The following is a 57,671-nucleotide window of genomic DNA, read 5'->3' on the forward strand; positions in this document are numbered from 1 at the left end:
CCGGTCCGGATGCTCGCCATGGTCCTCACCGTCGGCCAGCAGGCCCGGGCGGGCGTCGAGCGCGTGCTGGAGCTGATCGACACCGAGCCGGCGATCCAGGACGGCACGCGGGAGCTGCCGGAGGACGCGCCCGCCACCGTCGAGTTCGACGACGTCTCCTTCGGGTACGACCCGGAGCGGCCGGTCCTCGACGGCTTCTCCCTCTCCATCGCCCCCGGCGAGACCGTGGCCGTGGTCGGCGCTTCCGGCAGCGGCAAGTCCACCGTCTCGCTGCTGCTGCCGCGCTTCTACGACGTCACGGGCGGCGCCGTGCTGGTCGGCGGCCACGACGTGCGGGAGCTGACCCAGGACTCGCTGCGGGCCGCCATCGGCCTCGTACCGGAAGACAGCTTCCTCTTCTCCGACACGGTCCGCGCCAACATCGCGTACGGCCGCCCCGAGGCGGACGAGGAGCAGATCCGCGCCGCCGCCCGGGCCGCCCAGGCCGAGGGGTTCATCGAGGCGCTGCCCGAGGGGTACGACACCAAGGTCGGCGAGCACGGCCTGACCCTCTCCGGCGGCCAGCGCCAGCGCCTCGCCCTGGCCCGCGCCATCCTGACCGACCCGCGGCTGCTGCTGCTCGACGACGCCACCTCGGCCGTCGACGCGCGCATCGAGCACGAGATCCACGAGGCCCTGCGCTCGGTGATGGCCGGCCGCACCACGCTGCTGATCGCGCACCGCCGCTCGACCCTCGCGCTGGCCGACCGGATCGCCGTACTGAACCGGGGCCGCCTCTCGGCCATCGGCACCCACGAAGAGCTGGAGGCCGGCTCGGAGCTGTACCGGCGGCTGCTGACCGACCCGGACGCGCTGGCCGGGGGCTCGCCGGACCCGGCGGGCGCGGCCGCGGCCCGGAGCCGGGACGAGGCGGCAGCGGAGGCCGCCACGCTCGCCGAGCTGGAGCTGGAACTCGACATCGAGGCCGAGGCCGAGATCGACGCGGAGCCGGTGAACGCCAAGCGCCGGGTCGCCGACGGCGTCACCCCGGAGCTCTGGCGGCGCGCGGAGGAGAACGAGGAGTACGAGGCCGGCACCCACGCCCACGCCAAGGGCGTCGGCCAGGGTGGCGGCCAGGGCGTCGGCAAGGGCGGCTCCCCCGCCCCCGCCAAGGCGCCCACCGCGGGCGCCCCCATGGCCGGCCCCGGCGGCCACTCCATGGGCGCCGCGGTCGCCGGCATGCCGGCCACCCCCGAACTGCTCGCGCAGGTGGCCGCGCTGCCACCGGCCACCGACGCCCCCGAGGTGGACGAGGCGGCGGCCGCCGCCCCCGAGGAGAGCTACGGCCTGCGGCGCCTGCTGCGCGGCTTCTGGGCGCCCCTCGCGGTCAGCCTCGGCCTGGTGGCCGTGGACGCGGGCGCCGGACTGCTGCTGCCCGTGCTGATCCGGCACGGCATCGACGAGGGCGTCACGCGCCTCGCCCTGGGTGCCGTCTGGGCGGCGGCCGGGCTGGCCCTGCTCGTCGTCCTGTCCCAGTGGGCGGCCCAGGTGGCCGAGACCCGGATGACCGGCCGGACCGGCGAGCGCGTCCTGTACTCGCTGCGCGTCAAGATCTTCGCCCAGCTCCAGCGGCTCGGCCTGGACTACTACGAGCGCGAGCTCACCGGCCGCATCATGACCCGGATGACCACGGACGTGGACGCGCTCAGCACGTTCCTCCAGACCGGTCTGGTCACCGCCGTCGTCTCGGTCCTCACCTTCTTCGGCATCCTCGTCGCGCTGCTCGTGATCGACGTCGAGCTGGCCCTGATCGTCTTCGCCACGCTGCCGGTGCTGGTCGTCGGCACGATCGTGTTCCGCCGCAGGTCGGTCAAGGCGTACGAGCTGGCGCGCGACCGCGTCTCGGTCGTCAACGCCGACCTCCAGGAGTCCGTCTCCGGGCTGCGGATCGTGCAGGCCTTCCGCCGCGAGCGGGCCGGCGCCGACCGGTTCGCCGCGCGCAGCGACTCGTACCGCGAGGCCCGGGTGCGCGGCCAGTGGCTGATCTCGGTCTACTTCCCCTTCGTGCAGCTGCTCTCCTCGCTCGCCGCGGCGGCCGTCCTGATCGTGGGCGCCGGCCGGGTGGAGGCCGGGACGCTGACCACCGGCGCGCTGGTGGCGTACCTCCTCTACATCGACCTCTTCTTCGCGCCCGTGCAGCAGCTCTCCCAGGTGTTCGACGGCTACCAGCAGGCCACCGTCTCGCTGCGCCGGATCCAGGAGCTGCTGCGCGAGCCCACCCGCACCCCGCTCGCCGAGCGGCCGCGGGAGGCGGGCGAACTGCGCGGCGAGATCGCCTTCGAGGACGTCCACTTCCGCTACGGGACCGGCGAGGAGGACGGCGGCCGGAGCGCGGCCGTGGAGCGCAAGGGCGAGGCCCTGGCCGGCATCGAGCTGCGCATCCCGGCCGGGCAGACCGTCGCGTTCGTCGGCGAGACCGGCGCGGGCAAGTCCACGCTGGTGAAGCTGGTCGCGCGGTTCTACGACCCGACCTCGGGCCGGGTCACCGTCGACGGCACCGACCTCCGCGAGCTGGACCTCACCGGCTACCGGCACCGGCTCGGGGTGGTCCCGCAGGAGTCGTACCTCTTCCCCGGGACGGTCCGCGACGCGATCGCGTACGGGCGCCCGGAGGCGAGCGACGCGGAGGTCGAGGCCGCCGCGCGGGCCGTCGGCGCCCACGACATGATCGCCACGCTGGACGGCGGCTACCTGCACACCGTGGCCGAGCGGGGCAGGAACCTTTCGGCCGGTCAGCGCCAGCTGATCGCACTGGCCCGGGCCGAGCTGGTCGACCCGGACGTGCTGCTGCTCGACGAGGCCACCGCGGCCCTGGACCTGGCCACCGAGGCCGTGGTCAATCAGGCCACCGACCGGCTCGTCGGCAAGCGGACCACCCTGGTGGTGGCACACCGGCTCACCACGGCCGCCCGCGCCGACCGGGTGGTCGTGATGGACCGGGGCCGGGTCGTCGAGGACGGCACCCACGCCGAACTGCTGGCGCGGGGCGGCCGGTACGCCGAGCTGTGGCGGACCTTCATCGGCGAGGACGAGCACGCCGCCGCCTAGGGGGTGTCCGGAACCTTTCGCCGGCGGCGGAGCGCGAGGGGCCCTGCGCAACCAACGGGGCCCCTCGCGCGTCCGACGTAGGTACGTGCGTTCGGTACGTACGTCCGGAGTGTGAGGGGACGACGGGTGTTTTCTTCGAGGGGCGGGACCCGGCGCGCGCTGGTGCGCACCGCCGGCGTGACGATATCCGGGGCGGCGCTGCTGGTCGGCGCCCTCTCCGCGCCGGCCCAGGCCGCGTCCGGCTGCGGCGGACGGCTGATGAAGTCCCTGCCGTTCAGCACCGGGACCACGTACGTCTACAAGACCCGCACCCACGCCTGCGCCGTCACCCTCCCCAAGCGCCCGGGCGGCCGGCAGCAGATGTCCGTCAGCATCCAGGCCCGTGGCGGGGTGCCCGTCCGCGACAGCGGCCGCTTCTACCAGCTGGCCGGTCCGGTCACCGTGTACGCGGTCACCCGCTGCGTCTTCGTGCGCGGGTCCGTGGGCGGCGGCTCGGTGGCCTCGGGCTGGATCCTCTGCTGACCGCGGCCGGATTCCGCCCGTCCCCTTCGGCCGAGATCTGACGACCGGCCCAACCGGGTCTGGTCAGCCGCGTGTTGACCCCGTAGGTTCACGGCGTCCGCAGTGAACTCAAGGGGAGGGTGAATGCGCAAGGCGCTCAGATGGCTGCTGTCGCTCGTGGTGCTGATCGGCACCATGGGTGCGGCCGGAGTGACGGCCGGGGCGGCCACCGCCGCCGGGCCGGAAGCCGGCACAGACATCAAGGACCAGGTCCTCGCGATACCGGGGATGAGCCTCGTCGAGGAGAAGCCGTATCCCGGCTACCGCTTCTTCGTACTGAACTACAAGCAGCCGGTCGACCACCGGCAGCCGTGGAAGGGCACCTTCGACCAGCGGTTCACCCTGCTGCACAAGGACACGACCCGTCCCACGGTGTTCTTCACCTCGGGCTACAACGTCAACACCAGCCCGCGCCGCAGCGAGCCGACGACCATCGTCGACGGCAACCAGGTGTCGCTGGAGTATCGATTCTTCACCCCGTCGCGCCCGGCGCCCGCCGACTGGTCGAAGCTGGACATCTGGCAGGCCGCCAGCGACCAGCACCGCCTCTTCAAGGCGCTGAAGCCGCTGTACAACAAGCGCTGGATCGCCACCGGCGGCAGCAAGGGCGGCATGACCGCCACGTACTACGAGCGCTTCTACCCGCGTGACATGGACGGCGTCGTCGCGTACGTCGCCCCCAACGACGTGGTCAACAAGGAGGACTCGGCCTACGACCGGTTCTTCGACCGCGTCGGCACCAAGGAGTGCCGCGACCGGCTGAACGCCGTCCAGCGCGAGGCCCTCGTGCGCCGCGACGCCCTGGAGGCCAAGTACGCCGCGTACGCCGCGGAGAACGGCTACACCTTCACCACCGTCGGCAGCCTGGACAAGGCCTTCGAGGCCGTCGTCCTGGACTACGTGTGGGCCTTCTGGCAGTACAGCCTGCTGGCCGACTGCGGCTCGATCCCCGTCGCGGCGACCGCCACCGACCAGGAGATCTGGGACTCGGTCGACGCCATCTCCGGCTTCTCGGCCTACGCCGACCAGGGCCTGGAGACGTACACCCCGTACTACTACCAGGCGGGCACGCAGCTCGGTTCGCCCGACATCAAGCAGCGCCACCTGGCCGGTCTGAGCCGCTACGGCTACCAGCCGCCGCGCAACTTCGTGCCGGCGTCCATCCCCATGCAGTTCCAGCCGTGGGTGATGCGTGACGTCGACACCTGGGTCCGCAACAACGCCCGTCACATGCTCTTCGTGTACGGGCAGAACGACCCGTGGGGCGCCGAGCCGTTCCACCTCGGCTACGGCTCCCGGGACAGCTACGTGATGACCGCCCCCGGCGCGAACCACGGAGCCCGCGTGTCCATGCTGAAGGACGACGAGAAGGCCCTCGCCACGGCCCGCATCCTGGAGTGGGCCGGCGTCGCCCCGGCGGCCGTCAAGGCCGACGCGGACAAGGCCCGCCCGCTGGCGAAGCCGGACGCGAAGCTGGACCGCAAGGACGTCGAGCGCCGCCAGACGCTGCGCCCGTAGTACCCGTACCTCCCGTGGTACCGCAGCATCAGGAGGCCCTCACGGGCGGCGTTCACCCGCCGCCTGCGGGGGCCTCCGCACGTCCTCGGCACGACGGCCCCGGTACGGCGGGGCGGCCTCAGTAGGACAGCCCGTGTCCCACCGGGTAGCGGCCCGGCACCGGGACGGGCAGCCGCCCCGCGGGCCGCACCTCGCCCGCGACCACCCGGGCCGCGGCCCGCAGCTCCACGTCCGTCCACGAGTACGCCGCCAGGCTCGCGGCGCACTCCGGCAGCCGCGCCGCGTCGTACGGGTTGCGCACGGCGAGCGCGACCACCGGCACCCCGGTGTCCACCAGGGCCTGGACCAGAGCTCGTTGCGGGCTGCCGTCCGCCACGTTGTACGTGCACACGAGCACCACGTCGGCCTCCCGTGCCGCCGCGACCGCGCGCCGTACCGCGTCCGCGTCGGGCGTGAGCCCGGTCGGCACCGCGCCGGCGGTGAACCCGAGGGCGGTCAGCTCCCGGGCCAGGGTGGCCGTCGGCGGCCCGGTCGTCCCGGTGGGCGACACCGGATCGGCCCCGGTGACCAGCAGCCGCGGGGTCCTGGCCGGCGAAAGGGGCAGCAGGCCCGCGGAGTTGGCCAGCAGCGTGGTGCCCGCGGCCGCGATGGCATCGGCCGCCGCGCGGTGCTCCGCCGCACCGACCGTGGCCTTCACGCGCGCCGCATCCGTGAACGGGGCGCCGAACAGCCCCAGCCGCGCCTTGAGCCGGAGGATCCGCAGCACGGACTCCTCGACCCGCGCCTCGGCCAGCTCGCCGCTCCGGACGGCCGCGATGACGCTCCGGTGGGCCAGGTCCAGGTCCGGCGGGTTGAGCAGCTGGTCGCAGCCCGCCTTGAGGGCCAGCACCGGCACCCGGTCGTTGCCGTACTTCTGCCGCACCCCCGCCATGTCGAGGGCGTCGGTGACCACCACGCCCTCGAAGCCCAGCCGCCGGCGCAGGATGCCGGTCACGATGGGCTCCGAGAGGGTGGCCGGATCGCCGGACGGGTCGAGCGCGGGGAACACGATGTGGGCGGTCATCACCGCGTCCACCCCGGCGGCGACCGCCGCCTTGAAGGGCGGCGCGTCCATCCGCTCCCACTCCTCCAGGCTGTGCCCCATCCGGGGCAGTCCGTAGTGACTGTCGGTCTCGGTGTCCCCGTGGCCGGGGAAGTGCTTGGCGGTCGCCGCGACGCCGGCCGCCCGGTAGCCCCGTACCTGGGCCGCGACCAGCTCCGCCACCGGGCCGGGGGCCGAGCCGAAGGACCGTACCCCGATCACCGGGTTGGCCGGGTTGACGTTCACGTCGGCCACCGGCGCGTAGTCCTGGGCCACGCCCAGCGCCGCCAGCTCCGCGCCGGCGATCTCCGCGGCCCGCCGGGCGTGCTCGGCCGAGCCGGCCGCACCGAGCGCCATCGCGCCGGGCAGCAGCGTGAGCGGCCGGCCGATCCGGGCGATGATCCCGTGCTCCTGGTCGACGGAGAGCAGCAGCGGCACGGGGTTCGGCTGGGCGAGCGCGGCCCGCTGGAGGCCGTCGGACAGCCCCGCGATCTGTGCCGGCTCCCGGGTGTTGTGCGCCCAGGCGAAGTAGACGACCCCGCCCAGGTGGTACCGGCGGACCACCTCCGCCGCGGTCCGCACCCCGAACTGGGCCAGGTTCTTCTCGGCGTCGGCGGGCTCGGGCTCGGTGGCGGAATGCCCGTACACCCGGCTGACGAACAGCTGCCCGACCTTCTCGGCCAGGCTCATCCGCGCGACGAGCCGCTGCAACCAGGGGTGCGGGACGGCCGCGCCCCGGGCACCGGCCGAGGCCGAGCCCCCGGCAGCCGTCACGGCAGCCGCCGCGGCCGCGGCGAGCAACGTACGTCGAGAGGTCGCGTTCACCACCCGCGCACGCTACTGCGGCCCGCCGCCGGGGGAGGGGGGACACGCCAGAGCGGTGCCCGGGGGCGGCCAGTGGGACTGGAGGGTGGTGATGGTTTCCGTGATGGCCGGGCGGCGGGTGGCGGCGGTGCGCCAGAGGGCGTACAGGCGGCGGACCGGGGCCGGTTCGAGGGGGAGGGCGGTCACGCCCGCGGGGAGGGGGCCGGTGCCCAGGGTGGGGACCACCGCGATGCCGAGGCCCGCCGCGACCAGGGCGACGATGGTGTGGTTCTCCTCGGCCATGTGCACGATCTCCGGCTCGTGGCCCGCCGTGCGCAGCGTCCGCATCAGCCAGTCGTGGCAGACCCGCCCCGGAGGCTGGCAGATCCAGCGCTGGCCGGCCAGGTCCTCGTGGCGCACCACCGCGCGCCCCGCGAAGGCGTGGTCCGCCGGGACGAGGAGGTCGCAGCGCTCCTCGCCGATGCGGGTCTGCTCCACGCCCTCGGGCGCCGGCAGCGGGGCGATGTCCCAGTCGTGCGCGACCGCCAGGTCGGTCACCCCGCGGGCCACCAGGTCCACCGACAGGTGCGGGTCCACCTCGGTCATCCGTACGTCCAGGGCGGGGTGACGGCGCGCCAGGTCGGCCAGGACCGCCGGCATCAGCCCGCGGGCCGCCGAGGCGAAGGCGGCGACGGTCAGGCGGCCGCCCGGCAGGCCCCGGCGCTCCTCCAGCGTGGTCTCGGCCTGCTCCATGATCGCGAGCAGCCGCTCGGCCGTGTCGGCCAGGTGGCGGGCCTCCTCGGTCAGGGCCACGCCCCTGCCCCGGCGCTCCAGGAGCGTGGTGCGGGTCTCGCGCTCCAGCTTGGTGATCTGCTGGGAGACGGCCGAGGGGGTGTAGCCCAGGGCGGCGGCAGCGGCGGCGACCGAGCCGTGGACGGATACGGCGTGCAGGGCGCGGAGGCGGGCGAGGTCCAGCATGGCTCCAGTTAAGCACCGCTTAATCCGGGCCGGTAGAGATGTGCGCTGGTGCTTCATCCTCCGGGCGCCGATGCTCGACCTATGCGTCCCGTACACACCGCGCTCGCCGTGCTCGTCGCCGCCGTCTGGGGCTTCAACTTCGTCGTCATCGAGATCGGCCTCGACCACTTCCCGCCGCTGCTGCTCTCCGCGTTGCGGTTTCTCGTCGCGGCGCTGCCCGCGGTGTTCCTCGTCGGGCGGCCCACCGTCGCCTGGAAGTGGATCGTCGGGGTCGGACTCGCCCTCGGGGTGGCCAAGTTCGGGCTGCTGTTCACCGGCATGGACGCCGGGATGCCGGCCGGGCTGTCCTCCCTCGTGCTCCAGGTCCAGGCCGTGTTCACCGCCGTGTTCGCCGCGCTGGTGCTGGGGGAGCGGCCCGGCCGGGTACGGCTGGCGGGCATGGCGGTGGCCTTCGCGGGGATCGCCGTGGCCGCCGTGGAGCAGGGGGCCTCGGGGCCGGTGTTCGGCTTTGCGCTGGTGGTCGCCGCCGCCGCGTGCTGGGGCGTGTCGAACGTACTGACCCGCCGGGCGGCGCCGCCCGACGCCCTGAACTTCATGGTCTGGGTGTGCACCGTGCCGGTGCTGCCGCTGTTCGCCCTCTCCCTGCTGCTGGAGGGGCCCGAGCGGGACCTCGCCGCGCTGCGGGCGCTGGACTGGGGCGGGGCCGGGGTCCTGGTGTACGTGGCCTGGGTGTCCACGGTGTTCGGCTTCGGGGCCTGGGGGTACCTGCTGCGCCGCTACCCGGCCTCCTCGGTGGCGCCGTTCTCGCTGCTGGTGCCGGTCTTCGGAATGAGCTCGGCGGCGCTGGTGCTGGGCGAGGCGGTGAGCGGGCTCCGGTGGGCGGCGGCGGTGCTGCTGGTCGGCGGGGTGGCGCTGACCTCCTTCGGCCGCGGCCCGCGCCGTACCGTCAGCGCGGCGAGCGCTCCTGGAGGTCCAGCCGCCAGTCCTGTCCCACCAGGTCCACGCCGAACGACCGGTGCGGCTTCTCGGCGATGAGGGTGAACCCGGCGCGCCGGTAGATGCCGGCCGCCGAGGTCAGCACGTCGTTGGTCCACAGGACCAGCTCGCGGTAGCCCACCTCCCGGGCGAAAGCGACGACCGCGTCGACCAGCCGCCCGCCGATGCCGTGGCCGCGCCCCTCGGGGTCCACCAGCAGCAGGCGCAGCCGGGCGGTGCCGGGCGCGTCGTCCCGTACGCACATCACCGAGCCCACCGGGCGGCCGGCCAGCTCGGCGATCCAGACCCGCTCCAGGTGCGGGTCGTGGTCCTGGGCGAAGTCCGCGACGATCCGGGCGACCAGGCCTTCGAAGTCGGCGTTCCAGCCGAACTCGGCGGCGTACAGCGCGCCGTGGCGCTGCACGATCCAGCCCAGGTCGCCGGGCTCGGGGTCACGGAGGCGTACGTCCTGCTCGGGCCGGTCGGTGTCCATGGCGCCAAAAATAGCGTGGCGGGTGAGGGCCCGGCAGCGGCGCCGGACCCTCACCCGGACGGGTGAGACGGGGCTACTTCCGGCCGCCGCCGAGGATCTGGCCGAGCAGGTCGCCGAGACCGCCGCCGGGGGACGAACCGGGAGAGGCGGAGCCGGGGCCCGGGGCGGCGCCCGGGGCCGGGGCCGCGGCGCCCTTGCCGGCCGCCCGCTTGGCGAAGACCGCCAGGACGACGGGGATGAGCAGCTCGATCACACGGCTGACGGTCGCGGCCGGGAGGCCCGTCTTCTTCGCGACCGCGTTGGCGACGGGCTTGCTCACCTTGGCCAGCACGCCCGCCATCAGGCCGCCGCCCAGCAGCCCGCCGCCGAGCGTGGCGACGCCCTGGAGGGGCGGTTCGGCCACCTCCGCGAAGGCCTGGCGCACCTCGTCGCCGTCGTCGTCCTCGTCGTTGTCGACGGCCGAGGCCTTCTGTTCCAGCCCGCCCGTCAGCTCGCCGACGGTGGTCGCGACGGTGGCGCGGGCGCCCTCGTCGTCGGTGCCGAGCAGGCCGGCGATCTCGGTCAGCTTGTCGTCGCCGAGTTCGGCGAGCACGTCGTCCTGGAAAGAGGGTTCGCTCATGCCGGAAACGCTACGTCCGTCCACATTTGCCGGCACGTTGGGTGCGCCAAAGGTAACGGAAAGATAAATCTCGGATTCCCGTGCAACCGTCCGGCGGGGTCGGCGGTCGTACATTGCGTCGGAACTTCCGGGAGGGGATCTGGGGGGATCGGGAAGGACCGACGAGGGTGGGGAACCCACGCGAGGGGGTTCCGGCCGAGAGGCCGGACCCCCTTCGCTGTTTTCCGGCCCCGGGCCGAGTGGTTGTCCACAGGCCCCGGCGGGGTGTCGGCGCCTGACGGTAGCTTCGGGGCATGTCGAATCTCGCGGTGCTGGAAGGGGTGCTGGAGCGGATCACGTACGCCAACGAGGAGACCGGCTACACGGTCGCCCGGGTCGACACCGGCCGGGGCGGCGGGGACCTCCTCACGGTCGTCGGATCGCTGCTCGGCGCGCAGCCCGGCGAATCCCTGCGCATGGAGGGCCGTTGGGGCTCCCATCCGCAGTACGGCAGGCAGTTCGCGGTGGAGAACTACTCCACCGTCCTGCCCGCCACCATCCAGGGCATCCGCCGCTACCTCGGCTCCGGGCTGATCAAGGGCATCGGGCCCCGCATCGCCGACCGGATCGTCGAGCACTTCGGCACCGACACCCTCGACGTCATCGAGCGGGAGCCGAAGCGGCTGGTCGAGGTGCCCGGGCTGGGGCCCAAGCGGACGAAGATGATCGGTGCCGCCTGGGAGGAGCAGAAGGCCATCAAGGAGGTCATGGTCTTCCTCCAGGGCGTCGGCGTCTCCACCTCCATCGCGGTGCGCATCTACAAGAAGTACGGCGACGCCTCGATCTCCGTGGTGCGCAACCAGCCCTACCGCCTCGCCGCGGACGTCTGGGGCATCGGCTTCCTCACCGCCGACCGCATCGCCCAGGCCGTCGGCATCCCCCACGACAGCCCGGAGCGGGTCAAGGCCGGGCTCCAGTACGCCCTCTCGCAGTCCACCGACCAGGGCCACTGCTTCCTGCCCGAGGAGCGGCTGATCTCCGACGCGGTCAAGCTCCTCCAGGTCGACACCGGCCTCGTCATCGAGTGCCTCGCCGAGCTGGCCGGTGAGGAGGAGGGCGTGGTCCGCGAGTCCGTCCCCGACCCCGAGGGCGGCGACCCGGTCAGGGCCGTCTACCTGGTGCCGTTCCACCGGGCGGAGCTGTCGCTGACGGGACAGCTGCGGCGGCTGCTGGCGGCCGAGGACGACCGGATGCCCGCCTTCCGGGACGTGGACTGGGAGAAGGCCCTCGGCTGGCTGGCCGGCCGCACCGGCGCGGACCTCGCCACCGAGCAGCGGGAGGCCGTACGGCTGGCGCTGACCCGGAAGGTCGCGGTGCTCACGGGCGGGCCCGGCTGCGGCAAGTCCTACACCGTCCGGTCGATCGTGGAGCTGGCCCGGGCCAAGCGGTACAAGGTGGTGCTGGCCGCGCCGACCGGCCGGGCCGCCAAGCGGCTGGCCGAGCTGACCGGGGCCGACGCCTCCACGGTCCACCGGCTGCTGGAGCTGAGGCCGGGCGGGGACGCCGCGTACGACCGGGAGCGGCCGCTCGACGCGGACCTGGTCGTCGTCGACGAGGCCTCCATGCTGGACCTGCTGCTGGCGAACAAGCTGGTCAAGGCGGTGGCGCCGGGGGCCCACCTGCTGCTGGTGGGCGACGTCGACCAGCTGCCGTCGGTGGGTGCCGGTGAGGTGCTGCGGGACCTGCTGGCCGAGGGCGGGCCGGTGCCCGCCGTACGGCTGACGCGCATCTTCCGGCAGGCCCAGCAGTCGGGGGTGGTCACCAACGCCCACCGGATCAACACCGGGCTCCCGCCGGTCACGCAGGGGCTGCCGGACTTCTTCCTGTTCGCCGAGGAGGACACCGAGGCGGCGGGGCTGCTGGCGGTCGACGTGGCCGCCCGCCGGATCCCGGCCAGGTTCGGGCTCGATCCCCGGCGCGACGTCCAGGTGCTGGCGCCCATGCACCGGGGCCCGGCCGGGGCGGGGAACCTCAACGGCCTGCTCCAGCAGGCCGTCACGCCGGCCCGCCCCGACGTGCCGGAGAAGCGCTTCGGCGGCCGGGTCTTCCGGGTGGGCGACAAGGTCACCCAGATCCGCAACAACTACGAGAAGGGCGCCAACGGCGTCTTCAACGGCACGGTGGGTGTGGTCACCTCGCTCAGTCTCGACGACCAGCGGCTCACCGTCCGCACCGACGAGGACGAGGAGGTCGCGTACGAGTTCGACGAACTGGACGAACTCGCCCACGCGTACGCCGTCACCATTCACAGGTCCCAGGGGAGTGAATACCCGGCGGTCGTGATCCCGGTCACCACCGGGGCCTGGATGATGCTCCAGCGGAACCTGCTCTATACGGCGGTCACCCGGGCGAAGAAACTGGTCGTGCTGGTGGGTTCCCGCAAGGCTCTCGGGCAGGCGGTGCGTACCGTTTCCGCAGGCAGGAGGTACACGGCGGTGGCCGCCAGGCTGTCCGGCCGCCTACCGGTGGGAAACATCACCCAAGAATGATCGATCATTGGGGTTTCCTCCCCCGGTGCGGAGGGGGCAGTATGTGCAGGTTGACGGCACTCAGTGCCGCCAAAGGGCCCGAAGGCCGACCCCGAGTGCACTCTCCTGCGCCAAATGGGGGAAGGTAGAGGCAGTCAGGGCACCTCGAAGAAGAGGCACTACGTCGGTGAGGGATGACGTGAGCGACAACTCTGTAGTACTGCGGTACGCGGACGGTGAATACACCTACCCGGTGGTCGAGAGCACCGTCGGTGACAAGGGCTTCGACATCTCGAAGCTCCGCGCCCAGACCGGTCTGGTCACCCTGGACAGCGGCTACGGGAACACCGCTGCCTATAAATCCGCGATCACCTACCTCGACGGCGAGCAGGGGATCCTCCGCTACCGCGGCTACCCGATCGAGCAGCTGGCCGAGAAGTCGACCTTCATCGAGGTCGCCTACCTGCTGATCAACGGGGAGCTGCCGACCGTCGACCAGCTCGCGTCGTTCCGCAACGAGATCACCCAGCACACGCTGCTGCACGAGGACGTCAAGCGCTTCTACGACGGCTTCCCGCGCGACGCGCACCCGATGGCGATGCTGTCCTCCGTGGTCAGCGCGCTGTCGACGTTCTACCAGGACAGCCACAACCCGTTCGACGAGAAGCAGCGCCACATCTCGACGATCCGGCTGCTGGCCAAGCTCCCGACGATCGCCGCGTACGCGTACAAGAAGTCGGTCGGCCACCCGGTGGTCTACCCGCGCAACGACCTCGGCTACGTCGAGAACTTCCTGCGCATGACGTTCTCCGTGCCGGCCCAGGAGTACGAGCTGGACCCGGTCGTGGTCTCCGCGCTCGACAAGCTCCTCATCCTGCACGCGGACCACGAGCAGAACTGCTCCACCTCCACCGTCCGCCTGGTCGGCTCCTCGCAGGCGAACATGTTCGCCTCGATCTCCGCCGGCATCAGCGCCCTGTGGGGCCCGCTGCACGGTGGCGCCAACCAGTCCGTGCTGGAGATGCTCGAGGGCATCCAGGCCAACGGCGGCGACGTGGACTCCTTCATCCGCAAGGTGAAGAACAAGGAGGACGGCGTCCGCCTGATGGGCTTCGGCCACCGCGTCTACAAGAGCTTCGACCCCCGGGCGAAGATCATCAAGGCGGCGGCGCACGACGTCCTCTCGGCGCTCGGCAAGTCCGACGAGCTGCTCGACATCGCGCTGAAGCTGGAGGAGCACGCGCTCTCCGACGACTACTTCGTCTCGCGCAACCTCTACCCGAACGTGGACTTCTACACGGGCCTCATCTACCGCGCGATGGGCTTCCCGACCGAGATGTTCACCGTGCTGTTCGCGCTGGGCCGCCTGCCCGGCTGGATCGCCCAGTGGCACGAGATGATCAAGGAGCCGGGTTCCCGCATCGGCCGCCCGCGCCAGATCTACACCGGCGTCGTCGAGCGCGACTTCGTCCCGGTCGAGTCCCGCTGACGCCCAGCGCGTAACGCAGCGAAAAGCGCCCCGCCGTCGATCCCCCCACGGGTCGAAGACGGGGCGCTTTCCATACCCCGGTGCGGATTCCCCCCACGGGACCCGTGCCGGGTGTCGGCGAGGGGCCGGAGCCCCTGGTGGGTCTGCCGGGACCCGTTCCGGCCGGGAGGGCCGCTCAAAGCTCCCCGGCCGCACGTGCCCCGGCGTGGCAGATGCATGGACGTCCCCCAAGACGCCCGCCCAACGTCCCCCAAAGACGTTCTCGGCATCGCCTCATTAGACTCGCGTCACCCCCGGATGGTTACGTACGCATCCCTGTGATCTCTGTCTCGATCTTGTACCTCGCGTGAAGGAACTGTGCCCGAGATGCGAAGAGGCTACCTGAAGGACCGCAGCCGCAGGCTGTTTGTCACAACGAAGACCGACGAGAAGGCCATCGCGGCCCCCGCGATCATCGGGTTGAGCAGTCCGGCCGCCGCCAGCGGCAGCGCCGCCACGTTGTAGCCGAAGGCCCAGAAGAGGTTGCCCTTGATGGTGGCCAGGGTGCGCCGGGACAGCCGGATGGCGTCGGCGGCGACGCGCAGGTCCCCGCGTACGAGCGTGAGGTCGCCGGCCTCGATGGCGGCGTCGGTGCCGGTGCCCATGGCCAGGCCCAGGTCGGCCTGGGCGAGCGCGGCGGCGTCGTTGACCCCGTCGCCGACCATGGCGACCGTGCGGCCCTCGCCCTGCAGGCGCTTGACCTCCGCCACCTTGTCCTGCGGCAGCACCTCGGCGACCACCTCGTCGATGCCCACCTCGCGGGCCACGGCCTCGGCCACCGCCCGGTTGTCGCCGGTGAGCAGCACCGGGGTGAGGCCCAGGGCGCGCAGCCGGGCCACGGCCTCGGCACTGGTCTCCTTGACCGCGTCCGCCACTGCCAGCACCCCGCGGGCCGCTCCGTCCCAGGCGACGGCGACGGCGGTACGACCGGCCGCCTCGGCCTCGGCCTTGGCGGCGGCCAGCTCGGCCGGGAAGGGGATGTCCCGGTCCGCCAGCAACCGCTCGCGGCCCACCAGCACCGTATGCCCGTCGACCACGCCCCGGACGCCGAGCCCGGCGACGTTCTCGAAGCCCTCCGGGACCGGCAGCGCACCCACCCGCTCGGCCGCACCGGTCGCGACGGCGCGGGCCACCGGGTGCTCCGAGGCGTGCTCCAGGGAGCCCGCCAGGCGCAGCAGCTCCGCCTCGTCGGTGCCCGCGGCGGCGGTGACGCCGAGCAGGGTCATCCGGCCGGTGGTGACGGTGCCGGTCTTGTCCAGGACCACGGTGTCCACGCGTCGGGTGGACTCCAGCACCTCGGGGCCCTTGATGAGGATGCCGAGCTGCGCGCCGCGCCCGGTGCCGACCATCAGCGCGGTCGGGGTGGCCAGGCCCAGGGCGCAGGGGCAGGCGATGATCAGCACGGCCACGGCGGCGGTGAAGGCCGCGGTGGCGTCGCCGGTGACGAACAGCCAGGTCAGCAGGGTGCCGATCGCGAGGACCAGGACGACCGGCACGAAGACCGCGGAGATCCGGTCGGCCAGCCGCTGGACCTCGGCCTTGCCGTTCTGGGCGTCCTCGACCAGCTTGGCCATCCGGGACAGCTGGGTGTCCGAGCCGACCCGGGTGGCCTCGACGACCAGCCGTCCGGCGCTGTTGACGGTCGCGCCGGTGACGGCGTCGCCGGTGGTGACGTCCACGGGCACCGACTCGCCGGTGAGCATCGAGGCGTCGACGGCGGAGCTGCCCTCGACCACCGTGCCGTCGGTGGCGATCTTCTCGCCGGGGCGGACGACGAAGCGGTCTCCGACGGCCAGGGCGTCGACGGGGATCCGTACCTCCGCGCCGTCGCGCAGTACGGACACGTCCTTGGCGCCGAGTTCCATCAGGGCCTTGAGGGCCGCGCCGGCCTTCCGCTTGGAGCGGGCCTCCAGGTAGCGGCCGAGCAGGATGAAGGTGACGACCCCGGCCGCGACCTCCAGGTAGATGGTCGAGGCGCCGTCGGCGCGGGAGACCGTCAGGTCGAAGCCGTGCCGCATGCCGGGCATGCCGGCGTGGCCGAGGAACAGGGCCCACAGCGACCAGCCGAAGGCGGCCAGCGTGCCCACGGACACCAGGGTGTCCATGGTGGCGGCGCCGTGCCGGGCGTTCGTCCAGGCGGCCTCGTGGAAGGGGTGCGCGCCCCAGACGACGACCGGGGCGGCCAGGGTGAGCGAGAGCCACTGCCAGTTGTCGAACTGGAGGACGGGGACCATGGCCAGGAGGACCACGGGGGCGGCGAGCAGGGCCGAGACGACGAGCCGCCGGCGGAGGGCGGTGAGCACCGGGTCCTTGCCGGCCTCGGTGCCGGGCGCCCCGGGGGCTGCCGGGGCCTGCGGGGCGGCGGTGGGCTCGGGGGCCGGCGGCGGGGGCTCCTCGGCGGTGTACCCGGTCTTCACGACGGTCGCGATCAGGTCGGCGACCTCGATGCCCCCGGCATACGTGACCCGCGCCTTCTCCGTGGCGTAGTTGACCGTCGCCGTGACGCCGTCCATGCGGTTGAGCTTCTTCTCGATGCGGGCGGCGCACGAGGCACAGGTCATGCCGCCGATGGAGAGCTCGACCTCGGCGGCCGCGGCGGTGGGCGCTATCGGGTCGTCGTGCAGGGTGCTGCTCATGTCCGGCTCCAGGGGGAGGGCCGGACCGTACGGGACCGGTATCAGCCGGCCGGCACGGTCCGGCGGGAAGTCCTGCGTGAGGAGTGCGGCCCCCGGACCCCGCGGGGCCCGGGCGCCGTGCGGTGGTTCAGGCCAGGCCGGCGAGCTCGTAGCCCGCCTCGTCCACGGCGGCGCGGACGGCCTCCAGGTCCAGCGGGGCCTCCGAGATCACGGTGACCTCGCCGGTGGCGGCCACGGCCTTGACCGAGGAGACGCCGGGCAGGGCGGAGACCTCGGCGGTCACGGCGCCCTCGCAGTGGCCGCAGGTCATGCCGGTGACGCGGTAGACCGTGGTGACGCCCGCGGCGGCGGCGGTGCCGTCCGCGCAGGCGCTGCTGCCGCCGCAGCAGGAGCCGGTGGTGGTCTGGGTGTCCGTCTCGGCGGTCATGTCGTTCTCCTCTTCGGGACGTGCGAAGTCAGGGGGCCGGGAGCCCGTGGATCCCTCCACCGTCTCCCGACGCTGACCACACTATACCCCTGGGGGGTATTACGCGAGCCTCTCCGGCGACGCGTCCCGCTCCGGTCGAGCGGCCCTCCATCGCCCCTCTTCCGGGTGGCGGATCGTGTGGGAGCGTAGATAAATGGGGCGTATGTCGCATTCGGGGACGCTCGTTCTGATCATGGCCATCGCCGTCCTCGCGCCCCTGCTGGCCTACGGAGTCTCCCGCTGGCTCCCGGTGCCGCTGGTCATCTTCGAGATCCTGCTGGGCATCCTGGTCGGCCCCGACGTGCTCGGCTGGGCCGAATCCGGCGGCGTGATCGACACGCTCTCCCAGCTCGGCCTGGCCATGCTGATCTTCCTGGCGGGGTACGAGATCCGGTTCGACCGGGTGCGCGGGGACACGCTCAGGCGCTCGGTGTGGGCCTGGACCGCGGCGCTCGCGCTCGGCCTCGCCCTCGGCGTGCTGCTCGCGCACGGCGGCGGGTTCACCAAGGGCGTGTACATCGGCACCGCGCTGACCAGCACCGCGCTCGGCACGATCCTGCCCGTGCTGCGGGACGCCGGGGACCTGGGGACCCGGTTCGGCACGGTGATGATGGCCTTCGGCTCGGTCGGCGAGTTCGGCCCGATCATCGCCATGGCGCTGCTGCTCAGCGGGCGGGCGCCGGCCACCTCGGCGGCGACCCTGATCGCCTTCGCGGTGCTCACCGCGCTGGCCGTGCTCTGGGCGATGCGGCCCAAGCCGCCGTGGTTCTCCCGGGTCATCGCCAAGACCCTGCACAGCAGCGGGCAGTTCGCGGTGCGGCTGGTGGTCTTCCTGCTCGTGCTGATGCTCGGGCTCACCGAGGTGCTGGGCCTGGACGTGCTGCTCGGGGCCTTCGCGGCCGGGATGGTCACGCGGCTCGTGCTCCAGGGGGCCGCCCCGGAGAGCAGCGGGCTGGTCCTCTCGAAGGTGGAGGCCATGGGGTTCGGCTTCCTGGTGCCGGTGTTCTTCGTCGTCACCGGCATCGAGTTCGACCTCGACTCGCTGCTGGAGGGCGGGCGGGAGCTGCTCCTGCTGCCCCTCTTCCTGCTGCTCTTCCTCGTGGTGCGGGGGCTGCCCATCTGGTTCCTGGCCCCGCGCGACCTGGTCCGGCGGGACCGGGCGGCGCTGGTCCTCTTCGGGTCCACCGCGCTGCCGCTGGTCGTCGCCATCACCACGCTGGGCGTCGAGGACGGGGCGCTGGGCGCGGGGGAGGCGGCGGCCCTGGTCGGTGCCGCCATGGTCTCCGTACTGGTCTTCCCGCTGGTCGCCCTCAAGTGCCGGGCCGGCGCCGGGGAAACCCTGCCGCGGGGCGAGCGGGTCGGGGAGGAGTCCTGGTGAGGGCCGCCTTCCGCGGGGTCCGGCGCGCCGGTTACCGCGGGGCCCGGTGCGCCGGTTACCGCGCGGTGGTCCCGGGTGCCGCCGTCCGGTCCCCGAGGAGCGGGTCCAGGTAGCGGAAGAGCACCGTCTTCAGCTCGGCGACGTACGCCTCGCGTTCGGCGCCCTCGCTGGCGAGGATCAGGTCGAGCCCCGCCTTGAAGACCGCGAGCGTCATGTGCGCGGTCCGGGACAGCTCGGCCTGCGGTGCGCCGGGCAGGAACGTGGCCAGGATGCCCTCGACCCTGGTCTGGAGGCCCTGGTGGAGCGCCTCGTGCTCGTCGTTGATGTGGCCCGGGATGCCGGAGCCGTGCATCAGCGCCCAGAAGGCCGGGTTCTCGCAGTTGAAGGCGATGACCGGGTCGAGGACGGCGTCCAGCAGCTCCGGCAGCGGCAGGTGCAGGTTCTCCGGCAGGAAGGCCTGGCCGTGCGTCACGTTCGCCTTGTGCAGCAGCTGGCCGCCCAGCTCGATCGCGATGGCCTCCTTGTTCGGGAAGAACTGGTACAGCGTCCCCGGGGAGACGCCGGCCTCGCGGGCGATGGCGTTGGTGCTGGCCGCCGCGTAGCCGCTGCGGCAGAACACGCCGGCCGCGGCCTCCAGGAGCTGGGCCACGCGGCGCTCGCCGCGGGCCTGGCGGCGGCGCGGCTTGGCGGTCTCGGCGGGGTTGGCCTCCGGCACGGTGATTCCTCTGCTTTCCAGGTACTCCCCAGGAGCGATTGACAAACGCGAGCGCCCGCTCGCATTCTTGGGGAACGCGAGCGAGGTCTCGTGTTTGCCAGTCTACGGGTCTGGGCTTGGTTCTGGTCTGGTCTTGGGCAATGGGGGCGACCCGTGTCGGCGGGTCATGGTGAAGGGGACACCGAGGTATGTCCGAAGTCAAGAAGGCCCTGGCCACGAAGGATCCCGCGACGGGCGGGGGCGGCGGGAGCGGCAGAGGCGGGGGGTCCGGCGGGGCCGGCGGCTCCGGGAAGGGCGACGGGTCGCGAGGCGCCGGGGGAGCCGCGTCCGCGGTGACCGGCGGAGGGGGCGGCGGCTGGACGCGGTTCGTCACCGCGCGGCCGCGGCTGTCGCTGCTGCTCGCCCTCGTAGTCACCGCGCTCGCCGTGTTCGCGGGCGGCGGGGTGGCCGACCGGATGGGCAGCGGCGGCTGGGAGGACCCGGACGCCCGGTCCACGTACGCCGCCGAGGTCCTGGAGCGCGAGTTCCCGGCCTCCCAGCCCAACCTGCTGCTGCTCCTCGACGCCGGGCAGGGCCGGGTGGACGACCCGGCCGTCGCGGCCGAGGCGGAGCGGCTGACCGCGGCCCTGGCCGCGGAGCCCGGCGTCACCGGCGTCGGCTCGTACTGGCGGACCAAGGCGCCGCTGCTGCGCTCCGAGGACGGGCGGCAGGCCCTGATCGCCGCCCGCGTCCAGGGCGACGACAAGACGGCCACCGCGACGCTGGACCGCATCGCACCCCGCTTCGAGGGCACCCGGGGACCGGTCTCGGTCTCCATCGGCGGCCCCGTGGCCGTCCAGCGCGAGGTGACCACCACCATCCAGGAGGACCTGCTCAAGGCCGAGCTGATCGCCCTGCCGGTCACCCTCGTCCTGCTGGTCCTCGTCTTCGGAAGCGCGGTCGCCGCCCTGCTGCCGCTCGGCGTCGGAATCGTCGCCATCCTGGGCACCAACGCCGTCCTGCGCGGACTCACCGAGATCACCGAGGTCTCCGTCTTCGCCCAGAACCTCACGACCGCGCTCGGACTGGGCCTGGCCATCGACTACGCCCTCTTCATCGTGCGCCGGTACCGCGAGGAGCTGGCCGCCGGGAAGGACCCGGCCGCGGCCGTGGCCACCACCCTGCGCACCGCGGGACGGACCGTGCTCTTCTCCGCCCTCACCGTCGCCGTCGCCCTGTCCGGGATGCTGTTCTTCCCGATGTACTTCCTGCGCTCCTTCGCCTACGCCGGGGTCGCGGTGGTGCTGCTGGCGGCCGCCGCCGCACTGGTCCTGCTGCCCGCGGCGCTGGTGCTGCTCGGGGACCGGGTCAACGCCCTGGACCTCAGGCGCCTCTGGCGGCGCGGCCGGGCGGCCGGCCGGCCCGACGGGTCCGGCCGCGGGTGGGCCCGCAGCACCGCTCTGGTGATGCGCCGGGCGCCGGTCTTCGCGGTGGCGACCACCGCCGGGCTGCTGCTGCTCGGACTGCCCTTCCTCGGAGTCAAGTTCGGCACCGTGGACGACCGCCAGCTGCCCTCCACCGCCGCCTCCCACATCGTCCAGCAGCAGATCAGGGACGGCTTCCCCGGCAGCCCGGGGGCCGGACTCGTGGTGCTGGCCGAGGGGCCGGCCGACGACGCCGCCTACGCCGCGTACCGGGGCCGGATCGCGGAACTGCCCGGCGTGCTGCGGGCCGACGGGCCGGTCAGGTCCGGCGAGTACGCGTACTTCTCCGTGCTGGCCGAAGGGGAGGCCGTGGGCCAGAAGGCCCAGGACCTCGTCGGCGAGGTGCGCGCGGTCGACGCACCCTTCACGACGTCGGTGACCGGCCAGGCGGCCGTGCTCGTGGACGCCCAGGACGCGATCGCGGAACAACTGCCCAAGGCGGGCGTGCTGATCGCGGCGGCCACGCTGCTGCTGGTGTTCCTGATGACCGGCAGCCTGCTGATCCCGCTCCAGGCGGTGCTGCTCAACGCCCTCAGCCTGACGGCCATGTTCGGCGCCGTGGTGTGGGTGTTCCAGGAGGGCCACCTGTCCGGGCTGCTCGGCTTCACCGCGACCGGGGACATCGAGACGACGCTGCCGGTGCTGATGTTCTGCATCGCCTTCGGCCTCTCCATGGACTACGGGGTGTTCCTCATATCCCGCATCAAGGAGGAGTACGAGCGGACCGGCGACCACGAGGGTGCCGTGCGGGCCGGGCTCGCCAAGACGGGCGGGCTGATCACCGCGGCCGCCGTGATCCTCGCGGTGGTGATGGTGGCCATCGGCAGCTCCCGGGTGACCAACACCAAGATGCTGGGCCTGGGGATCGCGCTGGCGGTGCTGATGGACGCGATGGTCGTCCGGGGGCTGCTCGTGCCGGCGGTGATGAAGCTGAGCGGCCGGGCCACCTGGTGGGCCCCGCGCCCGCTCCGGTCGCTGCACGACCGCTTCGGGCTGAGCGAGGGGGAGAGCGCCGCGCCGCCGGCCCCCGTGGGACGGGCGGCGGAGGAAGCCGCCGCACCGGTTCCCGAGCGCGTGGGGTAGGAGGGCCCTCAGTCGTCCCGGCGGCCCCGGTTGCCGGGACGGCGGGCCACCCAGTCCCGGATGGTGTCCGCGTACCAGTAGGGCTTGCCGGCCTCGACGTGGTCCGGGGGCGGCAGCAGCCCGTGCTTGCGGTACGACCGCACGGTGTCGGGCTGGACCCGGATGTGTGCGGCGATCTCCTTGTACGACCACAGCTTTCGGTCGGTCATCTGCGGCACCTCCTTGTCCGTGCCGCCGGTCGGCCGGGAGGCCGTCGGGGGAAGCGGGGCACGGACGCTGACGATCACTCAGCCTTGTGCCCCGAGAACGACGGCCCTCGGGGCAGGGGGAGGGGCTGTCGACCGCCTGTGACGGAAGACCCGCGTAACGCGGACATCCGTCACGGGGCGCCGATCGCTGTGACGGGCGCGGGACAGCGGGACGCCGCCGCCCTCCCGCCACGGGGCCGGCGAGGCCGGGGCACGGGAGGACGTTCAGGCGTACAGGGCCGGCTTCGGCGCGAGGGAGACCTCGGTGCGGACCCCGGTGCGCTGGGCGGTGACACCGGCCTCGCTGACGGCCGCGGCGGCGTAGCCGTCCCAGGCGCCGGGACCCGTCACCTCGCCCCGCCGGGTGGCCTCCACCCAGCGGCGGACCTGGCGGTCGTAGGCGTCCGCGAAGCGCACCGTGTAGTCCTGGGTGATCTCGCCGCCCCAGCGGCCCCGGGACTGCACGAGCACCGACTGGCCGTCGCCGATGCGGGCGCTGCCGGACTCGCCGACGGCCTCGCACACCACCTGGTAGCCGAAGCCGCAGTTGACGAAGATCTCCACGTCCACCAGGGCCCCGCCGGAGGTCTCCAGCAGGATGAACTGGGGGTCGCGCAGTCCCTCGGGCGCCGCGGCGGACGAGGTGGGCGAGAGCACCGTCACCGCGGTGACCTCCTGCCCGAGCAGCCAGCGGGCCGCGTCCACCTCGTGCACCACCGAGTCGTTCACGAGCATCTCGGTCGTGAAGAAGGAAGGGGACGAGGCGTTGCGGTGCCGGCAGTGCAGGAAGAGCGGCCGGCCCAGCTCCCCGGCGTCCAGCAGGGACTTGAGCCGCTCGTACTCGGCGTCGTGCCGGCGCATGAAGCCGACCTGCACCAGCCGCCGGCCCAGCCGCTGCTCCGCCTCCATGATCCGCAGCGCGCCCCCGGGGTCCGGGGTGAGGGGCTTCTCGCAGAGCACCGGGAGTTCCCTGCCGAGGGCCTCCAGCACCGTGGCCTCGTGGGCAGGGCCGGGCGAGGCGATCAGCACGGCGTCGACGCCCGGCGCCGCGAGGGCCGCCGACGGGTCCGTGAAGGCGGCGCAGCCCTCGATGCCGGCGGCGATCTCCTTGACCCGGTCCCCGTCCGGGTCGGCGACGGCGGCCACCCGGGCCCCGCTGATCACGCGGTCGATGCGCCGTACGTGGTCGGCGCCCATCCGGCCCGTGCCGATCACCGCGATGCCGAGCGTGCCGCTCATGGATCCCCCTCGCTGCTGCTGTGGGCGGACTGCCTCAGCGCAGGCCGCAGGACCGAAGATAGGCGCGGGTGCGGCGGGCGATGGGCAGCGGGCGGTCGGGCGGGCACGGGTACATGTCCTGCTCGACGATCGCGAAGAGCGGCGTGTCCAGCCGCTCGGCCGCCGCCAGCACCGGTGCCAGGTCCGGTACCCCCCGGGGCGGCTCGCACATCACCCCGCGGGCCACCGCGGGCCCGAACGGCACCTGCTCCGCCCGCACTTCGGCCAGTACGGCCGGGTCCACCTGCTTGAGGTGCAGGTAGCCGATGCGCTCGCCGAAGGTCTCGATGAGCTCCACGCTGTCGCCGCCGCAGTAGGCGTAGTGCCCGGTGTCCAGGCAGAGCGACACGGCGTCCGGGTCGGTGGCGTCCAGGAAGCGGGCCACGTTCTCCGGGGTGTCGATGTGGGTGTCGGCGTGGGGGTGGACCACGATCCGCAGCCCGTAGCGGTCCCGGACCTCGCGGCCCAGACGCTCGGTCTGGCGGGCCAGTTCCCTCCACTGGCCGGCGTCGAGCTCCGCGTCCTCCAGGACGGCGCCGGTCTTGTCGTCGCGCCAGAAGGACGGGATGACCACCAGGTGCCCGGCGCCCATGGCCTGGGTCAGGGCCGCGATCTGCGACACGTGCTCCCAGGTCGCGTCCCAGACGGCGGGCCCGTGATGGAGTCCGGTGAAGACGGTGCCGGCCGAGACCCGCAGGCCCCGCCGCTCCGTCTCGTCCTTCAGCCGTACCGGATCCGTGGGGAGGTAGCCGTACGGGCCGAGCTCGATCCACTCGTACCCGGCGTCCGCGACCTCGTCGAGGAACCGGCCCCAGGGCGTCTGCTCGGGGTCGTCGGGGAACCACACCCCCCAGGAGTCCGGAGCCGAACCGAGCCGAATGCGGGTCAACGCGGGCGGGGAGGAGGTCATACGGCCAGCTTAGGCAGAACGCACGGGGATGTTCGGAGGATTGCCAGTGACCAGCGACCGGTTTGACCTGATCACCATGGGACGGATCGGGGTGGACCTGTACCCGCTCAAGACGGGCGTGCCGCTCGGGGAGGCCGACACGTTCGGCCGGTTCCTCGGCGGCTCGCCGGCGAACGTGGCGGTCGCCGCCGCCCGGCTGGGCAGGCGGGTGGCGATGGTGACGCGGACGGGCGCGGACCCCTTCGGCGCGTACCTGCGGTCGGAGCTGCGGGGGTTCGGGGTGGACGACCGGTACGTGGCCGAGGTGGCCGCGTACCCGACGCCGATCACGTTCTGCGAGGTGTTCCCGCCGGACCGGTTCCCGCTGTACTTCTACCGGCTGCCGAAGGCGCCGGACCTGGAGATCCGGGAGGGCGAGCTGGACCTCGGCGCGATCCGGGCGGCGCGGGTCTTCTGGATGACCGGGACCGGGCTGAGCGCGGAGCCCAGCCGGGGCGCGACGCTGGCCGCACTGGAGGCCCGGGCGAAGTCCGGGACCACCGTCTTCGACCTGGACTGGCGGCCGATGCTGTGGTCGGAGCCGCCGGGCGAGCACTACGCGCGGGCGCTGTCGCTGGCCACGGTGGCCGTGGGCAACGAGGAGGAGTGCGCGGTGGCCACCGGCGAGCGGGATCCCCTGGCGGCGGGGCGGGCGCTGCTGGCGGCCGGGGTGGAGCTGGCGGTGGTGAAGCGCGGCCCCGAGGGGGTGCTGGCGATGCACCGGGACGGGCGGGTCGCCGAGGTGCCGCCGGTGCCGGTGGAGGTGGTCAACGGGCTGGGTGCGGGCGATGCGTTCGGGGGCGCGCTGTGCCACGGGCTGCTGGCGGGGTGGGAGCCGGAGCGGGTGCTGCGGTACGGGAACGCGGCGGGGGCCATCGTCGCCTCGCGGCTGGCGTGTTCGTCCGCCATGCCGGTGGCCGCGGAGATCGAGGAGGTGCTGGGGCGTGCCGGTTCGCGGTGAGTGGGGGATGGAGTACGCGCGGCTGCGGGTGGTTTCCCTGGGGGCGGGGGAGGTGTACGTGCACGAGGCGGGGGAGTGCGAGTGGATCGTGCTGCCGTTGTCGGGTGGGTGCGAGGTCCGCTGCGCGGAGCCCGTCCCCGCCCCGCCCTTCTCCCGTTCACCGGAGGCTCCGCCCCCGGCCCCCCGCGCCTCAAACGCCGGCGGGGCTGGAACGAACCCGGGGGCTCCGCCCCCAGACCCCCGCGCCTCAAACGCCGGCGGGGCTGGAGAAGCGGTGGAGGTTGGGCCTGCGGGCCTTGGCGCCGGGAGTGCCGGCGGGGGTGGAGAAGCGGTGGAGGTTGCGTCTGCGGGCCTTGGCGCCGGGAGTGCCGGCGGGGTTGGAGGTGTGAGGGAGGTCGGGGCCGGGGGTGTTGGGGACGGGCGGGTCGTTGCGTTTGAGCTGCGGGGGCGGGACGGGGTGTTCGGGGGGCCCAGTGACTTCGTCTATCTGCCGCGGGGGAGTGTCAGTGAGGTGCGGGCCGCCGCCGGTGGGCGGTTCGCGTTGGCCGGGGCCGTGTGCGAGGCCGTGCTGCCCGCGCGGTACGGGGCGGCCGGGGACGTGCCGGTCGAGATCCGCGGCGCCGGCGTCTGCTCCCGGCAGGTCAACAACTTCGCCGCCGCCGACACGTTCGCCTGCGACCGGCTGATCGCCGTCGAGGTGCTCACCCCCGGCGGCAACTGGTCCTCGTACCCGCCCCACAAGCACGACGAGCACCACCCCGGGCACGAGTCGCGGCTGGAGGAGATCTACTACTACGAGATCGCCCCGCACGGGGACACGGCCGGCGTCGGCTACCAGCGGGTGAGCCCGTCGCCGGCCGGGAAGACCGACGTGCTCGCCGAGGTCCGCACCGGGGACGCCGTGCTGATCCCCGACGGCTGGCACGGGCCGTCCATCGCCGCCCCCGGCCACGACATGTACTACCTCAACGTGATGGCCGGACCCGGCCCCGAGCGGGAGTGGCTGATCCGCGACCATCCCGGTCACGCGTGGGTTCGCGCGTCCTGGGCGGGGCAGGAAGTCGATCCCAGGCTGCCGGTCACCGGACGGCCGCCCCATCCGGCCCCGGACCCCGAGGAGGCCCCGTGACCGCCCCGCGCACCGTCCGGCTCACCACCGCCCAGGCTCTCGTCAGGTTCCTCTCCCGGCAGTACGCGGAGCGGGACGGGCGGCGGCACCGGCTGATCGCCGCCACCTGGGGCATCTTCGGCCACGGCAACGTCGCCGGGATCGGGCAGGCACTGCTGGAGACCGGCCCGGAACCGGAGCACGGCATGCCGTTCCTCCAGGGCCGCAACGAGCAGGCCATGGTGCACGCGGCGGTCGGGTACGCCCGGCACAGCGGGCGGCTCAGCACCCACGCCGTGACCACGTCCATCGGGCCCGGCGCGACGAACCTGGTCACCGGCGCGGCCCTCGCCACGATCAACCGCATCCCCGTCCTGCTGCTGCCCGGAGACGTCTTCGCCGGCCGGCCCGCGGACCCCGTGCTCCAGCAGCTGGAGGTGCCCCACGCCGGGGACGTGTCCGTCAACGACTGCCTGCGGCCCGTCTCGCGGTACTTCGACCGGATCGGCCGCCCCGAGGCCCTGGTCCCGGCCGCCCTCCAGGCCATGCGGGTGCTCACCGACCCGGTGGCCACCGGCGCCGTCACCCTCGCCCTCCCGCAGGACGTGCAGGCCGAGGCCCACGACTGGCCGGAGGAGTTCTTCGCCGAACGGGTGTGGCCGGTACGCCGCCCCCGCCCCGGGACCGCGGAGGTCGAGGCCGCCGCAGCGGCGGTCCGGGCGGCCCGCCGCCCCCTGGTCGTCGCCGGCGGCGGCATCCACCACAGCGCGGCCGAGGACGCCCTGCGCGCCTTCGCCGACGCCACGGGCATCCCCGTCGCCTCCACCCAGGCCGGCAAGGGCTCGCTGCGCCACGACCACCCCGCCGACGTGGGCGCCGTCGGCCACACCGGCACCGCCACCGCCGACGACCTGGCCCGCGCCGCCGACCTCGTGATCGCGGCCGGGACCAGGCTGAGCGACTTCACCACCGCCTCCTCGACCCTGTTCCAGGACCCCGGCGTCCGCTTCCTGGGCCTCAACCTCGACCCCCACGACGCCCACAAGCAGGCCGCGCTGCCGCTGGTCGGCGACGCCCGCGAGAGCCTGGACGCGCTGCGGGAGGCGGTGGCCGGGTACCGCGTGCCGGCCGCGTACGAGGAGTCGTACGGCAAGGCCAAGGCCCACTGGGAGACGTTGGTCGACCGGGCCTTCCACGCCCCCGACGAGGACGCCCGCCCCACCCAGGCCCAGGTGCTCGGTGCGCTCGACGCCCTGGTCACCGACGAGGACGTGCTGGTCAACGCGGCCGGCTCGCTGCCCGGCGACCTCCACCGGCTGTGGCGGGCCCGCTCACCGCGGCAATACCACGTCGAATACGGCTTCTCCTGCATGGGCTACGAGATCCCGGCCGCGATCGGCGTGGCCCTGGCGGACCCCGGCCGGCCCGTCTGGGCCCTGGTCGGCGACGGCTCGTACCTCATGAACCCGACCGAACTGGTCACCGCGGTGCAGGAGGGAATCCCGCTGACGGTGGTGATCCTGGACAACCACGGGTACGCCTCCATCGGGGGCCTTTCCGAGGCCGTGGGAGGTGAGCGCTTCGGCACCGACTACCGTCACCGGGCACTGGACACCTCGTACACCGGGGACCCCCTTCCGGTGGACCTGGCGGCCAACGCGGCCTCGCTCGGAATGACCGTGATCCGCGCCCGCACCGTCCGTGACCTGCGGGAAGCCCTCGCGGCCGCCCGTTCGGCGGGCCGCCCCACATGTGTCTACACGGAGACCGAAACGCCCGACACTGTGTCGGGCCCGCCCCCCGCACAGGCGTGGTGGGATGTGCCTGTGGCCGAGACCGCGACCCGCACGTCGGCCGTCAGAGCACGCGAAGAGTACGACCGGCAAGCCGCAGCGCGACGTCGCCATCTGTGAAGGAGTAGCAATGAAGACCGTCAACCACTGGATCGGTGGCAAGACCGTCGAGGGCGCGTCGGGCAACTTCGGCCCGGTCACCGACCCGGCGACGGGCGAGGTCACCACCCAGGTCGCGCTCGCCTCCGTCGAGGAGGTCGACGCGGCGGTACAGGTGGCCCGCGAGGCCTTCCAGACCTGGGGCCAGTCCTCCCTGGCCGCCCGCACCAAGGTGCTCTTCGCGTACCGCGCCCTGCTGGACGCCAACCGCGACGCGATCGCCGAGCTGATCACCGCCGAGCACGGCAAGGTCCACTCGGACGCGCTGGGCGAGGTCGCCCGCGGCCTGGAGATCGTCGAGCTGGCCTGCGGCATCACCACCCAGCTCAAGGGCGAGCTGTCCACCTCGGTCTCCAACCGCGTGGACGTCTCCGCCATCCGCCAGCCGCTCGGCGTGGTCGCCGGCATCACGCCGTTCAACTTCCCGGCGATGGTCCCGATGTGGATGTTCCCGCTGGCCATCGCCTGCGGCAACACCTTCGTCCTCAAGCCGAGCGAGAAGGACCCGTCGGCCGCCAACAAGCTGGCCGAGCTGGCCAAGGAGGCCGGCCTGCCCGACGGCGTGCTGAACGTGCTGCACGGTGACAAGGTCGCCGTCGACGCGCTGCTGGCGCACCCGGACGTGGCGGCCGTCTCCTTCGTCGGCTCCACCCCGATCGCCCGCCACATCCACACCACCGCCTCCGCCAACGGCAAGCGCGTGCAGGCCCTGGGCGGCGCGAAGAACCACATGCTGGTGCTGCCCGACGCCGACCTGGACGCCGCCGCCGACGCCGCGGTCTCCGCCGCGTACGGCTCGGCCGGCGAGCGCTGCATGGCCATCTCGGCCGTCGTCGCGGTCGGCTCCATCGGCGACGAGCTGGTCCAGAAGATCCGCGAGCGCGCCGAGAAGATCAAGATCGGTCCCGGCAACGACCCGACCTCCGAGATGGGCCCGCTGATCACCAAGGCCCACCGCGACAAGGTCGCCTCGTACGTGTACGGCGCCGCCGAGCAGGGCGCGGACGTGGTCCTGGACGGCACCGGCTACACCGTGGACGGCTTCGAGGACGGCCACTGGATCGGCCTGTCGCTGCTGGACAACGTCAAGACCGACTCCGACGCCTACCGCGACGAGATCTTCGGCCCGGTGCTGTGCGTGCTGCGCGCCGAGACCTACGAGGAGGGCGTGGCCCTCATCAACGCCTCGCCGTTCGGCAACGGCACCGCGATCTTCACCCGCGACGGCGGCGCCGCCCGCCGCTTCCAGCTGGAGATCCAGGCCGGCATGGTCGGCGTCAACGTGCCGATCCCGGTGCCGGTGGGCTACCACTCCTTCGGTGGCTGGAAGGACTCGCTCTTCGGCGACCACCACATCTACGGCAACGACGGCATCCACTTCTACACGCGCGGCAAGGTCGTCACGACCCGCTGGCCGGACCCGTCCGAGGCCCCGGCGGGCGTCGACCTCGGCTTCCCGCGCAACCACTGACGGCGGGCGCGGGTCCGGGTCCCCCCATGGGCCCGGCCCCGCGGTCCCGCAACCGCAGACCCCCGGCCACCCTCACCGGCCGGGGGTTCCTGCGCGTGCGGAGCCCGTACGGGTCGTTGCGGATCCCGTACGGGGCCCCGCCGGCTCCGCCCCGCGGCCGGTCCGGTCCCGTGCCGGTCCCAGTCGTCGGACCCCGCCTTCCCCGGCCCGGCCGCCGGACCTCACCAGGTATGGCCCGTCTGCTGGCGGACCGCCGGAATCCGCCCCGAGAATCGGGCCGGAACCACGTCGGGGCTGACGAGCGGGACGAGGGGGAGCCGTGTCGGAGCGACTGGAGCGCAACCAGCGGGTGATCGACGAGTTCAGGGCGGCGGGCGGGGTCGTCGGTGGCGACTTCGAGGGCATGCCGCTGCTGCTGCTCACCACCACCGGGGCGCGCAGCGGGGAACCGCGCACCTCGCCGATGGCCTACCTGAGGGACGGGGACCGGCTGGTGGTCTTCGCGGCCAACGGCGGCCGGGAGAACCACCCCGGCTGGTACCACAACCTGCTGGCCGACCCCTCGGCCGGCGTCGAGGTCGGGAAGGATTCCTTCACCGTGACGGCCACGGTGGCCGACGGCGCCGAGCGGGAGCGGCTCTGGGCGGCCCAGCTCGCGGTCGCGCCGTTCCTCGGGGACTTCCAGGCGCGCTCGGGACGCCGCGTCCCGGTCGTCACGCTGACACCGGCCGACGGCTGAGAGGGGTCCGCTGCCGGGACTCCCCACGCCTGGGGGCGGCCCCGGGCCGGAGCGAGGGCCGGCCCACCGGGCGGAGGCGGCTCAGGGCAGCAGACCGGAGCGGTGGGCGAGGACGGCCGCCTGGACCCGGCTGGTCGTGCCGGTCTTCTCCAGGATCGAGCCGACGTGCGTCTTGACGGTGCCGACGCCGATGCCGAGCCGCCCGGCGATCTCCGAGTTGGCCAGCCCGCCGCCCAGCATCACCAGGACCTCGCGCTCCCGGTCGGTCAGGGCCGCGAGCCGGGCGTCGGGTCCGGGGTTCCGGCCGGTGCCGGCGGCCAGCATCCGGCGGATGACGGTGCCCGTGACGCCGGGGGAGAGGACCGCGTCGCCCGCGGCGGCCGCCCGTACCGCGCTGATCAGCTCCTCCGGGCCCTCGTCCTTGAGCAGGAAGCCCGTCGCGCCCGCCTCCAGGGCCCGCAGCACGTTCTCCTCGTCGCCGAAGGTGGTCAGCATGACGACCTGCGGGGCCGGGACGAGCGCGGTGAGCGGGGCGACGGCGGCGAGGCCGTCCAGCACGGGCATCCGGATGTCGAGCAGGACCACGTCGGGGCGGTGCTCGGCGGCGAGTTCGACCGCGCGGGCGCCGTCGGGGGCCTCCGCGACCACCTCGATGCCCTCGGCGTGGCGCAGGATCAGCCGCACTCCGGTGCGGATCATCTGCTCGTCGTCGGCGAGCAGGACGCGGACGGGCCGCTGCGGGGTCATGGGGTGCTCCTGGTCTCTCGCCCGGGCGCCAGCGGTACGTCGAACCGGTCGATACCGGTCAGGACGTCGCCGCTGAAACAGTACCGGGTGAGCTCGATCGAGTTCGGTCCGGAAGTGTCGTACGAGTACGGGTAGACGCACTCGGTGGTGCCCGCGGGGCGGGGCGGTTCACGGCCCGCGGCGGCGGCCCGGCTCAGCTCGTGGTCCACGGCGCCGGCGCGCTCGGCCGCGGAGCGGGACATGCCCAGGCGGGGCGGTTCCGGCGGCGCGTAGTCGTGGCTGAGCCGCAGGTCGTCGGCGAGCCGCAGCCCCAGGATCAGCATCGCGCCCACCCCCGCCATGCCGAGCAGCGCGGTGGCGCCCTGGCCGAGCCGCCGCAGCAGGGCGGCACCCGCGGGGCGGCCCGGGTCGGCGTCGAGGCGGCCCGAGTCGGCGGAGGGGCGGGCCGGGTCGGCGGAGGGGCGGGACGGGTCCGTCGGCGTGGCCGGGATGCGGGCGGTGAGCGTGAACCCGCCGTCGGGCCGGGGCGCCGCGTCCAGGGTGCCGCCGAGCAGCGCGACGCGTTCCCGCAGTGCCGTCAGGCCCCGGCCGGTGCCGTGCGGGGCGGCCGGGTGGCCCTCGGCCCGGGGGCCGTTGGTGATCCGTACGACGGCGAGCTCACCGGTGTGCGTGACGACGACGGACACCCGCGCGCCGGCGGCGTACCGGTGGACGTTCGTCAGGCCCTCGCGCACCACCCGGTGCACGGCCCGCCGCACCCGGGCCTCCCGCACGTCCGTGTCGGGCCCCGACCAGTGCAGGGTGACGGCCACCCCGCCGGCCCGCGACTCCGTCACCAGGGCCTCGATGTCGGCGCGGGTGCCGGTGGCGTCGGTGAGCGCGTCCGTACCGGTGTCGCGGGACAGCGGCCCGAGCACGCCCAGCACCTCGCGCAGTTCGCGCATCGCGTCGCGGGTGGTCTGGCGGACCTGGGCGGCGCTCTCGCGCAGGTCCCGCGGCTGGCCGCGCAGGGCCATCTCCAGCCCGCCGGTGTGCAGGGAGATCAGGCTCAGCCGGTGGCCCACGAGGTCGTGCATCTCGGCGGCGATGCGGGTGCGCTCCTGGATCCGCGAGGCCTCCTCCGCGGTCTCGCTGCGCTCGCGCAGTGCGGCGACCAGGCGGTCCTGCTGGCCCGCGGAGGCCCCGGCCAGCCCCGGCACGAGCACGGTCAGCCCGGCCACCACCGCGCCGATGGTCAGCCCGTACCGCAGGGAGCCCAGGCCCTCGTAGGGCGCGGACAGGGCCGCGGAACAGACCGTCACCGCGCTCGCCGAGAGCAGCAGCACCGCCCGCCGCCGGGCGCCGGGCAGCTGCCGGGCCGCGGTGTACGCGATGACGGCCATCAGCATCCCGAGGGAGGACAGCGCACCCAGCAGCGCGCCGGTGCCCAGGAGGCTGAGCGCCGGCCGGCGGCGGCGTACGACGAGCAGCGCGAGGGCGGCGAGCACCATCAGCGCCTTGACCTCGCGGGGGAGGGAGACGCCGGTGCCGGCGCCGGCCAGCACGGTGTGGGTGACGGCGAAGACGGCTGCCCCGGCGGCGGCCTCGGCGAGGGAGCGGACGAAGGGGCGGACCATGCGGAAATTATCCGGAGGAAACGGACCCCGCTCATCCCCCTCCCGGCCGAGATGGGCCTCTGCCCGACGGCATACCCTCGCGGGATGGGCGAGTACGAGCTGGGCGGGGACGCCCCGGGGACCGGTCCCGGCGACCGGCCCACGGGCGGTGCGGTGGAGCTGTGGCGGCTGGACACCACGCGGGAGGTGGTCGGCGGGGTGCGGGTGGACGACGGGCTGCTCGCCGGGGACGGGCCGGGGCTGCTCGACGCCGCCGAGCGGAGCCGCGCGGCCCGGCTGGTCCGCGACCTCGACCGGCGGCGCTATCTCGCGGCGCACGTGGGCCTGCGGGTGCTGCTCGGCGGCTACCTCGGGGTGCCTGCGGGCGAGGTGGCCTTCGTACGGGAGGACTGCCCCGGCTGCGGCGCGCCGCACGGGCGGCCCGCGCCGGCCGGGCCGCTCGCCGGCACCCTGCACTTCTCGCTCTCGCACAGCGGTGACGCGGCGCTGATGGCCTTCTCCGGGCGTCCGGTCGGCGTGGACGTGGAGGCGGTCCCGGACGCCGAGGCCACCGCCGACCTCGTCGAGACCCTGCACCCGCGGGAGGCCGCCGAGCTGCTGGCCCTGCCGGAGGAGGCCAGGCCACCGCTGCTGGGCCGGGTCTGGGCGCGCAAGGAGGCGTACCTAAAGGGCACCGGGATGGGCCTGGCGAAGGGGCTGCGGGACCCGTACATGGGCACCGCCGGGCTGCCCGCGCCGACGCCGGGCTGGGCCGTCCGTGACGTGACCGCGCCGGCGGGTTTCGCGGCGGCCGTGGCGGTGGCCGCAGCGGGGGTCTAGGTTCGGCGCCATGAACAGCCGCGAGGACCGTCGTTCGGGCGGCCACGGAGAGGACGGCGCGGAGGACCCGGGGTCGGGCCGCCGTGCGGACGACCGGGTGGACGGCGCCGGGGAGGGCGGGACGGACGACCGCGTCACCGGCCCGGCGGCCGGCCCGGCGCAGGCGCGCCCGGACGGCCCCGCCGACATCCGTCCCGCGCGGACCGTCGCGGAACTGGTCGCGGCCGAGGCCCTGTTCGACGGGCCGGTGAGGCAGGAGTGGGCGGAGCGGTTCCTGGCCGCGCCGGGGCACCTGATGCTGATCGCGTACGTCGACGGCCACCCGGCGGGCATGGTCTCCGGCGTCGAGATGACCCACCCGGACAAGGGCACCGAGATGTGCCTGTACGAGCTCTCGGTGGACGAGGAGCACCGCCGCCGCGGCATCGGGCGCGCCCTCACGGAGGCCCTGGCCGCGGCGGCCCGTGACCGCGGCTCCTACGGCATGTGGGTGGGCGTCGACACGGACAACGGCCCGGCCCTGGCCACGTACCGCGCGGCGGGCAGCCACGACGAGGGCGTCTTCGCGATGCACGGCTGGCAGTTCCCGGAACCCGCCGGTCCGGCTCCCGCACCGGGGGGCCGGCGCGACTGATCGGGTGGCCCCCCGGTGTGCGGCGGGGCGCCTTGGGGGCCGGTGGGGGCGGGTCGCGGAGCATCGGCGGCATGATCAGAACACCCCTGGCGGCACTGGCCGCCGCCGCACTGTTCGCCGCCGCGGCCCCCGCGACGGCCGCGGACCCCGGAGCTCCCGCGACCCCGCCGAACACGGCTTCCGCGCCCCGCGCCGATGCCGAGGAGACCGGGCGGTGGATCGTCGTGCTGCGGGACGGGGCCGCCGGGAGTCCGCGGGCGCTGGCCGCCGCGTCCGGCGGGGCCGTCGAGCACGTCTACGAGAGCGCCGTACGCGGCTACTCGGCCCGGCTGACGCCCGAGCGCGCCCGCGCCCTGGCCGCCGACCCCCGCGTCGACTACCTCGAACCCGACCGCGAGTTCCGCATCACGGACGACCAGCCCCTCACCCAGACCGGGGCGCCCTGGGGCCTGGACCGCATCGACCAGCGCGCGCTGCCGCTGTCCGGCACGTACACGTACGCCGCCCCCGCGGCCGCCGCCGAGGTCACCGCGTACGTCGTCGACACCGGCATCGAGGCGGGCAACCCGGAGTTCGGCGGCCGCGCCTCCACCGGCTTCACGGCCTCGGACGACCTGGAGCCCGGCGACTGCAACGGCCACGGCACGCACGTGGCCGGCACCATCGGCGGCACCACGTACGGGGTCGCCAAGCAGGTGCGGCTCGTCGCCGTGCACGTGGCGGACTGCCGCGGCACGGCCAGCACGGCCGACGTGCTGGCCGGCATCGACTGGGTGAGCGCCCGGGCGGGCGACGGTCCCGCGGTGGCCAACATGAGCATGGGCGGCCCCCTGAGCCAGGCGCTCAACGACGCCATCCGCCGCTCCGTCGAGCGCGGCATCGCCTACAGCGTGGCGGCCGGCAACGAGGGCGGCGACGCCTGCACCACCTCCCCCGCCGCGGAGCCCACGGCGGTCACCGTCGGCGCGAGCGACACGGACGACTCGGCGGCGGGCTTCTCCAACCACGGCCCCTGCCTGGACCTGTACGCCCCGGGCGTGGACGTCACCTCCGCCGGCCGCACCCCGGGCGAACCCGTCACCGCATCCGGCACCTCCATGGCCGCGCCGCACGTCGCGGGAGTCATCGCCCGGTACCTGGCGGCCCACCCGGCCGCGTCCCCGGCGGAGATCGACACGGCGCTGCGGGCGGACGCCACGCCGGGCGCGCTGACCGGCGTACCGGAGGAGACGCCGAACCTGCTGCTGCACGCACCGGCCGCCTGACCTGCCCCGGCCCGGAAGCCTTCCGGGTCAGGTCCTGATGGGACATCAATTTCTGTGCGTTTCCCGGGAATGCAAGTCATTGACTTCTCATCACCGCGACGCGTCAATGTCGGCCACCGCACCGGCTCGGACTCCCCCGCACAAGCGGGTGTGGGGGAGGGCTCGTCATGACGAAGGAGTCGCGACCGAAGTGAGTACGAGTTACCGACGAAGAATCCTTGCCGGGGCGGGCGCCCTCACCCTGGCCCTGGGCGGCGTGGCGGGCCTGACCGGGACGGCGCAGGCGGCCACCAAGACGACCACCATCTTCATGAACTGTGACGCGCCCGCGCCGCAGTCGGACGGGTCCGGCAACCAGGACTTCACCATCACCCTGCCGGACACGGCCAAGGCCGGGGACACCGTGCCGGTCACCATCGACCCGGGCCCCAGCCCGCTGGTGCCGGCGTTCGCGGTGACCACGCTGAACACCACCAAGATCACGTTCGTCGGTGTCCCGGGGCAGCCGATCACGGTCACGAGCCCGCAGGAATCGGTCACCGTCACCCCCGGAGTGCCGCTGGACGCCAAGCCGTTCACCGCGAACCTCACCATCCCGGACGGCACCGAGGGCACCACGCTCGACTTCAGGATGGACCTCGCGGTGACCGTCGCCAACCTGGGCGGCATGGACTACGTCACCACCTGTACGCCGCAGCCGCGGCCCAGCGCCACGGTCGGCTCCATCGCGGTCGAGGCCCTGCCCAAGGACCCGGTCACCACCAAGCTCAGCCCCAACAGCGGCGGGCCGAACACCGCGGTCGTCGCGACCGGTGCCAACTTCCCGCCCGGCGCCGTGACCTGTGCCGCCTCCCTCGCGGGCGTGGACACCGGTGACACCGGCACGGGCACGGCCGACGCCTCCGGCGCCGCGTCCTGCTCCCTGACCGTCACCAAGAAGGCCGACAACATCCGCATCGGTTCGACCGCGGGCAAGCCCTTCAGCTACCTCGCCCCCGTCGAGGGCGTCCCGCACCCGGTCGACATCGAGGTCCTGCCCGGGCCGCTGGCGCTCGGCCCCACGGCCGGCCTGCCGACGCTCGACTTCGGCGCGATCACGATCAACGGCAAGAAGCAGTCCGTGGTGGGCGCCTTCAACGCGGCGACCGTCCAGGACTTCCGCGGCGGCACCCTCGGCTGGGACCTGACGGTGACCCGCACGCCGTTCCTGAACAGTTCCACCGGTCACTCGCTCGCGGCGGGCCTCGGCATCCAGCCGTCCTGCACCGTGACCAACCCGGACAGCCCGAGCCCCTGCGTCGCAGGTGCCGCGGGTGCCATCACCGACGTCCCGCTCAAGGTGGCCTCGCAGGCCGCCGGGGGCGACGAACTCACCGGTGGCGAGTTCGCGGTCGGCGGCGGCGCGATGATCCAGCTGCCCGCGTTCATGTTCGCGGACACCTACCAGTCGGTCGTGACCTTCTCGATCGCCTGATCCGCCCGGGTGGTGCGGGGCCCCGGCCCCGCACCGCCTTCCGCGTTCCCGCGCGGCGTCCGCGTACCGCGCCGCCCGTACCCGGCGTCCGCGGTACGCGACCCGTACCGCGCGACCCGTACCGCGCGACCCGTACCGCGCCACCCGTACCGCGCCGCCCGTACCGCGCCACCCGTACCCAGCGCCCGCGTCCGTCCCGCACCTGGAGAGCCGAGCCCATGCGCATACCCCGCCCGCTGCTCTGCCTGCTGGGGGCCCTGCTGGCCGTCGCCGGCGTGCTGCCCGCCGCCACGACCGCCGGGGCCGCCGAGAACGGCACCTGGGCCGTGTTCCCTACCCCCGCCGCGGGCGAGAAGACCACCAGCCGCGCCTACTTCTTCCACCAGGGCGCCGCCGGCACGACCATCAGCGACAGCGTCACCCTCACCAACTCCTCCGACGCGCCCATCACCTTCCGGGTCTTCGCCACCGACGCCGTGAACACCCCCGTCGGCGGCGCCTTCGCGCTGCTCCCGGTCGAGACGAAGCCCAAGGACGTGGGGACCTGGGTCCGGCTGCCGGAGGACGTCGCGGGCCGCACCGTGACCGTCCCCGCCAAGGGCCGTCAGGACATCCCCTTCACCGTCCGGGTGCCCGAGGACGCCGGCCCCGGCGACCACGTCGGCGGCATCGTCGCCCTGAACACCAAGGTCGAGGGGATCAAGAAGGAGGGCAAGGTCCAGGTCGGCGTACGCCGCTCCGTGGGCGCCCGCCTGTACCTGCGCGTGCCGGGCCCCGTCACCCCCGCCGTCAGCGTCGAGGACGTACGGGTCGAACGCGGCGCGCCGCTGCTGCCCTGGACCAAGGACGCGCACGCGACCGTCAGGTACGCCCTGGTCAACCGCGGCAACGTGGTCATCGGCCCGAAGGTGGCCGTCCGCGCCGAGGGCCTCTTCGGCCGGAAGGTGCTGGACCGCGCCCCCCGCGACCTGCGGCTGGTGCTGCTGCCGGGCCAGCGGATCGAGCTGACCGAGCAGTGGGCCGGCTCCCCGCAGCTGGACTGGGTGACGGTCCGGGTGACGGCCACCGCCGTCAACCACCCCGACACCGAGGAGAGCGGCGAAGCGGAGTTCCTGGCCGTCCCGTGGCCCGCCGCGGGCGTCCTGCTCGTCCTCGCCGGCGCCGGCGTCGCTGCCTGGGCTGTCCGCCGCAGGCGCCGTACGGACCCCGAGCCGGCCGCGGAGGAGGAGCACCTCACCCCCGCCTGAGCACGGCACCGCTTCTCGCCACCTCCCGGTCTCAGTGGCTGAGACCGATCTGACAGACCCCCACCGGAACTGTTTGACCTGCCATTTCACGGGTTGTTAGGTTCCTCGGCGGTCTTGTGGACCAGGAGGTTTCCCCCGCTGCCGACGGCGAGGGCCGAGTGAGAGGCAGGAACCGCCGCGTGACTCCCCGGCTCACCTCACCCACCATCGGACGCGACGCCGAGCTGGCCGCCCTGCGCGAGGCCCTGGCGGCCACCGCGGCCGGGGCGGGCCGGTGCCTGGTGCTCAACGGCCCGGCCGGCATCGGCAAGAGCCGCCTGCTGGCCGAGGCCCGCGCCGAGGCCGGGCGGCTGGGCATGGCCGTCGCCGCCGGCCGGGCCACGGAACTCGACCGCGTCGCCCCCCTCGCCACCCTCCTCACCGCCCTGCGCGGCAGCACCCCGCCCGTGGTCGACGGCGCCGGCATGGCCGCCCTCGGCGCAGCCGGCAGCCAGGTCACCAACCGCTTCTGGCTGGTCGAGCAGCTCGGCGAGCTGATCGAGGAGTACGTGCGCCTGCGCCCCCTCCTCATCGTGCTGGACGACGCCCACGCCGCCGACGAGCTGACCGCCGTGGCCCTGCAGATCCTGGTGCCCCGCCTCCAGTCCTGCGCGGTGACCTGGCTGCTGGCCCAGCGGCCGGGCCCGGCCAAGGCCCCCATGCACGAGGTCACCGCCCGGCTGGTCGAGGAGGGCGCGGTACAGCTCACGCTGCCGCCGCTGGACCCGGAGGCCATCGCCGAGGTCTGCACACACGTGCTGGGCAGTCCGCCCGCGCCCCGGCTGCGGGCGCTCGCCGCGCGCAGCGACGGCAACCCCTTCCTGCTGGAACAGCTGCTCACCATGCTCAACGACCACGGCTGGCTGCAGACCGCGGGCGGCACGGTCACCTCGGTGGCCGAGGACGGGCTGCCCGCCGGCTTCCTCTCGGCCGTCGAGTACCAGCTGCGGCACCTCTCCGAGTCCGCCCACCGGCTGCTGGAGGCCGCCTCGGTCTTCGGCCGCCCCTGCACCGTCCACGAGGCGGCGCGGCTGCTGGGCCGGTCCGCGGTGGCCGTGGTGCCCGCCGTCGAGGAGGCCGTCGCCGCGCACGTGCTGGTGGACGACGGGACCGCCCTCGCCTTCCGCCACGACCTGATCAGGGACGCCGTCTACGGCAACCTCTCCGGCGCCGTCCGGCAGACCCTGCACCAGGAGGCCGCCGTGCTCCTGGAGGCCGAGGGGCGGCCCGGCGCCGAGGCCGTGCTGCACCGCATCCGGGGTGCCCGGCCCGACGACCCGCGCACTCTGGAGGCCCTGTCCCGGGCCGTGGACGAGGTGGCGCCCATCGCCCCGTCCACCGCCGCCGACCTGATGCTCCAGCTGCTGGACCTGCTGCCCGCCGACTCCGCCTCGCGGCCGCACGCCATCGCCGAGACCGTCCGGCTGCTGGCCGTCTCCGGCCGGCTCGGCGAGGCCCAGGGGCTGGGCGAGCAGGCGCTGCGCGGGCGGGTGGACCCGGCGTACGAGGCCACCATGTGCGTGGGCCTGTGCGACGCGCTCAAGCACGCCGGGCAGGACGCCACCGTCATCGAGTACACCGCCCGCGTGCTGGCCCGCCCAGGGATACCGGAGCCGGTCCGGGCCCAACTGCTGGCCATCCAGTCGCACGCGATGCTCGTGGTGGGCGACAGCGCGGGCGCGGAGCGGTCCGCGCTGGCCGCGGCGGCCGACGGGGAGCCCTCCGCCCTCGTGTACGCCGAGTCCGCGCGCAGCGCCGCCGCGCACGCCCGCGGTGACGTGGCCGGCGCCATCGCCATCGCCTCGGAGGCCGTGGAGGTCGCCGACCAGGACGGCGGCGACGCCCGCCACCGCCACCCCCGGCTGTGGCTGGGCCGGGCGCTGGTGGCCGCGGACCGGTTCAGCGAGGCCGAGGCCGTGTACGAGCTGGGCGAGCGGGAGGCCCGTGAGCTGGGCACCGCCTGGTCCCAGCCGCTGTGGCACTTCTACCAGGCCGAACTGCGGCTGGCCGCGGGCCGTCTGGACGACGCCGAGGCCGAGGCGCTGGCGGGGGAGCGGGTGGCCCAGCAGCTCACCGCCCTGGCCCTGCTGCCCTCGCTGCTGGGGCTGCTGGCGGACGTGGCCGTGCACAAGGACGAGCTGGGCCGGGCCCGGGACCTGCTGCGCCGGGCCGTGAGGCTGGGCGACACCGGCAACGGCACCACCACCGAGGACCTGGCCTGGCCGCAGGCGCAGCTCCTGGCCGCGCAGGGCGACGGCGCGGCCGCCTTCGAGACCCTGGCCGCGGTGTACGGGGCGGTCGGCGAGCGCCCGCTGCTGCTGACCCTCACGCCCTGGGCGGCGCCCGCGATGGTCCGCATCGCGCTGGACGCGGGGGCCCGCACCGAGGCCGGCGCGGTCGCGGCGACCGTACGCTCCCTGGCCGCCTCCGCCACCGCCGTGCCCTCCCTCCAGGGCGCCGCGGCCCACGCCGAGGGGCTGCTGCGCGCCGACACGGACGCGCTGCGGGCCGCCGTGGAGGCGTACCGGGACAGCCCGCGCCGGCTGGCCAGGGCCGCGGCCCTGGAGGACCTGGCCCTGGCGGAGGCGGCTGCGGGCGCCCGGCCGCGCGGGGTGGCGCTGATGGAGGAGGCCCTGGAGCTGTACGCCTCCTGCGGGGCGGTCCGCGACGCCGCCCGCACCCAGCGGGCGCTGCGCGGCATGGGCGTCCGGCGCAAGCGCTGGCAGCAGACCGCCAAGGCGCAGACCGGCTGGGACAGCCTCACCGGCGCGGAGCTGCGGGTGGTGCGGCTGGTGGCGGAGGGGCTGACCAACCGGGCCACCGCGGAGCGGCTGTTCCTCTCCCCGCACACGGTCGACACCCACCTGCGGCGGGCCTTCGCGAAGCTCGGCGTGTCCACCCGCGTCGAACTCGCCCGGCAGGCCATCACGCACGACGACGCGAACGATCGCGTAAAGGCGTGATGCCGGGCGCCCCCTCTCCCGGAAAGGCTCGGACCGCACAACGTTCCGAAGTTAAGGGAAGAGGGAGCATGTCTCTGCAGAACAAGGTCGCCATCGTCACCGGCGCCACCCGCGGCATCGGCCGCGCCGTGGCGGAGCGCCTGGGCCGTGAGGGCGCCGCCGTGGTCGTCAACTTCCGGGCCGGACGCGAGGGCGCCCAGCAGCAGGCGGAGGACCTCGTCGGCAAGATCAAGGCCGACGGCGGCAAGGCCGTGGCCGTGGCGGGCGACGTCAGCAAGGCGGGCGACGTCCAGGGTCTCTTCGACGCGGCCGAGCGCGAGTTCGGCGGCGTGGACATCCTGGTCAACAACGCCGCCGTGTTCGCCGCCGCCCCCATCGAGTACCTCTCCGAGGAGGACTTCGACCGGCTGATCGGCACCAACCTCAAGAGCGTCTTCTTCGCCGGCCAGCAGGCCACCTCGCGCCTGCGCGACGGCGGCCGCGTCGTCAACGTCGCCGCGGGCCTGCCCAACGGCGGCATCGCCTTCATGGGCGCCTACGGTGCCACCAAGGCCGGCGTCGAGGTGCTCACCCGGTCCCTGGCGCACGCCCTCGGCGGCCGCGGCATCACGGTGAACGCCGTGGCCCCCGGCCCGACCGACACCGAGATGCTGGCCGACGAGGCCCGCCAGATGGTGGACCAGATCACCGGCAGCACCCCGCTCGGCCGCCTCGGCCGGCCGCAGGACCTCGCCGACGTGGTGGCCTTCCTCGCCGGCGACGACTCGCGCTGGATCACCGGTCAGGTCATCGGCGTCAACGGCGGCTTCGAGTAGCCGAGCCGGGCCCTGGAGCCAGCCAGGCGCCCCCTCCCGTGACGACGCTGTGCGCCGGGTCCGCTCGCGGGCCCGGCGCACCCCTACGAACAGGAGTTCCCCATGCGTCGCCTGACGCGCAGAAATCTCTTGGCAGGGGCGACCGCGGTCGCCGGCGGAGCCACCCTCGCCGCGGCCCTCCCCGGCTCCGCCCTCGCCGTCGACGAGGCCCCCGCCGCGGAGGCCGGGCTCACCCCCACCACGCCCGCCGTCTCCGTCACCCCCGCGGACCCCCGCTACCCCGACCTCGCCCGCGGCGACAACAACCGCTGGATCGGCACCCCCGAGCAGGTCGTGGTCGTCTCCACCACCCAGCAGGTGCTGGACGCCGTCCAGCAGGCCGTGACCGCGGGCCGCCGGATCGCCGTGCGCAGCGGCGGCCACTGCTACGAGGACTTCACCACCAGCGCGGACGTCAAGGTCGTCCTCAACCTCTCCGAGATGCGGGCGGTGTACTACGACTCCGTCCGCCGCGCCTTCGCCATCGAGGCCGGCGCCTCCCTCGGCGACGTCTACGAGCAGCTGTACCGCAAGTGGGGCGTGACCATCCCCGGCGGCTCCTGCCCGACCGTCGCCGCCGGCGGCCACATAGCCGGCGGCGGGTACGGCGTGCTCAACCGCACCCTCGGACTGACCGTCGACCACCTCTACGGGGTGGAGGTCGTCGTGGTCGACGCGGCAGGCCGTGCCTCGGTGGTCGTCGCCACCCGCGACTCCACGGACGCCCGGCTGCGCGACCTGTGGTGGGCGCACACCGGCGGGGGCGGCGGCAACTTCGGCGTCGTGACCCGCTACTTCATGCGCAGCCACGGCATCAACAGCACGGATCCCGCGAAGCTGCTGCCGAAGCCCCCGTCCGAGGTGTGGATCGCCTCGTACGACCTCCCCTGGGACGGCCTGACCCAGGCCGGCTTCAGCCGGATGCTGCTCAACTTCGGGGCCTGGCACGAGCGCAACAGCGCCGCCGGCACCCCCGCGGCCGCCCTCTTCAGCCGCTTCATGGTGATGCACAGGGCCGGCGGCCGGCACACCCTGCCCATCCAGATCGACGCCTCCGTGCCCGGCGCCGAGCAGATGATCGCCGACTTCGCGGCCGCCGTCGCGGAGGGCACGGGCATCACCCCGCGGCTGACCACCAAGCTGCGCATGCCCTGGCTGAAGGCCACCCACTGGTCCGGCATGTTCGGCGGCGACGGCACCGGACGCGCCGACTTCAAGTCCGCGTACATGCGCAAGAACTTCACCCCGGCCCACACCGCGGCCCTGTGGAAGCACCTGACGCGGGAGGACTACGGCAACCCCTTCGCCCTCGTCCAGATCTCCGGCTACGGCGGCCGGACCAACACCGTGGCCGCCGCCGACACCGCCGTGCCCCAGCGCGACTCCATCATGAAGCTGATGTACCTCGTCGGCTGGCAGGAGCCCGCCCAGGACGCCGCGCACATCGCGTGGATACGTGATGTGTACCGCGAGGCGTACGCGGAGACCGGCGGCGTGCCCGTACCCGGGGACGTCATGGACGGCTGCTTCGTGAACTACTGCGACATCGACCTCGGCGACCCGGCCCAGAACACCTCAGGCGTCCCGTGGACGGCCCTGTACTACAAGGACAACTACCCGCGCCTCCAGCGCGCCAAGGCCGCCTGGGACCCCCGGAACGTCTTCCGGCACGCCCAGTCGGTGCAGGCCGCCTCATGACCCTGCGCAGCCAGGGGGCCCTCTACGGGCCCGGGGAGGGCTTCGTCCTGCCGCGGCCCAAGGTGACCGAGCGGCTGGCGCTGCCCGCGTCCGCCACCGGCGGCGGCCTCACCATCATGGAGATCACCGTCGAGCCGGGCGGCCTGGTGGCCCCCGAGCACACGCACACGCGGGAGGACGAGTCCGCGTACGTCATCGAGGGCGAACTCACCCTCAAGCTGGGCGGGGAACTGCTCACCGCGGGCGCGGACAGCGCGCTCTTCGCCCCCCGCGGCACCCCGCACACCTTCTTCAACGCGGGCACCACCACCGCCCGGATGGTCCTCGTCGTCACGCCCGGCAACCTGGACGAGTACTTCAAGGGCATCCCCGCCCTGGGCGCCGGCGGCCCGCCGCCGCGCCACCGGGTGGCCGAGCACGCCGCCGAGTACGGGATGGCGCTGCGCCCCGAGAGCCTCGCGGAACTCGCCGAGCGCCACGGGGTCACCCTGGTCTGAACGGCCGAAGGGCCCTTCCCTCACCGGGGAAGGGCCCTTCCGCGTGCCCGGCGGCGGACCGGGCACGCGGACGTACCCGGCGGCCTGCCACCGGCTCAGGGGAAGTACCGCGGGCCCGCCTCGCCGGCGCGCTCGATGTCCTTCTCCGTCACCCGGGGCCACGGCTGCCCCGGCACCGCCCGCTCGCCGATCTCGTAGAACAGGCCCTCGAAACCGGCCGGGGTGAACAGGAACAGCATCCGCGCCGCGTCCGCGCCCACGTTCTTGAAGCGGTGCGTCGTCCCGCGCGGGATGAAGATGAAGTCCCCCGGGCGCGCCGTGATCAGCCGGTCGCCGTCGAGCACCTCGAAGGTGCCCTCCAGGATGTAGTACGCCTCGTCCGCGTGGTCGTGGGCGTGCGGCGGCGGGCCGCTGCCCGGCGGGACCGAGGCCTCCACGGCCGACAGCGTGCCGCCCGTCGTCGCGCTGTCCACCTTCACGGTGTACGTGGCCTTCACCGACCCCAGCGCGTCCTCGGACTGCGTGTCCTCCGGTATCCAGAGGGACGGTCCCGTACCCGCCGGGACGTGGATCACCCCGTCACGGCGGGTTCCCGTGATCTGCGTCATCAGGCTTCCTCAGAGCTCGCGCCGCCGTCCGGTGACGGCGGGCCGACACGCCCCATCGTGGTCGCGGACGCCCTCCCGGCACTGCCGCACGATCGCGGGATCTTCCCCGGCCGGGACCCCGTCCAGCATCACGCGAAGACGCGATGTCCGGCGCCCCGCCGCGGGTCCAGCATGAGGCGGTCGTCCCGACCGGACCCCCGACCGGACCCCCGACCGGACCCCCGACCGGACCCCCGACCGGACCCCCAGAACCCCCGAGAACCCCCGAGAACCCCCATGACCCGCAGTCCCCTTACGAGACTTCCTTACGAGAGCCGAGGGCATCGCCGATGACCAGTGACATCAGCAGTGAGATCCAGGGAGCGGGCCCCCAGGACCCGCCGGACGCGGGGAGAGGCGGGGTGCGCTCCCCGTGGGCCACCTTCTGGGTGCTGGCCCTCATCGAGTTCATCACCGTCCTCGACACCTCGATCGTCAACGTCGCCCTGCCGAGCATCCAGCACGACCTCGGCTTCTCCGCCACGGGCCTGGCCTGGGTGGTCGACGCCTTCCTGCTCGCCTACGCCGGCTCCCTGCTGCTGGCCGGCCGGGCCACCGACTTCGTCGGCCGGCGGCGGCTGTTCGTCACCGGCGTCGCCGTCTTCACCCTCGCGTCGCTGCTCTGCGCCGCCGCCACCGAGGACTGGCACCTGGTCACCGGCCGTGTCGTGCAGGGCCTGGGCGCCGCGATGGTGGTTCCCGCCGCCCTGGCGCTGATCACCGACATCTTCCCGGAGGGCGCCGAGCGCAACAAGGCGATCGGCATCTTCAGCGGCATGGGCGGCTTCGCCGCCGCCGCGGGCGTGCTGTTCGGCGGCCTGCTGACCGCCGCCGCCTGGCAGTGGGCCTTCCTGATCAACGTGCCCATCGGCCTCGGCGTCTTCATCGCCAGCTTCCGGATGCTGCCCCGCACCCACCAGCAGGCCTCCGGCGGCATCGACGTCACCGGCGCCCTGTCCCTCTCCCTCGGCCTCGTCGTCTTGATCTACGCCGTGATCCGCGGCCAGGTCCAGGGCTGGGGCTCCGCCGCCACCCTCGCCCAGTTCGCCGCCGCCGTCGTGCTGCTGGGCGTGTTCGTGGTCCGCCAGCGCACCGCCGAGGACCCGCTCATCCCGCGGATGCTGCTGGCCCGGCGCAACATCGTCGTCGGCAACGCGGCCATCGCGATCGTCGGCGCCCTGATGTTCGCCACCTTCTTCGTCATCACCCTCTACATGCAGAAGGTCCGCGGCTACGGCCCCCTGCTGACCGGCCTGACCTACCTGCCCATCCCCGTCGCCACCTTCACCGGCACCCAGCTCGCCCCCCGGCTGCTGCGCTTCGGCCCGCACAACTCCATGGCCATCGGCCTCCTCCTGCAGGCCGCCGGCCTCGCCTGGTGGGCGGCCCTCATCGGCGGCGACGCGCAACTCGTCACCGGCTTCCTCGCGCCCACCGTGGTCTGGGGCCTGGGCGTCGGCATCGCCATCGTCAGCGCCTTCGTCACCTGCACCATGGGCCTCGACGGGCCCATCGCCGGCGCGGCCTCGGGGCTGGCCACCATGAGCCAGCAGGTCGGCGGCGCCGTCGGGCTCGCCCTGCTCGCCGCCCTCGCGGAGAGCCACACCCACACCCTGCTCGGCCGGAGCCCGGCCCCCGCCGCCGAGGAGGCACTCGCCGCCGGCTACGGCTGGGCGCTCTGGGTGGCCGTGGGCCTCGCCGTGGCCGGAGTCCTGCTCACCCGGCTGCTGAACTTCGGCCCCCCGCCCCAGCAGGCGGACCGGGGTGCCGCCCAGGAAGGAGCCGTGGCATGACCGCCGGCACGCACACCCCCGTACTGATCGTCGGCGCCGGACCCGTCGGCGCCACCCTCGCCCTCGAACTGGCCCGGCACGGCGTCCGCTCCACCGTGGTCGAGCGCTCCACCACCGTCTCCGCCCACCCCAAGATGGACTTCATCAACGGCCGCAGCATGGAGCTGCTGCGCCGCCTGGGCGTGGCCGAGGAGATCCGGGAGCGGGGGGTCTCGCCCGACGAGCCCTTCAACTTCCTGTGGACGGACGACCCGGCGCAGCCGCCCGTCTCCGTCTGGGAGTACCCCTCCGTCACGGGCCTGCGCGAGCGGTACGCGGACCGCAACGACGGCACCGCGCCCCTGGAGCCCTACCAGCGGCTCCAGGGCTCGCTCCTGGAGGACGTGCTGCGCGGCAGGGTCCGCCGGCACCCCCTGATCGACCTGCGCGAGGGCCAGAGCTTCCTGTCCCTCACCCAGGACGGGGACGGCGTCGAGGCCGTGCTGCGCGACGAGGCCGACGGCCACACGTACGCCCTGCACGCCGACTGGCTGGCGGGCTGCGACGGCGGCGGCAGTTCCGTACGCCGCGCCACCGGCATCGCCACCCACCACAGCGGGCCCAGCACCCGCCACTGCGACGTGTACTTCCGCAGCGAGGACCCCGCGCTCACCCGCAACGGGAAGTTCTTCCTCACCATCGCCGCCGGCGGGGCCACCCTCGTCAACCGTGACGGCGTCCGCACCTGGACCGGCACCTTCGTCCTGCCCGACGGCGAACCCGAGCCGGCCGACCCGCTGGCCGTCGTCAAGGAACGCCTCGGCTTCGACTTCGAGGCCGACGAGGTCATCAACATCGCCTACTGGTACGGGCGGCTGGCCGTCGCCGAGCGGTACCGCGAGGGCCGCGTCTTCCTCGCCGGCGACGCGGCGCACCAGTTCTACCCGACCGGCGGGCACGGGGCGAACACCGGTCTCGGCGACGCCGTCGACCTCGGCTGGAAGCTGGCCGCGGCCGTCTCCGGCTGGGCCGGCCCCGCGCTGCTCGACGCGTACGAGGCGGAACGCCGCCCGGTGGCCCTCTTCAACCGGGAGATGTGCGCCCACCTGCTGGGCGTCTGGATCCGCTTCCCCTCGCTGGCCGCCGCCGGCGCCACCCGCCCCCAGCTGGCCGCCTACCTCGACAAGGAGCGGTACCAGATCGACAACCTGGGCATCCACTTCGGCTACCGGTACGGCACCTCGCCCGTCATCCGGCACGAGGACGGCCCCGAACCCGACTGGCGCTGGCAGGAGATCGTGCCCGCCACCTGGCCCGGCACCCGGCCCCCGAGCGTCCGGCTCGCCGACGGCAGGGAGCTGTTCGACCTGCTCGGCGAGGGCTACACGCTGGTCGACCTGTCCGGCGGCCTCAAGGGCGTGCCGCTCGCCGAGAAGGCCCTGCACCACGGGCTGCCGCTGACGCTGCTCACCGTCGACGACACCGCCGCGCGCGACCGGTGGGAGCGCGACCTGGTGCTCGTACGCCCCGACCAGCACGTGGCCTGGCGGGCCGACGAGGCCCCGGACGCCGCCGAGTGGGACGCCATCCTGCGTCACGTGACCGGCAGTTGAGCGGGCTCCGGCTCACGTGACCCTCACGTGCCGGATCCCGTGATCAAGCGATGTCCCGGCCCGCCGCCTCGCGGGAAGCTTCCCTCTGTCGGCGGCGGCCGGGACCACACCCGAGATCCGAAGCCGCCCCCCACTTACCGGAGATGAGGCGTGATGCTCACCAATCTGCCCTTTGGCCGGAGGGTTCGCCTGAACCGGCTGTACGGCGAGGGAGACCAGCGGCTCCTGGTCGTCCCGATGGACCACCCGATCAGCGACGGCCCGGTCTTCGACCGGTCGGTCCTGGACAAGCTGGTCGGCCAGGTCTGCGAGAACGGGGCGGACGCGGTCGTCCTCCACAAGGGAAGCCTGCGCCAGGTGGGCCACGACCGGTTCGCGAAGACCGCGCTCATCGTCCACCTCAGCGCCAGCACCCTGCACGCGCCGGACCCGGACGAGAAGTACCTCGTCGCCGGGGTCGAGGAGGCCCTGCGGTACGGGGCCGACGCGGTCAGCGTGCACGTCAACCTCGGCTCCCACGAGGAGCGCCGGCAGGTGGCCGACCTCGGCCGCGTCTCGGACCTCTGCGACCGCTGGAACGTCCCGCTGCTGGCCATGGTCTACCCCCGCGGCCCGCGCATCGAGAACCCGAAGGACCCGGCCCTGGTCGCCCACGCGGTGACCCTCGCGGCCGAACTGGGCGCCGACATCGTCAAGGCCCCGTACGTCGGCAACCCGGACGAGATGGCCGACGTGGTCCGCAGCGCGGCGATACCGGTCATCGTCGCCGGGGGCCCCAAGCAGACCGAGACCGGCCAGGTCCTCGCGTACGTCGACGAGGCCCTGCGCGGCGGCGCCGCCGGCGTCGCCATGGGCCGGAACATCTTCCAGGCCGCCGACCCCGGCGCCCTGACGCGGAAGATCGCGGACGTCATCCACGGCACCACCGCGCGTGCCGCGTCCGCCGCCTGATCCCGCGCCTTCCCCTTCCCCTGACTTCCCCCGATTTCCCCGACCTGCACCTTCCCGCCGCGGGCTCCCGGCGGACCGCCCCCGCGCGGCCGCCCGAGGGCAACGCCCGCACGGCACCTTCACGCACTTGGGAGTTCAACTCATGAAGCTCAGCTGGCTCGACGTCCGCGGTCTCGGCGAGGCCAAGGAGGCCATCCTCCAGGAGGCGCTGCACTACCGCGTCGAGGGCATCGTCGTCGACGACCTCGCCGACCTGGAGGGCCTGCCGCCCACCGTCAGCAAGGTCTACTTCCCGCAGGGCAAGGAGCTGCCCGCGGAGTTCGGCGACGCCACGATCGTCATCGTCGACCCGGAGAACCACGGCATCTCCACCGCCGAACTCGCCCTGAAGCACCCCGAGGTGGACTTCGGCCGGTTCGTCGAGATCATCGATGCGAAGACGCTGGAGGACGCCTGCGAGTCCGCCCGCACCGAGCAGTGGAGCCTGCTCCTCTTCCGCGACCCGACCAAGATCCCCCTGGAGATCGTGATCGCCGCGGCCGCCCGCTCGCAGGGCAGCCTGGTGACCATAGCCCAGGACGTGGAGGAGGCCGAGATCATCTTCGGCGTCCTGGAGCACGGCTCCGACGGCGTGATGATGAAGCCCGCCGCGGTCGGCGAGACCTCCAAGCTCAAGACCGCGGCCCTGGCCGAGGTGCCCGACCTGGACCTCACCGAGCTGGAGATCACCGACACCGAGCACATCGGCATGGGCGAGCGGGCCTGCGTCGACACCTGCACCCACTTCCGCGAGGACGAGGGCATCCTGGTCGGGTCGCACTCCAAGGGCATGATCCTCTGCGTCAGCGAGACCCACCCGCTGCCGTACATGCCGACCCGACCGTTCCGTGTCAACGCCGGCGCCATCCACTCGTACACGCTGTCCAAGGACGAGCGCACCAACTACCTCAGCGAGCTGAAGTCCGGCAGCAAGGTCATGGCGGTGGACGTCAAGGGCCAGACCCGCATGGTCACCGTCGGCCGCGTCAAGATCGAGTCCCGTCCGCTGATCTCCATCAACGCGGTCTCGCCCGACGGCCGCAAGGTCAACCTGATCCTCCAGGACGACTGGCACGTCCGGGTCCTCGGCCCCGGCGGCGTCGTCCTCAACAGCACCGAACTCAAGCCGGGCGACAAGGTCCTGGGCTACCTGCCCACCGAGGACCGCCACGTCGGCTACCCGATCGACGAGTTCTGCCTGGAAAAGTGAGCCCTCACGTGACGACGGCGGACCCGCGGCCCGTGCTCGACTTCCACGTCCGGCTCGCGCCGGTCGAGCACGCCGCGGACCGTCTGCTCTCGATGATGGACGAGAGCGGTGTCGCCCGCGCCGTGGTGTGCGCGGGCGGCACCATGCCGCTGGAGCGGCTGTCCCGGAACCTCATCGAGGGCGGCCACATCGAGACCGACGCCGACAACGAGGCCGTGCGCGCCGCCTGCGCGGCCTCCGGCGGCCGGCTGGTCCCCTTCTGGTTCGCCAACCCGCACCGCGACCCGGCCGAATACCGGGAACGGGCCGCGGAGTTCAGGGGACTGGAGATCTCCCCGGCCGTGCACGGCGTCGGGCTCGACGACCCGCGGACCGCCGCCCTGGTGGCGGCCGCGGGCGAGGCCGGGCACAGCGTCTACACGGTCTGCCTGGAACGGCCCGGAGCCACGGTCGCGGACCTGGTGAAGCTGGCGGCCGCCCACCCGGACGTCACCTTCGTCCTCGGGCACATGGGCATCGGCAACATCGACCTGTACGCGCTCGAACTCGTCCGGGACCTGCCCAACGTGCTGGCCGAGACCTCCGGCGGCTACGCGGTCGTCGCCCGCACCGCCCTGCGGCTGCTGGGCCCGGACCGGATCCTCTTCGGCTCCGAGGCGCCGCTCCAGCACCCCGCGACCGAGCTCGACAAGCTGCGCCGCGCGGGCTTCGAGGACGCCGACTGGCACGCGGCCACCTGGCGCAACGCCTGCCGCGTGCTGGGCGAGCCCGAACGGACATGAGAAAGGAGGAGCCCCGGATGACCGACGACACGGCGGCACCGGCCACCCCCACCGAGGCGCTCTCGGAGTCCCGGAGCGGGAAGCGGCCCGGAGGCGGCACCGCGCCCCGCGCCGAGACCCGCCCCGAGATCGGCGACTGGCGGGACTGGGCCGGACTGGCCGCGCTCCAGGAGGCCCGGCTCGGCGTGATGCTGGAGCGGGCCGCGAAGTCGCCCTTCTACCAGGCCAGGTCCGGCCCCGGAGGCCTGGCCACCGACCCGGCCGCCTTCGCCGGCCTGCCGGTCACCAGCAAGGACGACCTGCGGGAGGCCTACCCCTTCGGGCTGCTGGCGGTCCCGCAGAGCGAGCTGGCCACGTACCACGAGTCCAGCGGCTCCACCGGCTCGCCGACCCCCACGTACTACACCGAGGACGACTGGGTCGACCTCGCCGAGCGCTTCGCCCGCAAGTGGTGCGGGATCGAGGCCTCCGACACCCTGATGGTCCGCACCCCGTACGCGATGCTCCTCACCGGACACCTCGCGCACGCCGCCGGCCGGCTCAAGGGCGCCACCGTGGTGCCGGGCGACAACCGCTCGGTGGCCATGCCCTTCTCGCGGGTGGTGCGGGCCCTGCACGACCTGGGCGTCACCATGACCTGGTCGATGCCCACCGAGCCCCTGATCTGGGCCGCCGCCGCGGAGGCCGCAGGCCACCGGCCGGGCCGGGACTTCCCGGCGCTGCGCGCCCTGTTCGTGGGCGGCGAGCCGCTCAGCCCGGGCCGCCGGGCCCGGATCAGCGCGCTGTGGGGCGTGCCCGTCGTCGAGGAGTACGGCTCCACGGAGACCGGCAGCCTGGCCGGCGAGTGCACGGAGGGCCGGCTGCACCTGTGGGCCGACCGCGTGCTGTTCGAGGTGCGCGACCCGGAGACCGGCCGGATCGGCCGCGAGGGCGCCGGGCAGCTGGTGGTCACCCCCCTGTACCGCGAGGCGATGCCGCTCCTCCGGTACAACCTGGAGGACAACGTCGAGGTCTCGTACGAGCCCTGCGGCTGCGGCTGGCTGCTGCCCACCGTCAAGGTGCTGGGCCGGGCCGTCTACGGCCACCGGGCCGGGGACACCCTGGTCACCCAGTACGAGCTGGAGGACCTCGTCTACCGGCTGCCCCAGGCGTACGGCGTGCTCTTCTGGCGCGCCAAGGCCGGCCCCGAGGGGCTGCGCATCGAGGCGGAGGCCGCCGCCGGGCACCAGGAGGCGGTCCGCACCGAACTCGCCGCGCTGGTGAGCGGCCGCTTCGGGGTGGCCTGCCGGGTCGACACCGTCGCACCGGGCACCCTCGTGCCCCGCGAGGTGCTCACGGGCATGCCGGACGTGGTCAAGCCCCGGAGCCTGTTCGGCCCGGAGGAGGACTGGGACAAGGCGGTCCTCTACTACTGACCCGCCGGCGGGCGGCCGGGTCGCACCGGCCCCGCCGCCCGCCGGCAGCCCTACAGCGGAAGGTGTTCGACCGTGCTCCATCCCAAGACCCGCGGCCCGGATCGGGACGGCCCGCACATCGCCGTGGTGGGCGCCGGCATCGCCGGGCTCACCCTGGCCGTGGCACTGGCCCGCGCCGGGCTCCGCTGCGACGTCTACGAGCAGACGCGCCGGATGCGCGAGGTGGGCGCCGGCGTCCAGATCGCCCCCAACGCCTCCCGCCTGCTGCACCGGCTGGGCCTCGGCGAGCGCCTCAGGGAACTGGCCGTGCGCCCCTCGGCCGTGGAGATGCGGCGCTGGGACGACGGCGCCCTGCTGGGCCGCACCGCGCTGGGCGCCGAGTGCGAGGAGCTGTACGGGGCGCCGTACTACACCGTGCACCGCGCGGACCTGCACCAGCAGCTGCTGTGCCGGCTCGCCGACGGCAGCCTGCACATCGGGCTGCGCTGCGTGGGCGCCGAGGAGGACGCGGACGGCGCGGTGCTGCGCTTCGAGGACGGCAGCGTGCGGCGCGCCGACCTCGTGGTGGGCGCCGACGGCATCCACTCGGTGGTCCGTGAGGCCCTCGCCCCCGACGAGCCCCGGTTCTCCGGGCAGTCCATCTACCGGGGGCTGGTGCCCTCGGAGCGGCTGCCGTTCCTCACGGCGGACCCCAAGGTGCGGCTGTGGCTGGGACCCGAACAGCACCTGGTCTGCTACCCGGTGAGCGGCGGCCGGCTGATCAGCTTCGGTGCCACCGCCCCGGCCGGGGACTGGACCGCGGAGTCCTGGACGGCCGACGGGCGGGTGGCCGAGCTGGCCCTCACGTACGCCGGCTGGAACCCCGACGTCCGCAAGATCGTCGAGGCGCCGGACGCGGTGGGCCGCTGGGCGCTGCACGACCGGGACCCGATCGACCGCTGGACCACCGGGCGCATCGCCCTGCTCGGCGACGCGGCCCACCCGATGCTGCCGTTCATGGCGCAGGGCGCCAACCAGGCCGTCGAGGACGCGGTGGTGCTGGCCGGCTGCCTGGCCGGTGCGGAGGCCGGGCCCGACGGGCTGCGGGCGGCGCTCGTCCGGTACGAGGAGCTGCGCCGCCCGCGCACCGACCTGATCCAGCGCCAGTCGCGGGCCAACTCGGCGAAGTTCCACCTGTCGGACGGCGACGGCCAGCGCGAGCGCGACGCGGAGCTGATCGGCTCGCAGAACCTGCGCGAGCAGGAGTGGCTCTACGGCCACGACGCCGAGGCCGCGCTCGCGGACGCCTGACCCTCCCGGTTCCTGCGGGACGGCGCCGCTCTGCCGCCGAGGGGACCGGGGAGGGCGCCGGGCGCGCCGGAGCCGGCCTGCCCCCGTCGGCGAGGGGGCGGACCGGCTCCGGCGGTCGAAGTCAGCGTCGGGACAGCGCCCCCTCGGACGCCGGGGTCTTCGCGGAGTCCGCCGGGAGGGTCTCCGCGGTGGAGGCCGCGTCGACGACGGCGCCGGGCCGGGCCCCCGGGGTCGCGTCCGCCGGCCCGTCCGCGTCCTTCCGGCGCAGCCAGGAGACGGCCGGGGCCGTGGCGGCCGTGGTGACCAGGGCCATCAGCACCAGCATGGTGAACAGCCCGGGACCGATCACCCCCAGCTCCAGGCCGATGTTGAGCACCACCAGCTCGGTCAGGCCCCGGCAGTTCATCAGCGCGCCGATGGTCGCCGACTGCCGCCAGGAGCGACCGGTGGCGCGGGCGGCCAGCGTGCTGCCGCCGAACTTGCCCGCCACCGCGACCACGAGCACCGCGCCGGCCCACAGCCACTGCTCCGGGTCGGCGGCCAGCAGGGCCAGGTCGGTCTTCATGCCGGTGTGCACGAAGAACAGCGGGAGCAGCAGCGGTACCGCCACGGCCCGCAGCCGTGCCGCGGAGCGCTCGACGTCCCGGGAGCCGCGCGGGGTGACGACGCCGAAGAGGAAGGCGCCGAACAGGGCGTGCACGCCCAGCTCGTCGGTGGCCAGCGCGGCCAGGCACAGGCCGCTGAACAGCAGCACCAGCACGGCGCCGTCGCCCGCGCCGGAGGCCCTGGCCGCGAGCCGCGCCAGTACCGGGCGCACCACCTTGAACATCAGCAGCACGAACACCACGGTCAGGGCGGCCGAGGTGAGCGCGCCGAGCGCCGACTCGCTGGAACCCACGGCCACCACCACGGCCAGCAGGCACCAGGCGGTGACGTCGTCCACCGCCGCGCAGGCCATGGCCAGCGCCCCGGTGGGCGTCCCGTACAGGTTCCGGTCGGTGAGGATCCGGGCCAGCACGGGGAAGGCGGTGACGCTCATCGAGACGGCGATGAACAGGACGAACGGCAGCCGGTCGACCCCGGGCGGGGACAGCGTCCCGAACATCGCCAGCGCCAGCAGCGAGCCCAGGGCCAGGGGCAGGAGCACGCTGGCCTGGCTGACGGCGACGGCCGTACGGCTGTGTCCCCGCAGGGCGTTCAGGTCCAGCTCCAGGCCGACCAGGAACATGAAGGCCAGCAGCCCGAGCTGGCCCAGCACCGAGGTGAACGGCGCGATGGAGGACGGGAACAGCCACTGCTGGGCGTCGGGCCAGAGCCAGCCGAACAGGGACGGGCCCAGCAGGATGCCGGTGGCGATCTCGCCGATCACCGGGGGCTGGCCGAGCCGGCGGACCAGGGCCGCGCCGGCGTGGCACGCCAGGATGACGGCGGGGACGGCGATCAGCAGCGAGGGCAGCGGATCAGGGGCGGACACGGGCGGCTCCCTCCGTGGGGATCGGTTGCACGGGCGGGTCCGGCCGGACCGTGGCGTCGGACCAACGCGCGTAGCGGCGGCGGCCGTAGAGCAGCGGCGGCGCGGCGTTCTCCCGCAGCGTCACCCGTCTGACCCCGGCGAAGACCGCGGTGTGGTCGCCCATCTCCACCGTGCGGACGACCTCGCAGTCGGCGGTGGCGTGGGCGTCGGCGGTGAGGTGCGGGCCGCTCGCGCCGAGCGGCAGCCGCCACTCGACCCGCTCGAAGCGGTCGTCGGACCCGGAGGCGAACACCTGGGAGGCGTCGCGGGCGTCCTCGTGCAGCAGGTTCACCGCGAACTGGCCGCCGGCCAGGATGGTGTCGAGCGTCGGGCTGGCCGTCCGCACGCACACCACCAGCGTCGGCGGCGACAGCGCCACGCTGGCGAGCGAGCTGCAGGTCATGCCCCGGGGGGCGGCGTCCTCGTCGAGCACGGTGAGGACCGAGACCCCCGAGGGGAATCCGGCCATGAGCGGGCGTATGTCGGCGGTGCCGGCCTCCACGGCCGGCGGATGGTGTGCTGGTGCGGGCATGGCGGTCCCTCCAGTGGGATGAGTACAGCACGGCCCGGCCACCGGCGGGGGGAACCGGGTGGCCGGGCCGTGCGGGGGGAATCGGCTACGCGCCGTGCAGCTGGCGCAGGTAGTCGTACGTGCTGGGCAGCGTTTCCAGCAGGTTCTGCTGCTGGCGCTTGACGGTGTCGAACAGCGGCTCGGCGCCGGCCACGGACTCGGGCTTGTGGGCCAGGGCGGGCAGCGGGGCGTCCGGAACCAGGCCGAGGCCTGCGAAGATGCAGTAGTAGCTGCCGTTCGTCCAGAAGTTCCGGAACTCGGCCTCGAAGTTGCCGTAGTACGTCGACTCGTCGGTGATCGGCGAGTTGATCGGCAGGCCGGCCTTGTACGCCGCGATCTTCTCCTGGATGTTCTTCGGGAGCGTCAGCTCCTTGTTCGCGCGCCAGAACGGGGTGTCGTTGCGCGGCGCGTAGTAGAAGTGCGCCTGGATGAAGTCGCGGGTGTCGTCGAACATCACCTCGATCTCGTTGTTGAACCGGTCGACCAGCGCCGGGTTGAAGGTGCGGTCCGGGAAGTGCTTGGCCAGCTGGTAGATCGCGGCGGTGATGAAGTAGATGCCGGTCGACTCCAGCGGCTCCAGGAAGCAGGAGGACAGGCCGATGCTGACCACGTTCTTCACCCAGGCGCGCTCGTTGCGGCCCACGCGGAACTTGACGTGGTTGAACTTCGTCGTCTCCGGGTCGAGGTCCCACAGCTTGCAGAACTCCTCGGTCGCCTCCTCCTTGGAGGCGAACTTGCTGGAGTACACATAGCCGGTGCCGAAGCGCCCCAGCATGGGGATCTTCCAGGTCCAGCCGGACTTCATGGCGATCGCGGAGGTGTACGGCTCGATGCCGTTGGCCGCGTCGTCGTGCGGGACGGCGGTGGCGACCGCGCTGTCGCAGAGCAGGTGGTCGCTCATGTCGATGAACGGCTCGCCCATGGCCTGGTTGATCAGCAGGCCGCGGAAGCCGGAGCAGTCCACGAACAGGTCGGCTTCCAGGCGGGCGCCGGACTTGGTGTGCAGGGCGGAGACGTAGCCGCGGTCGTCCTTCTCGACGCTGGTCATCTCGTCCTGGACGTGGTTGACGCCCATCTTCTCGGTGGCGAAGCGGCGCAGGAAGTCCGCGACGAGCGCTGCGTCGAAGTGCCAGGCGTAGCGCGTGGCCGGGCGGCCGTCGAGCCAGCGCGGCGACTTCAGCGCGTCCATGACGGGGGGCTCGCGGAAGCAGGCGTAGTCGAACGGCTCGGTGGTCTTGCCCTCGTACTTTCTCTTGAACCAGTAGTGCGAGAGCGGGGTCTGGTCGTAGTCCGGGAGCAGGCCGAACGGGTGGTAGAAGTGGTCCGGGCCGTCGGTCGGCAGGGTGCGGGCCTGCGCCTCGCCCTCGCCCTCCGTACGCCAGTTGACGAAGCGGACGGCCATCTTGAAGCTCGCGTT

Annotated in this window: 44 protein-coding genes and 1 pseudogene (2 of these 45 cut by a window edge); 29 read left to right on the forward strand and 16 right to left on the reverse strand. The window is 73.8% G+C overall.

Annotation, left to right across the window (positions count from 1 at the left end; translation table 11 throughout):
- The 3 genes from ACIQUQ_RS17235 to ACIQUQ_RS17245 form a co-directional block, all read left to right on the forward strand.
- Positions 1-3,087, forward strand: partial view of an ABC transporter ATP-binding protein gene (locus ACIQUQ_RS17235; protein ID WP_403976645.1) — the 3' portion only. It extends 810 nt beyond the left edge of the window; only the last 3,087 of its 3,897 coding nucleotides appear in the window; its start codon lies off the left edge, out of view; its stop codon occupies positions 3,085-3,087.
- 126 nt (positions 3,088-3,213) lie between these two features.
- The gene (locus ACIQUQ_RS17240) at positions 3,214-3,609 is read left to right on the forward strand and encodes a hypothetical protein (protein WP_403667707.1); all 396 of its coding nucleotides are present in this window, start codon (positions 3,214-3,216) and stop codon (positions 3,607-3,609) included.
- 123 nt (positions 3,610-3,732) lie between these two features.
- Complete coding sequence (locus tag ACIQUQ_RS17245) at positions 3,733-5,166, forward strand: S28 family serine protease (protein WP_403976458.1); 1,434 nt, start codon at positions 3,733-3,735, stop codon at positions 5,164-5,166.
- Positions 5,167-5,284: 118 nt separating this feature from the next.
- Here ACIQUQ_RS17245 and ACIQUQ_RS17250 read toward each other — a convergent pair whose 3' ends face one another.
- Together ACIQUQ_RS17250 and ACIQUQ_RS17255 are read right to left on the reverse strand one after the other, a co-directional pair.
- A complete protein-coding gene (locus ACIQUQ_RS17250; RefSeq protein ID WP_403976460.1) occupies positions 5,285-7,075 on the reverse strand; it encodes a glycoside hydrolase family 3 protein in 1,791 nt (596 codons plus the stop codon).
- Positions 7,076-7,084: 9 nt separating this feature from the next.
- Positions 7,085-8,029, reverse strand: a complete 945-nt coding sequence (locus tag ACIQUQ_RS17255; RefSeq protein ID WP_403976462.1) for a LysR substrate-binding domain-containing protein — start codon at positions 8,027-8,029, stop codon at positions 7,085-7,087.
- An 81-nt stretch (positions 8,030-8,110) separates the two neighbouring features.
- On the opposite strand from ACIQUQ_RS17255, the gene ACIQUQ_RS17260 reads away from it, so the two are divergent.
- Positions 8,111-9,064, forward strand: coding sequence for an EamA family transporter (locus tag ACIQUQ_RS17260; RefSeq protein ID WP_403976464.1), 954 nt, complete (start codon positions 8,111-8,113; stop codon positions 9,062-9,064).
- On the opposite strand, the pseudogene ACIQUQ_RS17265 reads toward ACIQUQ_RS17260, so the two are convergent.
- Together ACIQUQ_RS17265 and ACIQUQ_RS17270 are read right to left on the reverse strand one after the other, a co-directional pair.
- A pseudogene (locus tag ACIQUQ_RS17265) lies at positions 8,976-9,473 on the reverse strand (GNAT family N-acetyltransferase); the annotation flags it as partial. The gene ACIQUQ_RS17260 and the pseudogene ACIQUQ_RS17265 sit on opposite strands and share 89 nt — an antisense overlap.
- A 97-nt stretch (positions 9,474-9,570) precedes the next feature.
- Positions 9,571-10,116: a DUF937 domain-containing protein gene (locus tag ACIQUQ_RS17270; RefSeq protein ID WP_403976466.1), complete on the reverse strand. Its 546-nt coding sequence runs from the start codon at positions 10,114-10,116 to the stop codon at positions 9,571-9,573.
- Between the two features lie 293 nt (positions 10,117-10,409).
- On the opposite strand from ACIQUQ_RS17270, the gene ACIQUQ_RS17275 reads away from it, so the two are divergent.
- Together ACIQUQ_RS17275 and ACIQUQ_RS17280 are read left to right on the forward strand one after the other, a co-directional pair.
- The gene (locus ACIQUQ_RS17275) at positions 10,410-12,644 is read left to right on the forward strand and encodes an ATP-dependent RecD-like DNA helicase (RefSeq protein WP_403976468.1); all 2,235 of its coding nucleotides are present in this window, start codon (positions 10,410-10,412) and stop codon (positions 12,642-12,644) included.
- 178 nt (positions 12,645-12,822) lie between these two features.
- The gene (locus ACIQUQ_RS17280) at positions 12,823-14,112 is read left to right on the forward strand and encodes a citrate synthase (RefSeq protein WP_399950320.1); all 1,290 of its coding nucleotides are present in this window, start codon (positions 12,823-12,825) and stop codon (positions 14,110-14,112) included.
- A 377-nt stretch (positions 14,113-14,489) separates the two neighbouring features.
- Here the strand turns inward: ACIQUQ_RS17280 and ACIQUQ_RS17285 are convergent, their stop codons facing one another.
- Entirely contained in the window at positions 14,490-16,787 is a 2,298-nt protein-coding gene (locus ACIQUQ_RS17285; RefSeq protein WP_403976470.1) for a heavy metal translocating P-type ATPase, read from the reverse strand.
- Positions 16,788-16,914: 127 nt separating this feature from the next.
- Positions 16,915-17,214: a heavy-metal-associated domain-containing protein gene (locus ACIQUQ_RS17290; RefSeq protein ID WP_403976472.1), complete on the reverse strand. Its 300-nt coding sequence runs from the start codon at positions 17,212-17,214 to the stop codon at positions 16,915-16,917.
- Positions 17,215-17,416: 202 nt separating this feature from the next.
- Between ACIQUQ_RS17290 and ACIQUQ_RS17295 the strand changes: the two genes are divergently transcribed.
- Complete coding sequence (locus tag ACIQUQ_RS17295) at positions 17,417-18,631, forward strand: cation:proton antiporter (RefSeq protein ID WP_403976474.1); 1,215 nt, start codon at positions 17,417-17,419, stop codon at positions 18,629-18,631.
- 55 nt (positions 18,632-18,686) lie between these two features.
- On the opposite strand, the gene ACIQUQ_RS17300 is transcribed toward ACIQUQ_RS17295, so the two are convergent.
- Positions 18,687-19,346: a TetR/AcrR family transcriptional regulator gene (locus ACIQUQ_RS17300; protein WP_403976476.1), complete on the reverse strand. Its 660-nt coding sequence runs from the start codon at positions 19,344-19,346 to the stop codon at positions 18,687-18,689.
- A gap of 332 nt (positions 19,347-19,678) precedes the next feature.
- On the opposite strand from ACIQUQ_RS17300, the gene ACIQUQ_RS17305 reads away from it, so the two are divergent.
- Positions 19,679-21,892 carry an MMPL family transporter gene (locus ACIQUQ_RS17305; protein ID WP_403976478.1) on the forward strand — a complete coding sequence of 738 codons (2,214 nt, stop codon included), beginning with the start codon at positions 19,679-19,681 and terminating at the stop codon, positions 21,890-21,892.
- 8 nt (positions 21,893-21,900) lie between these two features.
- Here ACIQUQ_RS17305 and ACIQUQ_RS17310 read toward each other — a convergent pair whose 3' ends face one another.
- From ACIQUQ_RS17310 to ACIQUQ_RS17320, 3 genes are all read right to left on the reverse strand, one after another.
- Positions 21,901-22,101: a helix-turn-helix transcriptional regulator gene (locus ACIQUQ_RS17310; protein ID WP_399950339.1), complete on the reverse strand. Its 201-nt coding sequence runs from the start codon at positions 22,099-22,101 to the stop codon at positions 21,901-21,903.
- A gap of 264 nt (positions 22,102-22,365) precedes the next feature.
- The gene (locus ACIQUQ_RS17315) at positions 22,366-23,379 is read right to left on the reverse strand and encodes a Gfo/Idh/MocA family protein (protein WP_403976480.1); all 1,014 of its coding nucleotides are present in this window, start codon (positions 23,377-23,379) and stop codon (positions 22,366-22,368) included.
- 34 nt (positions 23,380-23,413) lie between these two features.
- Positions 23,414-24,328: a sugar phosphate isomerase/epimerase family protein gene (locus tag ACIQUQ_RS17320; protein WP_403976482.1), complete on the reverse strand. Its 915-nt coding sequence runs from the start codon at positions 24,326-24,328 to the stop codon at positions 23,414-23,416.
- Positions 24,329-24,374: 46 nt separating this feature from the next.
- On the opposite strand from ACIQUQ_RS17320, the gene iolC reads away from it, so the two are divergent.
- The 5 genes from iolC to ACIQUQ_RS17345 all read left to right on the forward strand — a co-directional run bounded on the left by iolC (position 24,375) and on the right by ACIQUQ_RS17345 (position 30,598).
- Positions 24,375-25,328 carry a 5-dehydro-2-deoxygluconokinase gene (iolC, locus tag ACIQUQ_RS17325; protein WP_403976484.1) on the forward strand — a complete coding sequence of 318 codons (954 nt, stop codon included), beginning with the start codon at positions 24,375-24,377 and terminating at the stop codon, positions 25,326-25,328.
- Positions 25,329-25,602: 274 nt separating this feature from the next.
- Entirely contained in the window at positions 25,603-26,457 is an 855-nt protein-coding gene (gene iolB / locus ACIQUQ_RS17330; RefSeq protein WP_403976486.1) for a 5-deoxy-glucuronate isomerase, read from the forward strand.
- Complete coding sequence (iolD, locus tag ACIQUQ_RS17335; RefSeq protein WP_403976488.1) at positions 26,454-28,349, forward strand: 3D-(3,5/4)-trihydroxycyclohexane-1,2-dione acylhydrolase (decyclizing); 1,896 nt, start codon at positions 26,454-26,456, stop codon at positions 28,347-28,349. The genes iolB and iolD overlap by 4 nt, the downstream gene beginning before the upstream one ends.
- A gap of 10 nt (positions 28,350-28,359) precedes the next feature.
- Positions 28,360-29,859 carry a CoA-acylating methylmalonate-semialdehyde dehydrogenase gene (locus ACIQUQ_RS17340; protein ID WP_399950353.1) on the forward strand — a complete coding sequence of 500 codons (1,500 nt, stop codon included), beginning with the start codon at positions 28,360-28,362 and terminating at the stop codon, positions 29,857-29,859.
- Positions 29,860-30,178: 319 nt separating this feature from the next.
- Entirely contained in the window at positions 30,179-30,598 is a 420-nt protein-coding gene (locus ACIQUQ_RS17345; protein ID WP_403976491.1) for a nitroreductase family deazaflavin-dependent oxidoreductase, read from the forward strand.
- An 81-nt stretch (positions 30,599-30,679) separates the two neighbouring features.
- On the opposite strand, the gene ACIQUQ_RS17350 is transcribed toward ACIQUQ_RS17345, so the two are convergent.
- Together ACIQUQ_RS17350 and ACIQUQ_RS17355 are read right to left on the reverse strand one after the other, a co-directional pair.
- The gene (locus tag ACIQUQ_RS17350) at positions 30,680-31,345 is read right to left on the reverse strand and encodes a response regulator (protein ID WP_403976493.1); all 666 of its coding nucleotides are present in this window, start codon (positions 31,343-31,345) and stop codon (positions 30,680-30,682) included.
- Complete coding sequence (locus ACIQUQ_RS17355; RefSeq protein WP_403976495.1) at positions 31,342-32,961, reverse strand: sensor histidine kinase; 1,620 nt, start codon at positions 32,959-32,961, stop codon at positions 31,342-31,344. The genes ACIQUQ_RS17350 and ACIQUQ_RS17355 overlap by 4 nt, the downstream gene beginning before the upstream one ends.
- A gap of 84 nt (positions 32,962-33,045) precedes the next feature.
- Between ACIQUQ_RS17355 and ACIQUQ_RS17360 the strand changes: the two genes are divergently transcribed.
- From ACIQUQ_RS17360 to ACIQUQ_RS17400, 9 genes are all read left to right on the forward strand, one after another.
- A complete protein-coding gene (locus ACIQUQ_RS17360; RefSeq protein ID WP_403976497.1) occupies positions 33,046-33,780 on the forward strand; it encodes a 4'-phosphopantetheinyl transferase family protein in 735 nt (244 codons plus the stop codon).
- 187 nt (positions 33,781-33,967) lie between these two features.
- Entirely contained in the window at positions 33,968-34,414 is a 447-nt protein-coding gene (locus ACIQUQ_RS17365) for a GNAT family N-acetyltransferase (protein WP_403976647.1), read from the forward strand.
- Positions 34,415-34,485: 71 nt separating this feature from the next.
- Positions 34,486-35,679, forward strand: a complete 1,194-nt coding sequence (locus ACIQUQ_RS17370; protein ID WP_403976499.1) for a S8 family peptidase — start codon at positions 34,486-34,488, stop codon at positions 35,677-35,679.
- A 190-nt stretch (positions 35,680-35,869) separates the two neighbouring features.
- The gene (locus tag ACIQUQ_RS17375; RefSeq protein ID WP_403976501.1) at positions 35,870-37,153 is read left to right on the forward strand and encodes a hypothetical protein; all 1,284 of its coding nucleotides are present in this window, start codon (positions 35,870-35,872) and stop codon (positions 37,151-37,153) included.
- Between the two features lie 218 nt (positions 37,154-37,371).
- Positions 37,372-38,400 (forward strand): WxL protein peptidoglycan domain-containing protein, encoded by a 1,029-nt coding sequence (locus ACIQUQ_RS17380; RefSeq protein WP_403976503.1) that lies wholly within the window; start codon positions 37,372-37,374, stop codon positions 38,398-38,400.
- Positions 38,401-38,579: 179 nt separating this feature from the next.
- On the forward strand, positions 38,580-41,402 hold the full coding sequence (locus ACIQUQ_RS17385; RefSeq protein WP_403976505.1) for an ATP-binding protein: 2,823 nt from the start codon (positions 38,580-38,582) through the stop codon (positions 41,400-41,402).
- Between the two features lie 68 nt (positions 41,403-41,470).
- The gene (locus tag ACIQUQ_RS17390) at positions 41,471-42,217 is read left to right on the forward strand and encodes an SDR family oxidoreductase (RefSeq protein ID WP_403976507.1); all 747 of its coding nucleotides are present in this window, start codon (positions 41,471-41,473) and stop codon (positions 42,215-42,217) included.
- A gap of 129 nt (positions 42,218-42,346) precedes the next feature.
- Positions 42,347-43,954, forward strand: coding sequence for an FAD-binding protein (locus ACIQUQ_RS17395; protein ID WP_403976509.1), 1,608 nt, complete (start codon positions 42,347-42,349; stop codon positions 43,952-43,954).
- Positions 43,951-44,451 (forward strand): cupin domain-containing protein, encoded by a 501-nt coding sequence (locus ACIQUQ_RS17400; protein WP_403976511.1) that lies wholly within the window; start codon positions 43,951-43,953, stop codon positions 44,449-44,451. Before ACIQUQ_RS17395 ends, ACIQUQ_RS17400 begins: the two co-directional genes overlap by 4 nt.
- 95 nt (positions 44,452-44,546) lie before the next feature.
- Here ACIQUQ_RS17400 and ACIQUQ_RS17405 read toward each other — a convergent pair whose 3' ends face one another.
- Entirely contained in the window at positions 44,547-45,059 is a 513-nt protein-coding gene (locus ACIQUQ_RS17405) for a cupin domain-containing protein (protein WP_403976513.1), read from the reverse strand.
- Between the two features lie 329 nt (positions 45,060-45,388).
- On the opposite strand from ACIQUQ_RS17405, the gene ACIQUQ_RS17410 reads away from it, so the two are divergent.
- The 7 genes from ACIQUQ_RS17410 to ACIQUQ_RS17440 all read left to right on the forward strand — a co-directional run bounded on the left by ACIQUQ_RS17410 (position 45,389) and on the right by ACIQUQ_RS17440 (position 54,170).
- The gene (locus tag ACIQUQ_RS17410; protein WP_403976515.1) at positions 45,389-46,891 is read left to right on the forward strand and encodes an MFS transporter; all 1,503 of its coding nucleotides are present in this window, start codon (positions 45,389-45,391) and stop codon (positions 46,889-46,891) included.
- Positions 46,888-48,483 carry an FAD-dependent monooxygenase gene (locus tag ACIQUQ_RS17415; protein ID WP_403976517.1) on the forward strand — a complete coding sequence of 532 codons (1,596 nt, stop codon included), beginning with the start codon at positions 46,888-46,890 and terminating at the stop codon, positions 48,481-48,483. Before ACIQUQ_RS17410 ends, ACIQUQ_RS17415 begins: the two co-directional genes overlap by 4 nt.
- A gap of 153 nt (positions 48,484-48,636) precedes the next feature.
- Positions 48,637-49,434: a 2-amino-3,7-dideoxy-D-threo-hept-6-ulosonate synthase gene (locus ACIQUQ_RS17420; RefSeq protein WP_403976519.1), complete on the forward strand. Its 798-nt coding sequence runs from the start codon at positions 48,637-48,639 to the stop codon at positions 49,432-49,434.
- Positions 49,435-49,576: 142 nt separating this feature from the next.
- The gene (locus tag ACIQUQ_RS17425; protein WP_403976521.1) at positions 49,577-50,683 is read left to right on the forward strand and encodes a 3-dehydroquinate synthase II family protein; all 1,107 of its coding nucleotides are present in this window, start codon (positions 49,577-49,579) and stop codon (positions 50,681-50,683) included.
- Between the two features lie 8 nt (positions 50,684-50,691).
- Complete coding sequence (locus tag ACIQUQ_RS17430; protein ID WP_403976522.1) at positions 50,692-51,465, forward strand: amidohydrolase family protein; 774 nt, start codon at positions 50,692-50,694, stop codon at positions 51,463-51,465.
- A gap of 17 nt (positions 51,466-51,482) precedes the next feature.
- Positions 51,483-52,880: a phenylacetate--CoA ligase family protein gene (locus tag ACIQUQ_RS17435; RefSeq protein ID WP_403976524.1), complete on the forward strand. Its 1,398-nt coding sequence runs from the start codon at positions 51,483-51,485 to the stop codon at positions 52,878-52,880.
- A gap of 72 nt (positions 52,881-52,952) precedes the next feature.
- Entirely contained in the window at positions 52,953-54,170 is a 1,218-nt protein-coding gene (locus tag ACIQUQ_RS17440; protein WP_403976526.1) for an FAD-dependent monooxygenase, read from the forward strand.
- Positions 54,171-54,291: 121 nt separating this feature from the next.
- On the opposite strand, the gene ACIQUQ_RS17445 is transcribed toward ACIQUQ_RS17440, so the two are convergent.
- From ACIQUQ_RS17445 to ACIQUQ_RS17455, 3 genes are all read right to left on the reverse strand, one after another.
- On the reverse strand, positions 54,292-55,644 hold the full coding sequence (locus tag ACIQUQ_RS17445; RefSeq protein ID WP_403976528.1) for a cation:proton antiporter: 1,353 nt from the start codon (positions 55,642-55,644) through the stop codon (positions 54,292-54,294).
- A complete protein-coding gene (locus ACIQUQ_RS17450; protein ID WP_403976530.1) occupies positions 55,631-56,215 on the reverse strand; it encodes a flavin reductase family protein in 585 nt (194 codons plus the stop codon). The genes ACIQUQ_RS17445 and ACIQUQ_RS17450 overlap by 14 nt, the downstream gene beginning before the upstream one ends.
- Positions 56,216-56,300: 85 nt before the next feature.
- Positions 56,301-57,671: the 3' portion of a tryptophan halogenase family protein gene (locus ACIQUQ_RS17455; protein WP_403976532.1), read on the reverse strand. Its footprint extends 237 nt past the window's final position; only the last 1,371 of its 1,608 coding nucleotides appear in the window; its start codon lies off the right edge, out of view; its stop codon occupies positions 56,301-56,303.

The organism is Streptomyces sp. NPDC101118 (assembly GCF_044759445.1).
In the GTDB taxonomy this organism is placed as follows: domain Bacteria; phylum Actinomycetota; class Actinomycetes; order Streptomycetales; family Streptomycetaceae; genus Streptomyces.

Excerpts from the sequence above, each read along its gene's own strand:
- ACIQUQ_RS17245 (WP_403976458.1), top strand. The coding sequence starts at position 3,733 with ATGCGCAAGGCGCTCAGATGGCTGCTGTCGCTCGTGGTGCTGATCGGC.
- ACIQUQ_RS17255 (WP_403976462.1), bottom strand. The coding sequence starts at position 8,029 with ATGCTGGACCTCGCCCGCCTCCGCGCCCTGCACGCCGTATCCGTCCAC.
- ACIQUQ_RS17260 (WP_403976464.1), top strand. The coding sequence starts at position 8,111 with ATGCGTCCCGTACACACCGCGCTCGCCGTGCTCGTCGCCGCCGTCTGG.
- ACIQUQ_RS17270 (WP_403976466.1), bottom strand. The coding sequence starts at position 10,116 with ATGAGCGAACCCTCTTTCCAGGACGACGTGCTCGCCGAACTCGGCGAC.
- ACIQUQ_RS17275 (WP_403976468.1), top strand. The coding sequence starts at position 10,410 with ATGTCGAATCTCGCGGTGCTGGAAGGGGTGCTGGAGCGGATCACGTAC.
- ACIQUQ_RS17285 (WP_403976470.1), bottom strand. The coding sequence starts at position 16,787 with ATGAGCAGCACCCTGCACGACGACCCGATAGCGCCCACCGCCGCGGCC.
- ACIQUQ_RS17290 (WP_403976472.1), bottom strand. The coding sequence starts at position 17,214 with ATGACCGCCGAGACGGACACCCAGACCACCACCGGCTCCTGCTGCGGC.
- ACIQUQ_RS17295 (WP_403976474.1), top strand. The coding sequence starts at position 17,417 with ATGTCGCATTCGGGGACGCTCGTTCTGATCATGGCCATCGCCGTCCTC.
- ACIQUQ_RS17310 (WP_399950339.1), bottom strand. The coding sequence starts at position 22,101 with ATGACCGACCGAAAGCTGTGGTCGTACAAGGAGATCGCCGCACACATC.
- ACIQUQ_RS17315 (WP_403976480.1), bottom strand. The coding sequence starts at position 23,379 with ATGAGCGGCACGCTCGGCATCGCGGTGATCGGCACGGGCCGGATGGGC.
- ACIQUQ_RS17320 (WP_403976482.1), bottom strand. The coding sequence starts at position 24,328 with ATGACCTCCTCCCCGCCCGCGTTGACCCGCATTCGGCTCGGTTCGGCT.
- ACIQUQ_RS17340 (WP_399950353.1), top strand. The coding sequence starts at position 28,360 with ATGAAGACCGTCAACCACTGGATCGGTGGCAAGACCGTCGAGGGCGCG.
- ACIQUQ_RS17350 (WP_403976493.1), bottom strand. The coding sequence starts at position 31,345 with ATGACCCCGCAGCGGCCCGTCCGCGTCCTGCTCGCCGACGACGAGCAG.
- ACIQUQ_RS17355 (WP_403976495.1), bottom strand. The coding sequence starts at position 32,961 with ATGGTCCGCCCCTTCGTCCGCTCCCTCGCCGAGGCCGCCGCCGGGGCA.
- ACIQUQ_RS17360 (WP_403976497.1), top strand. The coding sequence starts at position 33,046 with ATGGGCGAGTACGAGCTGGGCGGGGACGCCCCGGGGACCGGTCCCGGC.
- ACIQUQ_RS17370 (WP_403976499.1), top strand. The coding sequence starts at position 34,486 with ATGATCAGAACACCCCTGGCGGCACTGGCCGCCGCCGCACTGTTCGCC.
- ACIQUQ_RS17380 (WP_403976503.1), top strand. The coding sequence starts at position 37,372 with ATGCGCATACCCCGCCCGCTGCTCTGCCTGCTGGGGGCCCTGCTGGCC.
- ACIQUQ_RS17390 (WP_403976507.1), top strand. The coding sequence starts at position 41,471 with ATGTCTCTGCAGAACAAGGTCGCCATCGTCACCGGCGCCACCCGCGGC.
- ACIQUQ_RS17400 (WP_403976511.1), top strand. The coding sequence starts at position 43,951 with ATGACCCTGCGCAGCCAGGGGGCCCTCTACGGGCCCGGGGAGGGCTTC.
- ACIQUQ_RS17405 (WP_403976513.1), bottom strand. The coding sequence starts at position 45,059 with ATGACGCAGATCACGGGAACCCGCCGTGACGGGGTGATCCACGTCCCG.
- ACIQUQ_RS17410 (WP_403976515.1), top strand. The coding sequence starts at position 45,389 with ATGACCAGTGACATCAGCAGTGAGATCCAGGGAGCGGGCCCCCAGGAC.
- ACIQUQ_RS17415 (WP_403976517.1), top strand. The coding sequence starts at position 46,888 with ATGACCGCCGGCACGCACACCCCCGTACTGATCGTCGGCGCCGGACCC.
- ACIQUQ_RS17420 (WP_403976519.1), top strand. The coding sequence starts at position 48,637 with ATGCTCACCAATCTGCCCTTTGGCCGGAGGGTTCGCCTGAACCGGCTG.
- ACIQUQ_RS17425 (WP_403976521.1), top strand. The coding sequence starts at position 49,577 with ATGAAGCTCAGCTGGCTCGACGTCCGCGGTCTCGGCGAGGCCAAGGAG.
- ACIQUQ_RS17435 (WP_403976524.1), top strand. The coding sequence starts at position 51,483 with ATGACCGACGACACGGCGGCACCGGCCACCCCCACCGAGGCGCTCTCG.
- ACIQUQ_RS17450 (WP_403976530.1), bottom strand. The coding sequence starts at position 56,215 with ATGCCCGCACCAGCACACCATCCGCCGGCCGTGGAGGCCGGCACCGCC.